The 56,635-nt window shown below is 47.4% G+C and carries 59 protein-coding genes (1 of these 59 cut by a window edge); 20 read left to right on the top strand and 39 right to left on the bottom strand.

The window, feature by feature from the left end:
• The 6 genes from ACYQ1O_RS15150 to nifE all read left to right on the top strand — a co-directional run.
• Positions 1 to 454, top strand: partial view of a NifB/NifX family molybdenum-iron cluster-binding protein gene (locus tag ACYQ1O_RS15150; RefSeq protein ID WP_459992942.1) — the 3' portion only. It extends 251 nt beyond the left edge of the window; only the last 454 of its 705 coding nucleotides appear in the window; its start codon lies off the left edge, out of view; its stop codon occupies positions 452 to 454.
• 131 nt (positions 455 to 585) lie between these two features.
• A complete protein-coding gene (locus ACYQ1O_RS15145) occupies positions 586 to 852 on the top strand; it encodes a DUF6129 family protein (RefSeq protein WP_459992941.1) in 267 nt (88 codons plus the stop codon).
• A gap of 12 nt (positions 853 to 864) precedes the next feature.
• On the top strand, positions 865 to 1,626 hold the full coding sequence (locus ACYQ1O_RS15140) for a 4Fe4S-binding leucine-rich repeat protein (protein WP_459992940.1): 762 nt from the start codon (positions 865 to 867) through the stop codon (positions 1,624 to 1,626).
• Complete coding sequence (locus tag ACYQ1O_RS15135; RefSeq protein WP_459992938.1) at positions 1,623 to 2,609, top strand: hypothetical protein; 987 nt, start codon at positions 1,623 to 1,625, stop codon at positions 2,607 to 2,609. The genes ACYQ1O_RS15140 and ACYQ1O_RS15135 overlap by 4 nt, the downstream gene beginning before the upstream one ends.
• A 136-nt stretch (positions 2,610 to 2,745) precedes the next feature.
• Complete coding sequence (locus ACYQ1O_RS15130; protein WP_459992936.1) at positions 2,746 to 2,964, top strand: Nif11-like leader peptide family natural product precursor; 219 nt, start codon at positions 2,746 to 2,748, stop codon at positions 2,962 to 2,964.
• A 198-nt stretch (positions 2,965 to 3,162) separates the two neighbouring features.
• Entirely contained in the window at positions 3,163 to 4,545 is a 1,383-nt protein-coding gene (gene nifE / locus ACYQ1O_RS15125) for a nitrogenase iron-molybdenum cofactor biosynthesis protein NifE (RefSeq protein WP_459992933.1), read from the top strand.
• 138 nt (positions 4,546 to 4,683) lie between these two features.
• Here nifE and ACYQ1O_RS15120 read toward each other — a convergent pair whose 3' ends face one another.
• The 4 genes from ACYQ1O_RS15120 to ACYQ1O_RS15105 all read right to left on the bottom strand — a co-directional run bounded on the left by ACYQ1O_RS15120 (position 4,684) and on the right by ACYQ1O_RS15105 (position 10,279).
• Positions 4,684 to 6,276, bottom strand: coding sequence for a phospholipase D-like domain-containing protein (locus ACYQ1O_RS15120; RefSeq protein WP_459992930.1), 1,593 nt, complete (start codon positions 6,274 to 6,276; stop codon positions 4,684 to 4,686).
• Positions 6,277 to 6,399: 123 nt separating this feature from the next.
• Complete coding sequence (locus ACYQ1O_RS15115) at positions 6,400 to 7,905, bottom strand: endonuclease/exonuclease/phosphatase family protein (RefSeq protein ID WP_459992929.1); 1,506 nt, start codon at positions 7,903 to 7,905, stop codon at positions 6,400 to 6,402.
• Between the two features lie 38 nt (positions 7,906 to 7,943).
• Positions 7,944 to 9,578: a glycoside hydrolase family 57 protein gene (locus ACYQ1O_RS15110; RefSeq protein WP_459992927.1), complete on the bottom strand. Its 1,635-nt coding sequence runs from the start codon at positions 9,576 to 9,578 to the stop codon at positions 7,944 to 7,946.
• Complete coding sequence (locus ACYQ1O_RS15105) at positions 9,575 to 10,279, bottom strand: DUF4912 domain-containing protein (RefSeq protein WP_459992925.1); 705 nt, start codon at positions 10,277 to 10,279, stop codon at positions 9,575 to 9,577. Before ACYQ1O_RS15105 ends, ACYQ1O_RS15110 begins: the two co-directional genes overlap by 4 nt.
• Before the next feature lie 471 nt (positions 10,280 to 10,750).
• Here ACYQ1O_RS15105 and ACYQ1O_RS15100 point away from each other — a divergent pair, with 471 nt between their 5' ends.
• The 8 genes from ACYQ1O_RS15100 to ACYQ1O_RS15065 all read left to right on the top strand — a co-directional run bounded on the left by ACYQ1O_RS15100 (position 10,751) and on the right by ACYQ1O_RS15065 (position 17,376).
• Positions 10,751 to 12,652 carry a transketolase C-terminal domain-containing protein gene (locus ACYQ1O_RS15100; protein WP_459992923.1) on the top strand — a complete coding sequence of 634 codons (1,902 nt, stop codon included), beginning with the start codon at positions 10,751 to 10,753 and terminating at the stop codon, positions 12,650 to 12,652.
• 82 nt (positions 12,653 to 12,734) lie between these two features.
• Positions 12,735 to 13,037: a hypothetical protein gene (locus tag ACYQ1O_RS15095; protein WP_459992921.1), complete on the top strand. Its 303-nt coding sequence runs from the start codon at positions 12,735 to 12,737 to the stop codon at positions 13,035 to 13,037.
• A gap of 47 nt (positions 13,038 to 13,084) precedes the next feature.
• Positions 13,085 to 13,369 (top strand): nucleotidyltransferase family protein, encoded by a 285-nt coding sequence (locus ACYQ1O_RS15090; RefSeq protein WP_459992920.1) that lies wholly within the window; start codon positions 13,085 to 13,087, stop codon positions 13,367 to 13,369.
• Complete coding sequence (locus tag ACYQ1O_RS15085) at positions 13,366 to 13,689, top strand: HepT-like ribonuclease domain-containing protein (protein ID WP_459992917.1); 324 nt, start codon at positions 13,366 to 13,368, stop codon at positions 13,687 to 13,689. Before ACYQ1O_RS15090 ends, ACYQ1O_RS15085 begins: the two co-directional genes overlap by 4 nt.
• Positions 13,690 to 14,007: 318 nt before the next feature.
• On the top strand, positions 14,008 to 15,498 hold the full coding sequence (locus ACYQ1O_RS15080) for a PIN domain-containing protein (RefSeq protein WP_459992916.1): 1,491 nt from the start codon (positions 14,008 to 14,010) through the stop codon (positions 15,496 to 15,498).
• On the top strand, positions 15,476 to 15,892 hold the full coding sequence (locus tag ACYQ1O_RS15075; protein ID WP_459992914.1) for an ASCH domain-containing protein: 417 nt from the start codon (positions 15,476 to 15,478) through the stop codon (positions 15,890 to 15,892). The genes ACYQ1O_RS15080 and ACYQ1O_RS15075 overlap by 23 nt, the downstream gene beginning before the upstream one ends.
• Entirely contained in the window at positions 15,885 to 16,412 is a 528-nt protein-coding gene (locus ACYQ1O_RS15070; RefSeq protein ID WP_459992912.1) for an ATP-binding protein, read from the top strand. The genes ACYQ1O_RS15075 and ACYQ1O_RS15070 overlap by 8 nt, the downstream gene beginning before the upstream one ends.
• Positions 16,413 to 16,644: 232 nt before the next feature.
• On the top strand, positions 16,645 to 17,376 hold the full coding sequence (locus tag ACYQ1O_RS15065) for a M48 family metallopeptidase (RefSeq protein ID WP_459992910.1): 732 nt from the start codon (positions 16,645 to 16,647) through the stop codon (positions 17,374 to 17,376).
• A gap of 134 nt (positions 17,377 to 17,510) precedes the next feature.
• On the opposite strand, the gene ACYQ1O_RS15060 is transcribed toward ACYQ1O_RS15065, so the two are convergent.
• Genes ACYQ1O_RS15060 through aceE form a run of 4 tightly spaced genes read right to left on the bottom strand, consistent with a single transcriptional unit; the run spans position 17,511 to position 25,603 of the window.
• Entirely contained in the window at positions 17,511 to 20,123 is a 2,613-nt protein-coding gene (locus ACYQ1O_RS15060; RefSeq protein ID WP_459992908.1) for a glycosyltransferase, read from the bottom strand.
• Between the two features lie 57 nt (positions 20,124 to 20,180).
• Entirely contained in the window at positions 20,181 to 21,596 is a 1,416-nt protein-coding gene (gene lpdA / locus ACYQ1O_RS15055) for a dihydrolipoyl dehydrogenase (RefSeq protein WP_459992907.1), read from the bottom strand.
• A gap of 15 nt (positions 21,597 to 21,611) precedes the next feature.
• Positions 21,612 to 22,910, bottom strand: a complete 1,299-nt coding sequence (aceF, locus tag ACYQ1O_RS15050; RefSeq protein WP_459992905.1) for a dihydrolipoyllysine-residue acetyltransferase — start codon at positions 22,908 to 22,910, stop codon at positions 21,612 to 21,614.
• A 14-nt stretch (positions 22,911 to 22,924) separates the two neighbouring features.
• A complete protein-coding gene (gene aceE, locus ACYQ1O_RS15045; RefSeq protein WP_459992904.1) occupies positions 22,925 to 25,603 on the bottom strand; it encodes a pyruvate dehydrogenase (acetyl-transferring), homodimeric type in 2,679 nt (892 codons plus the stop codon).
• A gap of 392 nt (positions 25,604 to 25,995) precedes the next feature.
• On the opposite strand from aceE, the gene ACYQ1O_RS15040 reads away from it, so the two are divergent.
• Positions 25,996 to 27,726, top strand: a complete 1,731-nt coding sequence (locus ACYQ1O_RS15040; protein ID WP_459992902.1) for a lytic transglycosylase — start codon at positions 25,996 to 25,998, stop codon at positions 27,724 to 27,726.
• Between the two features lie 109 nt (positions 27,727 to 27,835).
• Positions 27,836 to 29,239: an esterase-like activity of phytase family protein gene (locus tag ACYQ1O_RS15035; RefSeq protein ID WP_459992901.1), complete on the top strand. Its 1,404-nt coding sequence runs from the start codon at positions 27,836 to 27,838 to the stop codon at positions 29,237 to 29,239.
• 92 nt (positions 29,240 to 29,331) lie between these two features.
• Here ACYQ1O_RS15035 and crp read toward each other — a convergent pair whose 3' ends face one another.
• Positions 29,332 to 29,988, bottom strand: a complete 657-nt coding sequence (gene crp / locus ACYQ1O_RS15030) for a cAMP-activated global transcriptional regulator CRP (protein ID WP_459992899.1) — start codon at positions 29,986 to 29,988, stop codon at positions 29,332 to 29,334.
• Positions 29,989 to 30,123: 135 nt separating this feature from the next.
• Here crp and ACYQ1O_RS15025 point away from each other — a divergent pair, with 135 nt between their 5' ends.
• Entirely contained in the window at positions 30,124 to 30,540 is a 417-nt protein-coding gene (locus tag ACYQ1O_RS15025) for an OsmC family protein (protein WP_459992898.1), read from the top strand.
• 5 nt (positions 30,541 to 30,545) lie between these two features.
• Positions 30,546 to 31,355, top strand: a complete 810-nt coding sequence (speD, locus tag ACYQ1O_RS15020; protein ID WP_459992897.1) for an adenosylmethionine decarboxylase — start codon at positions 30,546 to 30,548, stop codon at positions 31,353 to 31,355.
• 78 nt (positions 31,356 to 31,433) lie between these two features.
• Here the strand turns inward: speD and lipA are convergent, their stop codons facing one another.
• From lipA to ACYQ1O_RS14870, 30 genes are all read right to left on the bottom strand, one after another.
• Positions 31,434 to 32,393: a lipoyl synthase gene (gene lipA, locus ACYQ1O_RS15015; RefSeq protein ID WP_459992895.1), complete on the bottom strand. Its 960-nt coding sequence runs from the start codon at positions 32,391 to 32,393 to the stop codon at positions 31,434 to 31,436.
• Positions 32,390 to 32,995, bottom strand: a complete 606-nt coding sequence (gene lipB / locus ACYQ1O_RS15010; protein ID WP_459992894.1) for a lipoyl(octanoyl) transferase LipB — start codon at positions 32,993 to 32,995, stop codon at positions 32,390 to 32,392. Before lipB ends, lipA begins: the two co-directional genes overlap by 4 nt.
• 7 nt (positions 32,996 to 33,002) lie before the next feature.
• Entirely contained in the window at positions 33,003 to 33,266 is a 264-nt protein-coding gene (locus ACYQ1O_RS15005; RefSeq protein WP_459992892.1) for a YbeD family protein, read from the bottom strand.
• Positions 33,267 to 33,274: 8 nt separating this feature from the next.
• Entirely contained in the window at positions 33,275 to 34,117 is an 843-nt protein-coding gene (locus ACYQ1O_RS15000; protein ID WP_459992891.1) for a D-amino acid aminotransferase, read from the bottom strand.
• Complete coding sequence (locus tag ACYQ1O_RS14995; protein ID WP_459992890.1) at positions 34,107 to 35,294, bottom strand: D-alanyl-D-alanine carboxypeptidase family protein; 1,188 nt, start codon at positions 35,292 to 35,294, stop codon at positions 34,107 to 34,109. The genes ACYQ1O_RS15000 and ACYQ1O_RS14995 overlap by 11 nt, the downstream gene beginning before the upstream one ends.
• Positions 35,295 to 35,327: 33 nt before the next feature.
• On the bottom strand, positions 35,328 to 36,155 hold the full coding sequence (locus ACYQ1O_RS14990) for a septal ring lytic transglycosylase RlpA family protein (protein ID WP_459992888.1): 828 nt from the start codon (positions 36,153 to 36,155) through the stop codon (positions 35,328 to 35,330).
• A complete protein-coding gene (mltB, locus tag ACYQ1O_RS14985) occupies positions 36,091 to 37,122 on the bottom strand; it encodes a lytic murein transglycosylase B (protein WP_459992886.1) in 1,032 nt (343 codons plus the stop codon). The genes ACYQ1O_RS14990 and mltB overlap by 65 nt, the downstream gene beginning before the upstream one ends.
• The gene (gene rodA / locus ACYQ1O_RS14980) at positions 37,122 to 38,252 is read right to left on the bottom strand and encodes a rod shape-determining protein RodA (RefSeq protein WP_459992884.1); all 1,131 of its coding nucleotides are present in this window, start codon (positions 38,250 to 38,252) and stop codon (positions 37,122 to 37,124) included. The genes mltB and rodA overlap by 1 nt, the downstream gene beginning before the upstream one ends.
• Before the next feature lie 52 nt (positions 38,253 to 38,304).
• On the bottom strand, positions 38,305 to 39,495 hold the full coding sequence (locus ACYQ1O_RS14975; protein ID WP_459992883.1) for a hypothetical protein: 1,191 nt from the start codon (positions 39,493 to 39,495) through the stop codon (positions 38,305 to 38,307).
• Between the two features lie 120 nt (positions 39,496 to 39,615).
• On the bottom strand, positions 39,616 to 39,774 hold the full coding sequence (locus tag ACYQ1O_RS14970; RefSeq protein WP_459993201.1) for a Txe/YoeB family addiction module toxin: 159 nt from the start codon (positions 39,772 to 39,774) through the stop codon (positions 39,616 to 39,618).
• Positions 39,775 to 39,836: 62 nt separating this feature from the next.
• Positions 39,837 to 40,049, bottom strand: a complete 213-nt coding sequence (locus tag ACYQ1O_RS14965) for a hypothetical protein (RefSeq protein ID WP_459992880.1) — start codon at positions 40,047 to 40,049, stop codon at positions 39,837 to 39,839.
• 96 nt (positions 40,050 to 40,145) lie between these two features.
• Positions 40,146 to 40,958, bottom strand: a complete 813-nt coding sequence (locus ACYQ1O_RS14960) for a formylmethanofuran dehydrogenase subunit C (RefSeq protein WP_459992878.1) — start codon at positions 40,956 to 40,958, stop codon at positions 40,146 to 40,148.
• Positions 40,955 to 41,851 (bottom strand): formylmethanofuran--tetrahydromethanopterin N-formyltransferase, encoded by an 897-nt coding sequence (gene fhcD, locus ACYQ1O_RS14955; RefSeq protein ID WP_459992876.1) that lies wholly within the window; start codon positions 41,849 to 41,851, stop codon positions 40,955 to 40,957. The genes ACYQ1O_RS14960 and fhcD overlap by 4 nt, the downstream gene beginning before the upstream one ends.
• A 50-nt stretch (positions 41,852 to 41,901) precedes the next feature.
• On the bottom strand, positions 41,902 to 42,291 hold the full coding sequence (locus tag ACYQ1O_RS14950; protein WP_459992875.1) for a type II toxin-antitoxin system VapC family toxin: 390 nt from the start codon (positions 42,289 to 42,291) through the stop codon (positions 41,902 to 41,904).
• Complete coding sequence (locus ACYQ1O_RS14945; RefSeq protein WP_459992874.1) at positions 42,282 to 42,530, bottom strand: DUF2281 domain-containing protein; 249 nt, start codon at positions 42,528 to 42,530, stop codon at positions 42,282 to 42,284. The genes ACYQ1O_RS14950 and ACYQ1O_RS14945 overlap by 10 nt, the downstream gene beginning before the upstream one ends.
• Positions 42,531 to 42,558: 28 nt before the next feature.
• A complete protein-coding gene (locus tag ACYQ1O_RS14940; RefSeq protein ID WP_459992873.1) occupies positions 42,559 to 42,834 on the bottom strand; it encodes a hypothetical protein in 276 nt (91 codons plus the stop codon).
• A complete protein-coding gene (locus tag ACYQ1O_RS14935; protein ID WP_459992872.1) occupies positions 42,834 to 43,274 on the bottom strand; it encodes a toll/interleukin-1 receptor domain-containing protein in 441 nt (146 codons plus the stop codon). The genes ACYQ1O_RS14940 and ACYQ1O_RS14935 overlap by 1 nt, the downstream gene beginning before the upstream one ends.
• Before the next feature lie 58 nt (positions 43,275 to 43,332).
• On the bottom strand, positions 43,333 to 43,581 hold the full coding sequence (locus tag ACYQ1O_RS14930) for a type II toxin-antitoxin system RelB/DinJ family antitoxin (protein ID WP_459992871.1): 249 nt from the start codon (positions 43,579 to 43,581) through the stop codon (positions 43,333 to 43,335).
• Between the two features lie 8 nt (positions 43,582 to 43,589).
• Positions 43,590 to 45,245, bottom strand: coding sequence for a formylmethanofuran dehydrogenase subunit A (locus ACYQ1O_RS14925; RefSeq protein ID WP_459992870.1), 1,656 nt, complete (start codon positions 45,243 to 45,245; stop codon positions 43,590 to 43,592).
• 22 nt (positions 45,246 to 45,267) lie between these two features.
• Positions 45,268 to 45,543 carry a type II toxin-antitoxin system RelE family toxin gene (locus tag ACYQ1O_RS14920; protein ID WP_459992869.1) on the bottom strand — a complete coding sequence of 92 codons (276 nt, stop codon included), beginning with the start codon at positions 45,541 to 45,543 and terminating at the stop codon, positions 45,268 to 45,270.
• Positions 45,527 to 45,745, bottom strand: a complete 219-nt coding sequence (locus ACYQ1O_RS14915; protein WP_459992867.1) for a hypothetical protein — start codon at positions 45,743 to 45,745, stop codon at positions 45,527 to 45,529. The genes ACYQ1O_RS14920 and ACYQ1O_RS14915 overlap by 17 nt, the downstream gene beginning before the upstream one ends.
• A gap of 93 nt (positions 45,746 to 45,838) precedes the next feature.
• Positions 45,839 to 46,456 carry a Uma2 family endonuclease gene (locus ACYQ1O_RS14910; protein ID WP_459992866.1) on the bottom strand — a complete coding sequence of 206 codons (618 nt, stop codon included), beginning with the start codon at positions 46,454 to 46,456 and terminating at the stop codon, positions 45,839 to 45,841.
• 44 nt (positions 46,457 to 46,500) lie between these two features.
• Entirely contained in the window at positions 46,501 to 46,698 is a 198-nt protein-coding gene (locus ACYQ1O_RS14905) for a DUF2283 domain-containing protein (protein ID WP_459992864.1), read from the bottom strand.
• The gene (locus ACYQ1O_RS14900; protein ID WP_459992863.1) at positions 46,695 to 46,931 is read right to left on the bottom strand and encodes a hypothetical protein; all 237 of its coding nucleotides are present in this window, start codon (positions 46,929 to 46,931) and stop codon (positions 46,695 to 46,697) included. Before ACYQ1O_RS14900 ends, ACYQ1O_RS14905 begins: the two co-directional genes overlap by 4 nt.
• 140 nt (positions 46,932 to 47,071) lie before the next feature.
• On the bottom strand, positions 47,072 to 47,374 hold the full coding sequence (locus tag ACYQ1O_RS14895) for a hypothetical protein (RefSeq protein ID WP_459992861.1): 303 nt from the start codon (positions 47,372 to 47,374) through the stop codon (positions 47,072 to 47,074).
• Between the two features lie 72 nt (positions 47,375 to 47,446).
• The gene (locus ACYQ1O_RS14890) at positions 47,447 to 48,712 is read right to left on the bottom strand and encodes a formylmethanofuran dehydrogenase subunit B (RefSeq protein ID WP_459992860.1); all 1,266 of its coding nucleotides are present in this window, start codon (positions 48,710 to 48,712) and stop codon (positions 47,447 to 47,449) included.
• 145 nt (positions 48,713 to 48,857) lie between these two features.
• Entirely contained in the window at positions 48,858 to 50,243 is a 1,386-nt protein-coding gene (locus ACYQ1O_RS14885) for a sigma-54-dependent transcriptional regulator (protein ID WP_459992858.1), read from the bottom strand.
• A 120-nt stretch (positions 50,244 to 50,363) separates the two neighbouring features.
• Positions 50,364 to 53,348: a PAS domain S-box protein gene (locus ACYQ1O_RS14880; RefSeq protein WP_459992857.1), complete on the bottom strand. Its 2,985-nt coding sequence runs from the start codon at positions 53,346 to 53,348 to the stop codon at positions 50,364 to 50,366.
• Positions 53,349 to 53,533: 185 nt separating this feature from the next.
• Complete coding sequence (locus tag ACYQ1O_RS14875) at positions 53,534 to 54,457, bottom strand: hypothetical protein (protein WP_459992855.1); 924 nt, start codon at positions 54,455 to 54,457, stop codon at positions 53,534 to 53,536.
• A gap of 165 nt (positions 54,458 to 54,622) precedes the next feature.
• Entirely contained in the window at positions 54,623 to 54,871 is a 249-nt protein-coding gene (locus ACYQ1O_RS14870) for a hypothetical protein (RefSeq protein WP_459992854.1), read from the bottom strand.
• Between the two features lie 471 nt (positions 54,872 to 55,342).
• Between ACYQ1O_RS14870 and ACYQ1O_RS14865 the strand changes: the two genes are divergently transcribed.
• Positions 55,343 to 55,855 carry a hypothetical protein gene (locus ACYQ1O_RS14865; protein ID WP_459992852.1) on the top strand — a complete coding sequence of 171 codons (513 nt, stop codon included), beginning with the start codon at positions 55,343 to 55,345 and terminating at the stop codon, positions 55,853 to 55,855.
• A gap of 150 nt (positions 55,856 to 56,005) precedes the next feature.
• Positions 56,006 to 56,398, top strand: coding sequence for a VOC family protein (locus tag ACYQ1O_RS14860; protein ID WP_459992851.1), 393 nt, complete (start codon positions 56,006 to 56,008; stop codon positions 56,396 to 56,398).
• Positions 56,399 to 56,635 lie beyond the last annotated feature (237 nt).

The raw sequence follows: 56,635 nt of genomic DNA, 5'->3' as shown, positions 1-56,635 counted from the left end.
AATCCTGCCCAGCGCGCAAGCGTACCAAGACGGCGATTTGCCCAATTCGGTACGTATTGCTTGTGCAAGCGATGATGCTATCCACGTCAACGGTCATTTCGGCAACTGCGCTTGGTTTATGGTTTACCAAGTCAATGCCGATGAAGCCCGATTGATCGACATTCGCACTGCTGAAATTCCTGGTGGTTTGGTGGTGGATGACAAAAACGTCTTCCGCGCCGAACAGTTACAAGATTGCAAAGTGGTGTATGTCGCCTCAGTGGGTGGCCCGGCGGCGGCGAAAATCGTCCGACTCGGCATCCATCCGATGCGCTTGGAAGCTATCGCTAGCTTGGCGGATGTTATCGCGCAATTGCAAACCGTGATGGCAGGTTCACCGCCGCCGTGGTTGGCAAAAGCGATGGGGATTGAAGCGAGCGAACGGTTTAAGTTTGAGCAGGAAGCGGTTGGATAATTGGTTTTGTAGGTGCGAATTTATTCGCATTTTTTCAAATCGAGTGCGACTCGTGCGAATAAATTCGCACCTACACTTTACCTTCGTCCACATCCTATATCGGCTATCTACCCTATAAAAAAGGAATTCAAATGATAACCAACGAACAACTCCAAACCATCGCCCAAACCCTACAAACCCTAGGCGTATGTGACGAGACTGTCTCCACGCTCAGGCAAACCCATCAACCCATCCATTTCACTTATTGCATGGATGATGATTTGCCCAACCACACGCCCGTGCTGGCACAGGAAGCATTTAACCTGTATCTGATCGACGGACGTGAGCATTGCCTGTGCCTGACTTCCGATTTAGAAACCGCAACGGGTGTTGTCGTTGCCGAAATTATCCCTGAGTAAACGGAACTGCCCATGTCAGGTCAAGAAAGCCCAGTTACCCTGCCTGTTGCCGATTGCAGCCTATGTCCATTTCGCGGCAAAACCTTGCTGATGGGACGTTGTATGCCTGGCGATACGTGTATAACGGCCGAAAGCGGGCGGCAAATTGACCGTTTCTTGCGGATCAACCCCGCTTATGCCGAACATTATCTGCATGACCCGTTCTGGGAGCGGCGGGCAATTGCCGTGCGTTACGCGCCGCAAAAAGCCTTGCTGGAAATGGTCAATGACGAAGACGAAGTGGTGCGCCGAGCAGTGGCATACCGTTTGCCGCCTACGCAACTCAACGCCCTTATCAACGACGCTGACCGCGAAGTGCGCATGACGGTTGCCGACCGCATCCCCACCGAACAATTAGAACAACTGGCGGACGACAGTGACTACATCGTGCGGCTCACTGTCGCCCGTCGCTTACCGCAAGGCCGTTTGTTCCGGTTGATCCGTGACCGCGACGTGGAAGTGCGGAAAGTAGTTGCCGAACGTTTGCCGGAAGTCAGCCTGGCGTTGATGGCGCACGATGAAGCGCCCGAAGTGCGGCGCATTATCGCCGAGCGTATCGATTCGGAAGATGCGGTGGCCTTGTTAAACGACCCCGATTGGGTGGTGCGCTACACCGCCGTGCAACGTGTCCCCGCCGATGCCTTGCGTGATTTGCCTGATGACCCTGAACCCGACGTGCAAGCGGCAGTGCAGGCACGTCTTGCCAGCCAATCCCCAACATCGGAACTGAAATGACGGCGGCACCTTTTATTCAACATTTCGCCCCTGCGTCACCGCTGGACGGCCCGCAACTGGCGAAACTGTGTAAAACCACCTTGCCAGCGGCGGGCGATGAAGCCTTGCTGGCAAAAATCCAAGCCCTAATTCCAGATTGCCCCGTGCGTTTGGCGCGCACAGGCAGTGAATGGTATCGCTTAGGTGGCATCGTCGATATGCACGGCAACCGTATCGCCAGCGATTTGGTGGAATGGTCTGAACGCACTTACATCGAATGCGGTAAAGATTTACAAACTTTAATCGACCACACCCGTGAGCAACAACTGATCGCCACGCGGCAAACGGGCAACACCTTATATTTTGTCATCCAAATCGGCTGTCATGCCGAAGACTTCATCCAAGTGGACATCGACAAAATTCGTGAAGTCTCCGACCGCTTGCTGGTCAGCCCCAGTCAGCCGCCCGACGATTTGGAAGAGTTTATCGACCCGCTGACCCCTGAATACGTTGACGCATTTGCCATTGGCTCGGCGCGTTATGCCTATCGACGCAAAACCGATGTGGCAGTGTTTATGGCGGAACTGAACAGCCACCATCCTGAACGCCATCCTGTACAACGTTTTATGGATGATTGGAACCGCAGCAGCGCAGGCCAACAAACCGCGTTAAGTGAAGATTGGATTGTCCGCCCGTTCCGCCACACCGGACGTTTTGGTGAACAGCAAATCAACGTCGAACTGATTAATACCCAAGCCAAAAACCTACCGCAATTGGATGATGTGCAAGGCAAAAAAGGCTTGCCGCTACATAACTTGTTGACGCGGTTTGACCGCCAAGCCGGTTATCCGATGGCGTGGTTTTTTTACCTGCTTAAAGGCAAAGGCGTCACACCGAATTGCGGCGTTGCCGTTTATAAGGATTTAAGCGGCGATTTTTCGTATTTGCCGGAGCGCGATGCCACCGTTTTGAAGGAGTGGATCGCCTCGCCATATAGCATTTAAGTAGGGTGGGCAGGCTTTTTTGCCCACCATCAAAATTCGAACAAGGTGGGCAAAAAAAGCCTGCCCACCCTACAGTAAATTTTTCACCAACCGCTTTTGGTTAACCCAAAGCAACACTATATAAAGGAGCAACATCATGGCTATCGCCCAAATCAAAGCCTTTTCCGAACAGGCAAAAACCGACCCAGAATTGAAAGAAAAACTGTTGGCGGTACAAAAGATCAGGGAATTAATCGCCCTAGGCAAAGATTACGGTTTCGAATTGGATGAAGTGGAATTGTATCCACCCAACGAACCGCAATTTGTTGAAGAGCAATTGTCCGAGCGTATGGCAAAGGCCTTGTTGCGGGTTTAAAAAGGTCTTGATAACCCATTTTAAGCACAACGCCGTTAGGGCGGGAGTCCAAAACTTGTTTTGGACTCCAAATGCCTGTTTTAGTCATTGTTAGTTTAACGACAAAGTGTCTGTAAAAATAGTTAATAAATTCAAATAAATAAGTAGTGGCATACGATTTGCCTTAAGTTTATAAACCCTCGCTAAAGGATCAACGCCATGAAAACCACCAAAGACATTGCCGCTTTGCTCGACGAACCTGCTTGCGAGCATAACAAAAAGGAAAAATCCGGTTGCGCTAAACCTAAACCCGGTTCGGCGGCGGGTGGTTGCGCGTTTGATGGCGCGCAGATTGCCTTATTACCGATAGCCGATGTCGCCCATATCGTTCACGGCCCTATCGCTTGTGCGGGCAGTTCGTGGGATAACCGAGGCACACGCTCATCCGGCGCGGATTTATACCGCATCGGCATGACCACAGATTTGACCGAGCAAGATATTGTCATGGGCCGTGCCGAAAAACGCCTGTTCCATGCCATCAAACAAGCCATCGACACCTACGCACCGCCCGCCGTGTTTGTTTATAACACCTGTGTTCCGGCGTTGATTGGCGATGACATCAACGCCGTCTGCAAATCCGCCGAAGCACATTGGGGTGTTCCGGTTGTGCCGATTGATTGTGCCGGATTTTATGGCACGAAAAACTTGGGCAATCGCATTGCTGGCGATGCGATGGTCAACCATGTCATCGGTAAACGCGATCCTGATCCTCTGCCCGAAAACAGCCCCATCAAAATCCATGACGTGAACTTAGTCGGTGAATACAACATCGCAGGCGAATTCTGGCATGTCTTGCCGTTGCTAGATGAGCTGGGTTTACGAGTGTTATGCACTTTATCCGGCGATGCCCGTTTCCGCGAAGTGCAGACCATGCACAAAGCTGAAGTGAATATGATGGTGTGTTCGAAAGCGATGGTGAATGTCGCCCGTAAATTACAGCAAAAATACAAAACCCCGTGGTTTGAAGGCAGTTTTTACGGCATCACCGACACCAGTTTGGCTTTGCGCGATTTCGCCAAAGCCTTGAATGATGACGATTTGACTGCCCGTACCGAAGCCTTAATTGCCCGCGAAGAAACCCGCATCCGCGCCGCTTTGGAACCGTGGAAAGCGCGACTGAAAGGCAAACGCGTGTTGTTGTTCACAGGCGGGGTAAAAAGCTGGTCGGTGATTTCTGCGTTGCAGGATTTAGGTATGGTGGTGGTCGCCACAGGAACGAACAAATCCACCGAGGAAGACAAAGCCCGTATCCGCGAGCTGATGGGCGAAGACACGCTGATGATTAACGACGGCAGCCCAAAAGCCTTATTAAAAGTCGTCCACGATTATAAGGCCGATATTTTGATCGCCGGAGGCCGCAATATGTACACGGCTTTGAAAGCGAAAATTCCCTTTTTAGACATCAACCAAGAGCGCGAATTTGGTTATGAAGGTTATCAGGGGATGCTGGAATTGGTCAGACAATTGGCTTTGACGATTGAAAGCCCGGTTTGGGAGGCGGTGCGTGCGCCTGCGCCTTGGACGCTTAAAAAAGCGGCGTGATTTTATATGCTGACCTCTTCCGTTCATCCTTCGACAAGCTCAGGATGAACGGAAAAATCCGTGGGCAAAGGCTTAAAAAAACGGACTGTCAATTTGATAGTCGCCAGCCCTGTGCAAACGCCCTGAAAAATCAGGCAATCAGTAAAACACCCTGAACGACCGTTGTATTTGTTCAAATTCGAACAAATACGGTTTGGCGATTTCATGGTTGGCTGCAATCACCAGCAAATCGTGCGAGAACACCGAGGTGTTGTACCAATTGAAGCTGCCTTCCAAGACGATGTAGTCGTCAATCACGCAATATTTGGAATGGATGGGCGAATACGGCACGGGGTGGTCATCTTGTCCGTACACCAAACCCACCACGACACCGGCGGATTTTAGCCGTTGCACGGCGGGCAACAGCGGGCGTTGCAATTCTTCGTGCATGGGTCTTGCCACGCCAATTTTGCCTTCCCTTGCCAAATGCCCATTAAACAGGATATGCACATACACACCTCGGTTTTTGGCTTGGATCAGCGCGTTGACGACGCTGTCGTGGTGGTCGCCGAGCAAATCGCCAATCAAAAACAGCGACAGTTTAATGGCATGGCGGGCGCGGTGGATTTCCGCCAAGATGGCGTGGTGCGGGCGGTAGATACTGCCGTTGCTGATGGTGTGGCGTCCAAAGGTGTACAGCAGGTTGAAGGGGCTGAACGGGTCGATGCCGTATTTTTGGATAACTCCGCCGCGTTGGCTTTGGAAAATGTTGTCGAGCAAGCGGCATACGCCTTTGGAATGGAAGGTCATACCCGATTCCCAATTCGCCCACCAACGGTCGAAGGTAATATTGAACGAACCTAAAATGCAATCTTCGTCATTGAAGATGACAAATTTGGTGTGCATATCCGGTTCCACTTCAATGAGATGGTGTTTGGGGGTGCAAAATACGCCAATCAGTTCGACGCGTGCGCGTTTGAGGCGCGCGTAGTTTTGGCTGTTGGTAAGCGTGGTTTTGCGCCAATCGACAACGCATTGTACCAAGACGTTGTGCTGGCTGGCGTGGATCAGGTGGCTGGTAAAGTCGGTGTCGTCGATGCAATCTACGCTGACTTTAATGGTGCAAAGCCGGTTGGGGTTTTCCCGTTTGCTGCGGATGACGTTGTCGATTTGGTCATGGAGGTAACGTTTGGGATGGTACGGATGATTGACCATACCTTTGGTGAATTTGGGCGTGAGCTGCAAGGTATCAAAATGGTGTTTGTACCAGTCGGCATCGCTTTGCAGTTCGGCGGCGTTCAGCTCGTGGGCGCGGTAATGGTTGGTTGTTGCCCATTCGTGGCTGATGGCGTGGTGTTGTGGTTGTCCATCATGCAGTTGCGCGTGTTCCATGAAAATGTATTCATGTTCGGACGGGATGGAATGTTCGCCAAGATGGATCAGAAAGGAAAACTTAACACAGTGTGCAGGGCCTAGGGTATTGGATTGGGGCAGCAGGTAAAAGTCGCGCGTGTAACGTTTGTGGTAATTCCATTGCGCGTTGCTGGCGTCGGTATCAACAATGTAGGTTTCGCAGATGGCGTTGGGGCGGTAGACGCGAAGAATGACTTTAAGGTTGGCTTGCATGCCATGAAAGACGTCGAACTCGATTTTGCCCCAGCGGATGTCAAAAACATCGCCAAAATCGTTGATCCTTTGGAAATAGCCGCCCAGATTGGCGTGGACAGGCTTGGCGAATTGTTCGGCGAACATTCAGAACCTCCTTTTAATTTTTTAACTTGGCACCGTCTTCGGTTGGCTTGACTGGGGTGACATCCTTGTCGGTTTCTGGGGTGTCCATGCCGGTGTCGGGTTTCTGCAGAATTTGTGTTGTGTTTACTTCGGTTCGAAAGTCATTAAATAACCACAATGGTCAGAGACGCGCCCGTAATCGCTGTCAGTAAACAGCGACTTGGCTGCGACAGCCTTTAAATCACTGGATTTGTTAATGAACATGTAATCAATGCGGTAATCATGGCTCTGGTAGTTTTGCCAGTAGGGGTCTTTTTGGCGGAAGTTTTGTTCTGCCAAAATGTCGGGATTGGCGGCGAGGTATTGGTCTTCGTAATCGCTAGATTCCAGAACCAATTGGTAGCCTTTTGATCCGACTGCCACGTTAAAATCGCCACATAGCAAGGTTGCTTGCGTGTCGGGTTCTTGTTTGGTTTTTGCCCATTCGCGTAAACGCTTGTATTGATTGGCAAAGCCGTCTTCCCACCAACTCAGGTGTGCGCAGAAGACGTTGATCGGTCCCAAATAGGGGATGATGATTTCAGCCATCAATGCTTTGCGCGAGTGGATGCTGTAAGGGTCTTGGCTATCGGATACGTACAGGGCTCTGGTTTGGCTAAGCGGGTAGCGGCTTAAAATTGCCAAGCCTTCGCGGTAGCGGTCAAAACCTAAGTGCGACCAGTCGGTGTAAAGGTGGAACGGTTCTGGCAAGCGGTCATTGATGATTCGGGCGGCGTTGGATTGCCAATCACCCATGCCGTTGTTCCAAAGTTCTGCCACTTCCTGGAAACAAACGATGTCAACTTGGTGGTCGCTGATGGCTTGGGCGATGAGCGAGAACTTATGGTCTTGGTCTTCTTCTTGGTAGCAGTGCAAGTTGAGGGTCAGCATTTGCAGTTGTTTTCTGGAAATGCTGTAGTTGTTACCGGCATTGTTGTCCCAGACAATTTGTTCTTCGCTTATGCAACAAATGCTGTATTCAACGCGGAAGGCATAGCCGACTTTCAGCCAAGTTTTCCAGATTTGTACGCCATTTTGGTTGGGGTTTCTGGCGTTGCTTGCATATTGTTTATCCCAATATTGGCGCTGGAAATGGCAATGCGTGGTTTTGGAGTGCCGCCAATTGTCGCTGCTCCAATGGATGCTGACCTGTTGTGCAGCCAAGTCGCCGGCAACTGCCACCGTTACGGGAATGTACTTTTGGTTTTCGGTAAAAGATTCGCTGAAATGGACGTTTTGCAAAACTACATGTTCGTTCAGGATGACGCCGCAATCAGCTTGGCTTTTATAGTTTTTTCCGTGGTTATTGTCCCAGTAGATAGCGCCTTTACTTTGGAAGCATAAGCTAAATTCAATGTTGCCCGGCAGGGATTGTTCGGCAGTCGCGCGGATGGTGGCGGTGGCTAGCCAATATTCGCGGTTACCGTCCAATTTGCTATGAAACTTTGCAGGCATGGCATGCCATTCCTGATCTTCGCCCGCCCAAATGACATCCACTTGTTTGTCGTAATGGAGGTTTTCAACAACCATAAAAAAGTTCAACACTTGTTCAGGCCGGTGTTTTTTACGGCTAATCATGTTTTCTGAATAGAGCAGTCGAATTTTATCCATTGAGTTCCCCGTCATCGAGTCGTTTAGATGCCCATAAATTACTTATATTGTAATGTTTCCTCACCCGATTGGGTGGTTAATTTGCCGGATTGGTAGTCTTTAAAGTCAATATTTGGAAAGATGTTGTCCATAATTTCCAAGGCACACAGATAGCGTTCGTTAATGCGGTTTTTGCGGATGCAATCGTGCAAATAATTGAAGCGGGCGATGTGGTCGTTCACGCGTTTTTTGGCGTATTCCACGGTGGTGCCGGATTTCATAATAAAGGGCCAATCGGAAGCTTGTGCCAAGAGTACGGAACGTGCTGCTTGGTTAAGGGCGCGGATTTGTAATGGGTTGAGCGATAAGCCTTGTAAATCTGCCGCCAATTTTTCCAGTTCCGCCTCGGCGTTGTGCAACAGTGGGTAAATCCAAGCATTACTGTCGTTTAGCCAATAGCTGAAATAGCCTTGGTCGCCCCAGGTGGACACTGATGGCGTGGCTTGCTGGTGCTTGGGTATGGCTTGCATGTAGTCGCTGCAACTGGCGGTCTGGATGCTGCTGTCCGGTTGGTCGGCAAGCCTTAACACCGCTTCCAGCCATTGTGGGCCTTCAAACCACCAATGCCCGAACAATTCGGCATCGTAAGGTGAGACGACAATGGGCTTTCTGTCCATGTTGACGGCTAGGCGGTCAATTTGCTGTTGGCGTTTACCGATAAAATCTTGCGCGTGTTGCTGTACTTTGGCCTGTGCCAATTTCGGTTGGTAAACTTCTTTGGCTTGCTCGCCGCCGGTGACGCGGTGGTATTTGATGCCAGTATTGCAGCGGATATGCCCGTCGAGGATGTAGGGGGCAATGTAGTCAAGGTCGAGATCGAAACCGATGTCTTTGTAGTATTCGCGGTAGTCAAAATCGCCTGGATAGCCTTCGTGCGAACTCCACACTTGCCGCGACGATTCCGGATCGCGCCCAAAAGCCGCCACGCCGTTGCCGCAATCCAGCGGCGCATAAACGCCATTGAAAGGTGTGGGGTTGGCATCGGTAATGCCGTGGCTATCCACAAAAAAATATCGGACGCCAAAATCCGCCAAGTGTTGTTCAAGGCCAGGATAGTACGCACATTCCGGCAACCAAAAACCGTTTGGGGCAAAACCTAGGTTTTCGGTAAAGGTGTCAATGCCGATTTTAATCTGGTTGCGGACGGCAGTGGCGCTGACGTTGAGCAAGGGTAAAAAACCATGGGTTGCCGCGCAGGTTATCAATTCCAAATGTCCGCTGGCGTGGAATTTTTTAAAGGCTTGCAGAATGTCGCCTTGATATTCGGTTTGATAAACCGCCAAGGTGTCCTGATAAAAACGCCGGTACAGCCTGGCCAGTTTGTTGATGTCGGGTTGCTGGCGGGCGCGTTCAATTTCTTTGCTGGCGAGATCCAAGTGCTGCGCCAAATAGCGCAGATACCGCTGTTGCAGCAAATCATCACGCAACATCGTGATGAGCGTGGGTGATAAGGACAAGGTCAGCCGGTAGTTGACTTGGTCTTTTTCCAAACGTGTCAGCGCACGGATCAGCGGAATGTAGCATTCGGTAATGGCTTCAAACAGCCAGTTTTCTTCAAAAAAACTATCGTATTCAGGATGCCGCACATAGGGTAGGTGGGCATGCAGGACAATGGCTAGAAATCCTTTTTTCATGAATGTTTGTGCAGGTTTTGACCAGAGGCAGATTTGCCGGAATAAACAGGTTGGGTTTTAAAGATGTTGTCGGGCTGCCGGAACAAACTTTGGTGCGGTTTGGCTTGGGCGGCTGTTGGCATCATGATGGTTTGCAGCGCTTGGCTTTCTAGCAGCGGCGCGAAGTGACCGGTGTTTTCATAACCCAAAGCTAATTGATATTGGGTTACGCCAGCTTGCGGATGAATGCTGATGGTTTGTTGGCCTTGGTGGCTGACAGGAATTTCCAACGGACTGGCTTTAATGTTGTTGCTAAGCCGGAGCTTTAAGTTTTCTTCTTCGGGTGGGGTAAAGCCAAAATGCTCGCTACCCACTTGCCAGTAGGCATATAAATTGTTGGGGTCAAGCGGCAGCAGCACCAAGTGATGGCTGTCGTCAGCCACTTGTGGGGTAAAGCTATGGGTGATGTCGGTGCTGATAGACAATATTTCTGCAGGGGCTAAATAGTGCAGGGTGCTGCTGTCTGCCATTTCGCTTTGCAGACTCGGTGCGTAATCGCGGCTAATCGTGTTGCTGATGGCGAGCAGGTCTTGCTGGCTGAGTGCGTTGGCATCAGCAGCGGGTAATGCTTGAAAGTCCCGGCTAATTTCCTGACTAATTTCGAAAATATCAGAGGGGGAAAGATCGAGATCTGAAAAACTGTTGGAATACAAAAACGCCATCTTCAGCCTTATTTCTAGTCAGTATAATTATCTGGAGTTTCCTCAAACATCCGTGATAGGGGCGCAGCCTAATCCTTCTGCATATAAAGCTGATTTATATCGTATTTTTATTAAAGAAAAGGGCGGAAAAGAGCTTATTTCTACAAATCTTACCAAAATATGAACTCTAAACCTTGTCTTGTATGATTGCAAGACATTTAACGCCCGTCCACGCCGCTCTTCCGAAGCCTGAAAATAGCTTGCAGATAAGAAAAGCCAAGGTGTAACCTTTGTCCTGATAGGGTAATAGAACTATAACAGACCCTATTGAAAATAATTCGCCTTCAAGTTGCCTATCCTTGATGATTTGCTTGGGTAAACAACAAAAATGGGATCGGGGCAGCTTTCTTTTTTGTTGTTTACCCTGTTTTCGAATTATACTCCGCGTTCAAATTTTAACTTTTCCCTTTAACCTTACTGACGAGAAAAACTATGTCTACTTTTCCGATTGATCTTGGCGCTTACCAACGTATTTCGCTAGACGCTAGCGTTCCTACGTTGACTGCAGAGCAAAAAGCCGCCCTGCAAGCCAATATCCAATTATGCCGCGATGCGATCGTATTCTTTACTTCTACAGGCGCTGCGCGTGGCGTGGGCGGCCATACTGGCGGCCCATTCGACACTGTGCCAGAAGTCATGATTATGGACGCGTTGTTCCGTGGCTCTGACAAATATGTACCGACTTTCTTCGACGAAGCTGGTCACCGTGTAGCTACCCAATACTTGATGTCAGTATTGAACGGCGACATGCCAGCAGAAAAATTGACCCAATACCGCGCCGCGCATTCGCATTTGCCAGGCCATCCAGAATTGGGCTTCACCCCAGGCGTTAAATTTAGCTCAGGCCGTTTAGGTCACATGTGGCCTTATGTTAACGGTGTGGCGATTGCCAACCCAGAAAAAGTCTTGTTCTGCTTAGGTTCAGACGGTTCACAACAAGAAGGCGACGATGCCGAAGCAGCGCGTTTAGCAGTTGCCCAAGGCTTGAACGTTAAATTGATTATCGACGACAACGACGTCACTATCGCAGGTCACCCATCTAGCTACTTGAAAGGCTGCTCAACTGCAAAAACGTTGGCTGGTCAAGGCGTTACCGTATTGGAAGGCGACGGCGAAGATTTGGACAGCTTGTATGCCAACATCTGCACAGCCATCAACACCCCAGGCCCAGTAGCGGTTATCAACCACCGTAAAATGTGCCCAGGCATCGTTGGTTTGGAAGGCTCAACCCACGGTCATGACGTTATCTCTGTCAAAGTCGCGTTGGAATACTTAGAAAATCGCGGTCACACCGCTGCTGTTGAATTCTTGAAAGGCGTTGTAGCACCAAAAATGACTGACACCTTCTTAGGTTCAGACAACGCTAAATGGGATGCCAACCGTAACGTCTTCGGCGATGCTGTTGTAGCAGCTATGAGCACCCTGACAGAAGCAGAACGCATCGAAAAAGTCCGCGTTATCGACTCCGACTTGGAAGGCTCATGTGGTTTGCACAAAATCCATGCTGCGTACCCAGAATCATTCATCTCTTCTGGTATCATGGAGCGCGGTAACTTCTCCGCTGCTGCTGGTTTTGGTATGGAAGCAGGCAAACAAGGTATCTTCGGTACTTTCGCAGCCTTCTTAGAAATGTTGATGTCAGAAATCACCATGGCGCGTTTGAACAACTCCAACGTATTAAGCCATTTCTCACATTCTGGTATCGACGACATGGCAGACAACACTTGCCATTTCGGTCTGAACAACTTCTTTGCCGACAATGGCTTGGACGATGCTTACGCAACTGGCTTGTACTTCCCAGCGGATCCAAACCAAATGCGCGCCGTGGTTAAAACGATTTTCTTCCAACCAGGCTTACGTTTCGTGTTCTCAACCCGTTCTAAAACCCCAATCATTTTAAATGACAAAGGCGAAGAATACTTCGGCGGCGATTACACCTTCGTACCAGGTAAAGACGAAGTCATCCGCGAAGGTACAGCGGGTTACGTTATCGCTTTCGGCGAAACCTTATACCGCGCCTTAGACGCAGTAGAACGTTTGAAAGCAGAAGGCATTGACGTTGGCTTAATCAACAAACCAACCTTAACCGCCATCGACGAAGACATGCTGCAAAAAGTTGGTTCATCACCCATGGTATTGGTAGTTGAATCCTTCAACCGCAAAACCGGTTTGGGTAGCCGTTACGGTTCATGGTTGCTAGAACGCGGCCTGACACCTAAGTTTGGCTTTATCGCCACACACAAAGAAGGCTGCGGCGGATTGTGGGAACAATTCCCACACCAAGGCATTGATCCAAATGGCATCATGGCAAAAGTTAAGGCAATGCTTGCATAAGCAACAACCTAGCTTGCAGTAACAAAAAAGGGTACAGTGATGTACCCTTTTTTTATGGCTAGGATTTTTGGAGATAACCAACATGCAAGATATTCATCTCACTCTGAATGACCCACAGCTAGAACAATCCCTATTGCGCTTGGCAACACAACAGCAGCAAAACTTACCGGAATTTGTCCTTGGCATCCTATCCCGTTATGTCACTGAAACCGAACAAGCAGAAACCTTAAGCATCCAAAAACTCGACCCATTCCAGCATTCACAAGCCCCAACCGAGAAATTCCGGCCACCAGAAAATAGTGCCGACTTAGTGTTTGCAGATATAGACGATAGCCTTAACTTTGCCAAACAGCTAAGGCAACAAGCTTGGCAACGCCATCAATAAATAAAGCCAACCGTTTCCATCGCTAAAGAAATAATCGAGGTATCAACATGAACCCACTCATCAGCCACAACAAAACCGCAATTTTAGACTTAGCCAAACAGCATGGCGTTAAATCCATTAGCTTATTTGGCTCAATGGTGCGCGGAGATATTAACGACAATAGCGACGTGGACTTTTTGGTAGAACTTGAACAAGGCCGCGACTTGTTTGATTTAGGCGAATTGCTGATGGATTTACAAGCCTTACTGCAACGGAAAGTAGATGTAGTCACCCAAAATGCGTTGCATCCGAGTATTTCTTCCCAAATATTGAAAGAAGCTCAGCCATTATGAAAGATGACCGTGTTTATATTGAGTATATCATTGACTGCATTGACCGAATCGACGAATACACGCAGAACGATCAATTTGTATTCATGAACTCGACTATGGTGCAAGATGCGGTGATTAGAAATTTACAAACCCTCTCAGAATCTACGCAAAAATTGTCCGATAAACTAAAAGCTGAACATCCTGAAATTAATTGGAAAGCTATTTCGGGATTTAGAAACATCTTGGTTCACAATTATTTAGGTTTGGACTTGCTACAGATTTGGGTTGTTATTGAAAATCGACTGCCGCAATTAAGGGGGAATCTTGAAAAACTACTTTAAACCTAAAAATCAAAGACCACGTAGAACGAGCTATGGCGTAATGCGCTTGGATGCCTAAGTATCCAACATGCGGCGCAATGCCCGTTGGTTATTGCGCCTTACGCGAGCTTAGTTTCTGAATTAGTTTGAACGTCAGATTTTCAAGATTGCAGCCATGCCCACACAATGGCGAATTGTTGAAAGTGATATACGCAGGGCGTTAATGAAACGCTTTCCTTATGTTATCTATTTTCGGGTTTTGGAAAGTGACGTACTTCGGGTAACCGTGGTTAAACACCAGCGTAGACATCCAAGTTTTGGCTTACATAGAAAATAAAAATGCGAATTCTCTTAGATACTAATGTTTTCATACCATTGGAAGATTCTTCAATTGACATTGATACAGCTCTTGCAGAATTAAACCGCATTGTATCGGCTAAACATCAGCTTTTAGTGCATCCTGCAACAGCAGATGACATTGCTAGAGATAAAAATGAAGAAAGACGAAGAAAAATTCTTGCTCGATTAGATAAATACCCTAGTCTTGAATCCCCTCCAATATTCAGTGAAGGAGAAGAGGAGGAGTTAATTGGAATTCCCAGCAAAGATAATGATCGCGTAGATAATCTGATTTTGCTAGCAGTACATAAAAATTGTGTACACTGGCTTATCACAAATGACGGGGGATTACACAAAAAAGCAAAAAGAATTGGGGAAGAAGACAGGGTTTTAACGGTTGAGCAAGCAATCAACACATTATTAACACTAGAACGACAAAAGCTTTCTCTTTATCCAAGCATTAAAAATGTAGCCTGTCATACACTGAATTTAAAAAATCCATTCTTTGATTCATTGCGTTTTTCTTATGATGGCTTCGACAACTGGTTTACCGATAAATGCGCAAAAGCGGGTAGATATGCTTGGATTTGTGCTGATGGAGAAAGAATAGACGCAATATGTATTTATAAGCAAGAAACTGATCCAATTATTACCGTCGAAAAAAAAGGCTTGCAAGGCAATATACTGAAGCTTTGTACATTCAAGGTGTTAAAACGTGGTTTCAAAATTGGTGAACTTTTATTAAAACAAGCGTTTAGCTATGCAACTTCCAATAAGATAGACCATGTGTACCTTACAGTAGAACCAGATAAACATGGATTACTAGAAGAGTTGCTTTTAGATTTTGGATTTTATATCTATGGAGTAGATTTAAATGGAAGGGATAGTGTCTTTGTAAAAGATTTTCCTAAAATTTTCCCTACTAATGATGACCGCCCTTTAACCTACGCAATTAAATATTTTCCATTACTTAAAGTAACTACTAATGCCGCTTACTTAGTTCCAATTCGACCTCAGTTCCATGAAATACTATTTCCAGAATTAAAGAACAAATTTCAGTCGGATCTATTTGATGATGGACCAAACTCAGCCGGAAATACCATAAAGAAAGCATATTTATGCAACACACAGACAAATTCGATAAAAGCTGGTGATATTCTATTTTTCTATCGCACCCAAGACCATATGGCACTCACTTCTTATGGGATCGTTGATCAATTTTATATTGAAAGTGATCCTGAAAAGATATTGCAATGGGTTTCAAAACGAACGGTATATTCAAATAAGGAAATTCAATGCATGAAAGGTAAAGCTGTGAAAATTATTCTCTTCAGATTGGTTGGTCATTTTGAAAATCAAATTTCATTTAGCACGCTGCAGCGGCTAAATATTATTAAGGGTGCTATTCAATCAATAACAAAAATATCGAATTGCAAAATAAAAACTATTATTAACGAAGCAAAACTAAATGATCGCATTTTATCCAATTAAACCCATCTATTCGAAAAAAATACTAACGGGTAAAAAAATTTACGAATTGAGAAAACGCCTACCGAATCCTGATGTAGAGTACATTTTAATTTACTCTACAACACCAATCGCAAAAGTAGTTGCCTACGCAAAAGTAAAGGCTATGTACAAACAACAAATCAATGATATTTGGGAAATGGTTTCATCATTTGCAGGTATAGAAGAAATTGATTTTCGAGAATATTTTGGAAACAATGACTTCGCCTGTGCCATTGAGTTTGAATATGTCTGTCGATTCATAAGACCGTTTGATGTAAAAGAAATAAACCCTGATTTCAAAGTACCTCAGTCATTTTGTTATATTCAGAAAAAAGATTTTAATCGGCTAAAAAGGAGAAAAACTGAAAATGTCTGATTTTAAAATTATTTTTGTATCAGGTGTGCATGGTGTCGGAAAAAGCACCTTTTGCTCACGTATCAATCAAATATTTGGCTTGCCATTTTATTCAGCTTCTTCTCTTATTAAAGAGCTAAAAAACTCAGCAGTTGATGTAAATAAGCAAGTTATCGATGCGGAAGAAAATCAAGATTATTTGATAATCGCCCTAAATAACTTAAAGCCGCAATCAGAAACAATACTGCTAGATGGACATTTTTGTTTACTTGGTGATAAGGAAGTTATTGATATTCCGATTAAAACATTTAAATCTATGCAGATTAAGTCAATCTTGGCTTTACACGATTTTCCGGAAACAATTCATCAGCGATTACTTGAAAGGGACGGAAAATCTTTAAGTATCGAAACTATTAACGAATTACAAACTAGAGAATTAGAGTTAGCCGAATTTACATCTTTTCAACTGGGAGTAAAACTTCAAACAATTTCTCATGAACAAACGTTAGAAAATCTAGATTGGATTGAAATGCATATGTAGTTAATTATATATATTAGTCATTTATACTCAAATGGCACGCCGTAATGCTAGCTATAAAAAGAAACTATACTGATTTGTGTGGAGTGGCAATGCTTTTCCGCCCATCTTTTTAGCATTGTGTATTTATATTGGTGGGCAGAAAAGTGTTGCTCAACCTACAGAGTTATCAGTCCAAGAACAGTTTTAATATGAAGTAATGTTGTGATTAGTGATTAGTGATGGGGTTTTGGGTATGACAGCAGGTATTAAGCTGCCTTTTTTATACACCATAAGGCGAAGTGCGCGTTCTTCGCGGCTGCGGATTTTGGTGTCTGACAATAAGGTGGAGGCGGTTGCGCCGCCTAAGCTTGCGGAGCAAAAGATCCATCAGTTTGTGGTTGCCAAGCAGGCGTGGATTGTTCAGGCTTTGGCAAAAGTGGCGCAGAAAAAAGCGGCTCAAGAAGACCGTTTTAAGCCGCTTTCTTGGGGGCATGGCGCGATGATTCCCTATTTGGGCGGGCAATTCCCGCTAGTGGTTAAACCTAGCCGTTTGAAGCGGGTGAAGATAGGATTTGATGATGGCTTTATCGCTCATTTGCCGACGTTTATAGATGGCGAGCAGCAAGAAGATGCTATCAAGGCGGCATTGCTTGTGTGGATGAAAAAACAGGCTTTATTGCATGTTAAGCAATTGGTGTTGCGCCATGCTGGTTTTCGGCAGCTGCATCCGCGTTCGATTAATATCAGAACGCAAAAAAGCCGGTGGGGTAGTTGCGGTATCCGCAACGATATTCAGATTAATGCCTTGTTGGTGTTGGCACCGCTTGAGGTGTTGGAGTATGTGGTGGTGCATGAGCTTTGCCACATCCGCGAGAAAAATCATTCGCAAAAGTTTTGGGATTTGGTGGCGGAGCATTTGCCTGATTATCAAGTTCAGCGTAATTGGCTGAATCAGCATGGCAGCCAGTTGATGGCGGTGTGGTAGCTTTTTCTTGCGGAGTTGGCGTGTAAACAGAGGTTTACACGCCAAAGAGATTTACCGGCTATGGTTTGTGTGTATCCTTTTTATGCCGGATTCCGGCAATCCTTGCCGGAATTATCCACAAAGCCTTAGTGTTTTTAGGCTTCGTCTAAGTCTTCCGACGATATATTGCCTTTTTTGCCAAAATGCGGGGCAATGCTGATGAGCAAAGTTGCAAAAGTAGCCATATAAGGCACGGATTGCACTAACAGCACCGAAATCCACAAGCGTCCGCTCAGGTTGTCGAAATGTTCAATGGAAGCCATGGCACCAATTGCTGATCCCAGTAAAATCAGCAATAACAGTTCGTGGCGGATAACCATTAAGCCTGCAAACAACGGCCCCTGTTTTTCGTATTTAGGCGTACGCATGAACGGTTTGCCGGAGGTGAACAAACCTTGCCAAGTGCCTCTGGCGACGGTGTGGGTCAGAGACAAGCCCGTTAAAGCCGCGCCCAGTGATTGTCCTACTGAACACGGAACCCGTGCTTGGTAGAGCCATAAGCCACGCAAAACTTTAAAGCTGAACAGGCCAATGGTCGGCAGCAAGAAGGCGTTGATCGGCAATTCGCTATGGATAGGGTCGTAGAGGATGATCGCGGTTAAGATCAAGCTGGTAAAGGTGAACACCAATGCCAAGGCATCGGAGAACCAAGGCAACCAACCCGCCAAGAAGTAGTAGCGTTGTGCGGTTGTTAACGGTGATTTTTTGCCTGGCAGGAAGCTGCGCCAATGGCCTTTAATGATTTGCATGGCGCCGTAAACCCAACGGAAACGTTGTGTCATGTAGCCAGAGAAGGTGTCCGGCATCAAGCCACGTCCGAACGAGTCTTTAACGTATACAGAATCGTAACCGGCTTCATAGAGGCGTAAGCCCAATTCGCTGTCTTCACAGATACACCATTCCGCCCAATTGCCGACTTCCAATAAAGCCGATTTGCGGATCATGGTCATCGTGCCATGTTGGATGATGGCGTTGTATTCGTTACGTTGCACCATGCCGATGTTGAAGAAACCGGCATATTCCCAGTAGCAGAACGATTTGAAGGTGCTTTGGTGACGGTCACGGTAGTCTTGTGGAGATTGCACAAAGCCGACGTTTTCGTTATCAAAATACGGCACCATGGCGTTCAGCCAGTTGGGGTCAAGAATGTAGTCGCTGTCGATGATGGCGATAATTTCAGCATCGGGTGCGGTTTGTTCCAAGGCATGGTTAATTGCACCAGCTTTAAAACCAGGCCAGTTTTCCAAATGGAAGAAGCGGAACATGGAGCCTAAGCGTTCGCAGTCGTCACGTACCGGTTCCCAAACCGCAGGGTCTTTGGTGTTGTTGTCCATGACCAACACTTCGAGGTTTGGGTAATCTACTTTTGCTAAAGCTTCCAAAGTTTTGCGGACCATTAACGGTGGTTCGTTATGGATAGGCAAATGCAAAGAGACTTTGGGGTATTTGAATTCAGGTGATGGCGAAAGCGGCTGGAACGTCCGTGCGGTTTTGCGATGCCAGATGACTTCGGCAATTTCCAAGCTTTCGATTAGCAAAATGACCGCAGCCAAGATTTGCATCAAAATCATCAAGCCCCAGAACACCACGGTGATATTGGTTTGGTACTGTTGCGCGCCCACCGATGCCGACCAGAAGATAGTCGACGCCGCCAAGTTGGCAATCACACCAAAAAACAGAACGCCAGGCAATTTAAGGCTGCTGCGGGTAAACAGGAACAACGCCATCAGGACAATACTGAATATGGCTGCGCCCATCGCCCAGTTTTCCCAGTTTGGCAAGGTGATGACATCGCCGTCCATCGGGTATTTGGGTTGGCGGTCAGCGTCGAAAACACCCCAGTAGGCACCTGCTGAACCTTCGATGGATTTTTTCCAAGGTTGGTCAAAGGCTTCTACGATGTAGTAAGTCATTTTTTCTTTATCTGCGCGGTTTAAAAATTCGCGCAAGAACTTCGCTTGGTTCGCCCGTGATGCGGTGGCGTGTTTGAACGGTTGTCCGTCGGAAGGCCAGCCCACCTCGGTGATGACAATCGGTTTGTTGGGGTAGGCTTTTTGCACTTCGTGGTAACGTTCGAAGGCGTAGTCAACGGCTTCATCGGCCGGAATGCCTTCCCAGAATGGCAGGATGTGCATGCCGATAAAGTCGACTTCGTTGACCAATTGCGGGTATTTCAGCCAGACATCCCAAGTTTCGGAAGTACTGACTGGACGCCATGAGTTGGTGCGTTTTTTGACTTCGCGGATATATTCGATCAGCGCGTCAATTGGAATGTCGTCACGCAGCAAGACTTCGTTACCAACCATAACACGGATAATTTTGGGGTTATCGGTGGCGGTGGTGCTGATTAAGGTTTCAATTTCTTGGCGGTTTTTTTCCAGATTGCCGTCAATCCACGCGCCTAACGTGACGTTGAGATTGTGCTTGGCTGCCAGTTCTGGAATTTTATGCTGCCCTTTGAGCATACTGTAAGTACGCACGGCATGGACTTTGTTTTCCAGCAAGGCCAAATCGCTGTCGATGTCGGCTTCGCTGGGGTAGGTGTTGCCGGTTTGGGTGTCTTCTTTACGCATAGGGTCGTAGGTGACACCCATGGTAGTTTTCGTCCAAGGCTGCAATTGCAGTGGGTTGTTGACATAACTCCAAATGCTGAAGTTAATGAAAACCAGCACGGTGAGGGCGAACAGAGTGGCTATCTTTTTAATCATTTAAGTTTCACTAAAAGCGAAGTTGGCAAAAGTGTCAGGTGAATCCTTTTACCTTGGTTATTTTTTTACGTATAAATCGGTAATCGTGCCGGTAATCATTTCGGCGGCGAAGGCAAAGGTTTCCGATAGGGTAGGGTGAGGGTGGATGGTCAGACTGATGTCTTCCACATCGGCACCCATTTCCAAAGCCAACACGGCTTCGGCAATCAATTCGCCCGCGTTCGGGCCGACCATGCCTGCGCCCAAAATGCGTCCGGTTTCTTTGTCGGATAGGATTTTGGTAATGCCTTCTTTGCGACCCATGCTCAATGAACGACCGCTGGCAGCCCAAGGGAAGACGCCTTTGTCGTAGCTGATGCCTTGTTGCTTGGCTTGGTTTTCGGTTAAACCCATCCATGAAATTTCAGGATCGGTATAGGCCACTGATGGAATGGTCAGGGCATCGAAGCTCGCTTTGTGACCGGCGATAACTTCTGCCGCCACTTTGCCTTCATGCACTGCTTTGTGAGCCAGCATCGGGTTGCCGACGATGTCGCCGATGGCGAAAATGTGTGGGACATTGGTGCGCAGTTGTTTGTCGACAGGAATAAAACCTTGTTCGTCAACGGTAACGCCTGCCATTTCGGCAGCCACTTTTTTGCCATTAGGCCTACGACCTACGGCAACTAAGACGGCATCGAATACTTCAGATGCCGGTGCGTCTTTGCCTTCAAAAGAGACTTTCATGCCTTCAGGCAAGGCTTCAATCGCCGTTACACGGGTTTCCAGCCAAATATTTTGGTATTGTTTTTTGATGCGGCGTGTTAATGGTGTAACCAAATCTTTATCGCAACCTGGAATAAGCTGATCCATCAATTCGACCACGCTGATTTCCGAACCAAAGGCATGGTAAACCGTTGCCATTTCCAGGCCGATGATACCGCCACCGACGATCAGCAATTTTTTGGGGATATGCGATAAGTTGAGTGCGTCGGTGGAATCCCACAAACGAGGGTCATCATTGGGGAAAACAGGAATTTGCGTAGGGTGCGAGCCAGCGGCAATGATCGCTTGGTCGAAAGTGATCTGGGTGGTGCCGGATTCGCTTGCAACTTTCAGGCTGTTGGCGGAGGCGAATTGCCCAACGCCATGGACAACGGTCACTTTGCGCTGTTTGGCCAAGCCTGACAAACCATCGTTTAAGGTTTTAGTGACGCTTTCTTTCCAGCTGCGGATTTTGTCCAAATCCAATTCCGGTTTGCTAAAGCTGACGCCGTGTTCTGCCATTTCGCTAGCTTCGTGGATGACCAACGCAGTGTGCAGTAAGGCTTTGGATGGGATGCAGCCGACGTTAAGGCAAACGCCCCCGAGTACGGGGTCACGCTCGACCAGCACGACTTGCTTACCTAAATCGGCAGCACGGAATGCCGCACTGTAGCCACCTGGGCCACCGCCTAAAACTAAAACTTCTGCGTGTAAAGCTGCTTCATTCATTTCAAAATCCTTAAACTAAAGTAACAAACGACGGATGTCTGCCAAATATTGTTTGAGTGCCGCCATAAAGCGCGCACCTTCGGCGCCGTCGATGACGCGGTGGTCGTAAGTTAAATCCAATGGCAACATCAGGCGCGGCACAAACTCTTTACCGTTCCAAACGGGCTGCATTTTTGCGCGGGTAATACCGAGGATAGCGACTTCTGGTGCATTGACAATCGGTGTAAACGCTGTGCCGCCAATGCCGCCAAGACTCGATATGGTCATACAACCGCCTTGCATATCGGCAGGCATCAGTTTGCCTTGGCGTGCTTTCGCGCTTTTCTCTGCCAGTTCCAGCGACAGTTCGCTGATGGATTTTTTGTCGGCATCGCGCAAAACGGGCACTACCAAGCCATTGGGCGTGTCGACGGCAATGCCGATGTGGAAGTATTTTTTCAGGATCAAGCTTTCACCGTCGCTGGATAGCGACGAATTGAAGCTGGGGAATTGTTTCATTGCGGCAATCATCGCTTTGATGATGAACAGCAAGGCGGTGATTTTAATTTCGTCTTTGCCTTTTTCTGTGTTTAAGGCACTACGGAAAGCTTCCAGCTCGGTAATATCAGCTTCTTCGTGATAAGTCACCAAGGGCAAGTTGAGCCAGACGCGGCTTAAGTTTTGCCCGGTCAGCTTTTTGATTTTGCTGAGCTTTAAAGTTTCAGTATCGCCAAATTGCGAGAAATCGACCGCTGGTATGGGAGGTATGCCAGCACCACCGCCACTTGCCGCAAGGCCTTCGGTCATGGCTTTTTTAACGAAGTTTTTGACATCTTCTTTCAGGATGCGGTTTTTGCGGCCTGAGCCTTTGCTCATGGTGTTGACATCCACACCCAGTTCACGGGCAAATAAACGTACCGACGGTGAGGCATGGGCTCTGCTGGTGGTTGCAGCGATAGCTGCCGAGGGTAGTGGTTCGGCTCTTGTTTTTGCAGGCTCTGGCGTGGGTTCAGGCGTTTTTTCGGCGACTGGCGCAGGCGTTGCAGCGATGGGCGCGGGTGCTACAGCGGGTTTTGGCGCGGCAGGCTCGATGCTGCTAGGTGTGACCGTGGCAATCAAAGTGCCTTCGGAGACTTTATCACCGGCTTTGATAAACACTTGGGCGATTGTACCCGCCGCGCTGGACGGCAATTCCATGCTGGCTTTGTCTGTTTCCAAGGTGGCAATGGTTTGCTCTAAGGCGACCGTATCACCGGCATGGATTAATACTTCCACCACATCAATTTCGGCAACATTGCCAACATCAGGCACTTTTATTTCGATTAATGCACTCATTGTCCGTCCTTCCGTTAGATTAACCAAGGGGCTTTGGCATCTGGGTTTATGCCATATTTGGCGATGGCGACTTCCACTTTGCTGGGTTCAAATTGCCCCAAATCAGCAAGGCTTTTCAAGGCCGCGACGGTGACATGATAACGATCCACTTCAAAGAATTTCCGCAAATTTTCGCGGGTGTCAGAGCGCCCAAAACCATCAGTACCCAAAACGATATAAGGGGCGCTGATATAGGGGCGGATTTGTTCTGCAAAGGCACGGGTGTAATCCGTGGCGGCAATGATGGGTCCCACGGCGTTTGCCATGCAGTGGCTGACATGCGGTACTTTGGCAGTTTCGGTTGGGTGCAAGCGGTTCCAACGTTCGCAATGTTGACCGTCGCGCGCCAATTCGGTGAAGCTGGTGCAGCTCCATAAATCGGCTTCTACGCCCCAATCGTTTTTCAACAATTCGGCGGCAAATTCCACTTCGCGGAAAATCGTGCCAGAACCCAGCAATTGTACGCGTGGCGCTTTGCTGTCAGCACCTTGGCGATAGCTGTACATGCCTTTGAGAATATCCAATTCTGCGCCTTTAGGCATCGCTGGATGGGTGTAGTTTTCGTTCATGACCGTGATGTAGTAGAAGATGTCTTCTTGATCTACATACATGCGGCGTAGGCCGTCTTGGATAATGACCGCCAATTCGTAAGCGTAGGTGGGGTCGTAAGAGACGCAGTTCGGCACGGTGGCTGCCATCAAGTGGCTGTGACCGTCTTCGTGTTGCAAGCCTTCACCATTCAGTGTCGTCCTTCCGGCTGTACCACCCATCAGGAAGCCACGGGTACGTTGGTCGGCGGCAGCCCAAATCAAGTCGCCAACGCGTTGGAAACCGAACATGGAGTAGTAAATGAAGAACGGGATCATAGGCACGTTGTGCGTGGAATACGATGTGCCAGCGGCAATCCAATCACACAAACCGCCCGCTTCGTTGATGCCTTCTTGCAACACCTGACCGTGCTTGTCTTCTTTGTAGAACATCAGTTGGTCGGCGTCTTGCGGCGTGTACAGCTGACCGACTTGCGACCATATGCCCAGTTGGCGGAACATGCCTTCCATACCGAAGGTGCGTGATTCGTCAGGCACAATCGGCACAATGCGTTTGCCGATGTTTTTGTCTTTGGTCAGGATGTTGATTAAACGCACAAACGCCATGGTTGTGGAGATTTCACGGCCTTCACCGCTGGCTTCCAACAAAGGTTTGAAGTCGCTTAAGGTAGGGACATCCAGCGCGTAAGACTTGGCGCGGCGTGATGGTAAATGTCCGCCCAATGCGGCGCGGCGGCCTTTCATGTAGTCCAGCTCTTTTGAGCCTTCAGGGAAAGTCAGGTAAGGCAGGTCGTGCAGTTGTTCGTCTGTGACCGGCAAGTCGTAACGGTCACGGAAGCGGATGAGGGAGATGTCGCTCATCTTTTTCTGTTGGTGGGTGATGTTTTGTGCCTGACCCGATTCGCCCATGCCATAACCTTTGATGGTTTTGGCCAGGATGACGGTGGGTTGGCCTTTGTGGTTAACCGCTGCGTGGAAGGCTGCGTAAACTTTGGCAGGGTCATGACCGCCACGGTTCAGTTCCCAAATGTCACGGTCAGACCAATCGGCAACCATGGCCTTCAATTCTGGCGTGTTAAAGAAGTGTTCACGGACGTAAGCGCCGTCTTTGGCTTTAAAGGTTTGGAAGTCACCATCGACACAAGCCATCATGCGGGCTGCCAATGCGCCGTTTTTATCACGTGCAAACAGGCGATCCCAGCCTTGTCCCCAAATCAGCTTGATAACATTCCAGCCCGCGCCTCGGAATTCACCTTCCAATTCTTGGATGATTTTGCCATTGCCACGTACGGGGCCGTCCAAGCGTTGCAGGTTGCAGTTGACGACGAAAATCAGGTTGTCCAGTTTTTCGCGGCCTGCCAAACCGATAGCGCCCAGTGATTCGGGTTCGTCGGTTTCACCGTCGCCTAAGAAACTCCACACTTTTCGGTTGGAGGTGTCGGCAAAGCCACGGTCTTGCAGGTAGCGCATGAAGCGGGCTTGGTAAATCGCCATGATGGGGCCAAGACCCATGGATACGGTGGGGAATTGCCAGAAATCTTGCATCAACCAAGGGTGCGGATATGACGATAAGCCATTGCCGTTGACTTCTTGGCGGAAGTTGTCCATTTGTTCAAGCGTCAGGCGGCCCAATAGAAACGCCCTTGCATAGTCACCGGGGGTCAAGTGGCCTTGGGTGAAGATCAGGTCGCCGTCGTTTTGTTCAGAAGCGGCACGCCAGAAATGGTTGTAGCCGACATCGTATAAAGTGGCGGCAGAAGCGAAGCTGGCGATATGTCCGCCGACATTGGTGTGTTTGTTGGCGCGCAATACCATCATCATGGCGTTCCAGCGTACATAGGAACGGATTTTTTGTTCGATGGTGGCATCGCCTGGAAATTGTGCCTGCTTTTCGACGGCAATGGTGTTGACGTAAGCGGTGTTGGCACTAAAAGGAACGTCAAATCCCGCTTGGCGGGTGACGGCGACCAGTTGTTCAATCAGAAAATGGGCACGTTCACTGCCTTCTTGCTCTAAAACGGCTTGTAACGCTTCAATCCATTCCTTGGTTTCTGCCGGATCAATATCATTTTGTCCGGTAATTTCTGATATTAAACTATTAGTCATGAGTGATCCTGTTGGAGCGGGTGGTAAGCGGTTTCAAAAATCTTGGTTTTTTTGAAGCAAAGGGCAATCAGGTTGGCTGGCTTTGGTGTGGCGTACAAGAAGACCTTTGAAACGGCATTGGACGGGAAGGTTAAAATACATTGGAGATGGCGCATAGTATATACAAATGGAGGCGGGCAATGCATCAGTTTTAGTTACGGCTAAAAACATTTAAAAGCAGGTTATTGTTTTTAACTTGCTGCTTTCAGTATCAAGCTGACAGGTTTTTACAGGGCGGCAAGGTGTTTTTCAGTGGATATTTTGATAAGGTTTTTTAGATTTAAGCTTAAATAAAGGTTCATATGTTAACTATGGCGGATTAGTCCAAAGGATGTTCCATTTCGGGTTTGCAGATGCGTCAATTTTTACCTTTAAAAGTCGGTCAGCTCATAGTTTGTGTTTTGTTGGTGATGCAGGTACCAGCGCTTCACGCCGGTGCTTTGCGGGCGAAACAAGCATCTGCTTTAAAACCTAAGCCTGTAGGTAATGTCTGGGAGCGCCTCCGTTCTGGAACCGAGGTGTTCATGCCCAATAGCCTCAGTGCCTTGCCTAAACAACCGGCAGAAACTGTGGTTTCGCCGGAACCGGAAATTAAGCCAATCCATCAGTATGCTTACAAACGTTTAGGGTTTAATTCAAGTCTATCCAAACAGGCCGAACCAATGGCGCAGGTTGCGGGAAAAAGCCGCTTGCCAATTCATACTGTGGTCAACGTTCCTCACCAGGCCGTCAACATAAAAAGCGAAGTGCATTTGAATGGTGATTTTGCACAGCCACGTATCAGGACCCAGATTAACGTGCATGACAAACGCGAAGCGAATGTAAGGGATTTGATAAAGCCTGTTGCATCCCAATTGCCGGCAGTTTTGCAAAAACAAGCTGAACCTTCAATTAATAACGCCATATCTTCGCCAAAACCATCCGATAAGCAGATCGCAATTGAGGCGAGAATTGCCCAGCATGTGGCTTGGTATAACGAACGTACAGGCTTTTTACGGCAAGTGGCGGAGCGTGCCAACCCTTATCTTTTTCATGTGGTTGATACATTGGTGAAGAATCATTTGCCTGCCGAATTGGCTTTGTTGCCAATTGTTGAGAGTGCTTATCAAAGTAACGCACAATCACCTAAAAGTGCGGCAGGATTGTGGCAGTTTATTCCCGATACAGGCCTTGAATATGATTTGCAGCAAAACGAAGCTTACGATGAGCGTTATGATGTGATTTCTTCCACTCACGCCGCAGCACGTTATTTGCACTTTTTGCATCAGCGTTATAAAGGTGATTGGCTATTGGCTTTGGCTGCCTATAACTGTGGCCCTGGAACGGTGGACAATGCTTTGTCTGCCAATGAAAGCAAAGGCTTGGCAACAGATTTTTGGTCTTTGTCGCTGCCTGAAGAAAGCTTGCAGTATGTGCCACGATTTTTGGCCTTGGTTAAAATATTTGCCAACCCAAATGCATATGGCTTAAAACCCAATCCGGTCACGGACGAGCCTTATTTGGTTAAAACAGCCATTGATGAACAAGTTGATATTCGTTACCTGGCAAACAAAAACTTGCAACATGTGGCTGAGCTGGCGGGTCTCGATCCAAAACGTTTTGAGTTGTTTAACCCGGCCTATCTTCAAGCGCAATTGCCGGAAACGGGACCTTACGAGTTTGTCATGCCTATTGCCAATGCCAACCAATTGCACAGGCATTTGGCGCATATTGCGTATACTTTGACGTTACCCAAAAATAAAAATATGACCGTGGTGGATAAGTCCGCTGCGCCCCGTCCGTGGTATTTGCAAAATATTCCACTACCCTCGGCACCGTTTTTGTCCTTAGCCCAAACAGATGGCAAAGCTTCAGCGCAGTCTCTACAAGCCAACAAGCGTGTTCCTCAAGCCAATACGATTAGTCATAAAGACGGTTACATCGCTGTGCATTATGTCGATAAGGGGGAAACACTCAAATCGATAGCCAAATATTACGGCGTTAAATTAGAGGCGCTTTGCGCGACCAATCGATTTAAGGCCAAACAATCTTTGGCGTGGGGGCAGCGCTTGTTGATACCCAACGGCGGGTTCATCAATGGTTAGCGGCTAAAAGTGTATTTCATTTAATGGAATGTTAATCGAATTGAAACTCTATGTTCATAATGTAATTGCATAATCCGGAGGTTTTACCTCATAACCACTGGAGATTACTGTGAACAATAAAAAACTCATCCCTTTCCTGTTGCTGCCATTTTTTGCGGCAACCACTGCCCATGCGGCAACCAACCTTATTGCCATTGGCGAAATTAATGCCAATTATCAAGATTATTCAACTAGAACAGCACCTGCCCTTGAAAGCGGTGTGGCTGGCAATTTGTTGGGTGGTTTAGGATCGGGTCTGGCCTATGCGGGTGGCAATACTTTTATTGGCTTGCAAGATCGCGGCCCTAATGCGAACGTCTATAACGCAGGCGTTGATAACACCACTTCTTTTATCAGCCGTCTCCAAACCTTAAGCCTATCATTAGCACCTAACCCTAGCTATCCGGCTGTTGCGGGTTCGTTGCCATATATCATGACGCCTTTCTTGACAGACACAACTTTGTTGTCTTCAAGCCTACCACTGATCTATGGCGGTGCAGCGGGTTCGTTGCCTAGTGGCGTGCCTTCGATCAACACAGTCGGCGATTATTATTTCAGTGGCCGTTCCGATAACTTTGATGCTGGTAGCACATCAACAAATTCATTAAATGGGCGTTTGGATCCAGAAGGTGTCCGCGTGGCCAATGGTGGTAAAAGCGTGTTTATTTCCGATGAATACGGCCCTTATGTTTACCAATTTTCCCGTATTACCGGCAAACGTATCCGTACCTTCAATTTGCCAAGCTATTACGCTGCCAGCAACCTGAATGGTGTGGGTGACACAGAAATTTCAGGTAACACCAGCGGCCGTACCGCCAATAAAGGTATGGAAGGTTTGGCGATTACGCCCGATGGCAAAACTTTGGTTGGCTTGATGCAAACTGCCTTGATCCAAGACCAAGCGGCGACAGGTTCCAGCAAATACAACCGTATCGTTAAAATCGACATCGCCACTGGCGCTGTAAAAGAGTATGTTTATTTGTTGACCGACGGCAGTGGCGCCAGCGAAATTGTGGCTATCAGCAACGACGAGTTCTTTGTGTTGGAGCGCGATGGCAAAGGATTGGCCGACAACTCCACCGCTAAAGTGAAAAAACTTTATAAAATCAGCTTGGCGGGCGCTACCGAAGTGACAGGTCTTACAGCTATTGCTGCGGGTTCTGAAGTGCCTAAAACGCAGTTCCTTGATGTGGTTGCCGAGCTTAAAGCGTATGGCATGAGCGACAAAGACATTCCTGCAAAAATTGAGTCTGTCACTTTTGGTCCGGATATGGTGATTAACGGTCAACCAAAGCGCACTTTGTATTTGGCTAACGATAATGACTTTTTGGCGACGATTACCGATAGCAACCACCCAACTGGCATTGCCAACAACAACAAATTCTTTGTGTTTGCGGTTGATGTTGCCGATTTGCCAACCTACCAAGCGCAACCTATTGCGCCATTGGCTAGGGATACTCGCGAACGCGGCTAGTTGTGGCAAGGTTCGGGCGTTTGGCGTCCGAACCTTTTTACACGCATAAAAAAGCCGCTATGGAAGCGGCTTTTTTTTAGGAAAGCTAAAAGTTATCTTGTTCCGAATACGACAACCGTTTTGCCGTGTGCGGTAATTAATTTTTTGATTTCCAACTCTTTTAATACACGGCCTGCCATTTCCCTTGAGCAGCCAACAATACGACCAATCTCTTGACGGGAAATACTGATCTGCATGCCGTCAGGGTGAGTGATGGCATCGGGTTGCTTGCATAAATCTATTAGGGTTTGCAGGATACGGCCTTCAACATCCATGAATGCCAAGTCAATAAATTTGCGGTTCGACGACAGCAAGCGGTTTGACAGTTGTTCGGCAATCATAAAAAGGATATCGGCGGCATGATTATGAAGTTCTTTTTTTAATAGCTGCTCAAAGCGTTCGTAGCTGATTTCGGCGACATGGCATTCAGTGCGCGCCTTAATCGTTACTTTACGGACTTCGGGGCCTTTAAAAATGCCAATCTCACCGATGAATTCGTGTTTGTTTAAATAAGCGAGAACCAATTCCCTAGAAGAGCCGTCATCTTCAGCAAGAATACTGACGGAGCCGTCAATAATAAAAAACAAACTGTTGCCTTTATCGCCTGGCCTAATAATGGTCGCTTTGGCAGGGTAAGCTTTCTTATGGCAATAATAAAGCAGTTGTTCAATGGCTTGGCTGTTTGCGGCTTTTCTATCTGAGTTAGGCATAGAATTTGAATTTCATGTTAAAACACTTGGATAACTGCCTAGGATGCAGGATAAGTTTAAAAAAATCAACACCAAAACTCTGTCAAAGATAATTTATATGCTACTCTATGCGTCTTTTTTGACTAGGGGGAAGACATGCAAGCAACGGTCAAATGGATAGACGGCGTTATGTTTGTCGGTGAATCCGGCAGTGGTCATGCCGTTGTCATGGATGGCCCGCCCGATCATGGCGGACGCAACATGGGTGTACGCCCAATGGAAATGATTTTGTTAGGTGTGGGTGGCTGTTCGTCGTTTGATGTCGTACAAATCTTACAGAAAGGGCGGAGCGATATTGTCAGCTGCACAACCGAGCTGACCGCAGAACGGGTTGATGCCATACCTAGCGTGTTTAGCAAGATACATCTGCATTTTAAAGTTAGCGGCCGCGACTTAAAAGCAGCAGCGGTAGAGCGGGCGGTCAAGTTGTCTGCAGAAAAATATTGTTCTGCGACTATTATGCTGGGTAAATCAGTTGAAATTACCCATGATTTTGAAGTTATCGAGGTTTGACGATTTTGAACAAGTTGCAATTACACGGTTTTAATAATTTAACCAAATCGCTGAGTTTTAACATTTACGATATTTGCTACGCACCAGCCGAGCAACAACAAGCCTATATCGAATATATTGACGAAGCCTACAATGCTGACCGCCTGACGCAAATCTTAAAAGATGTGGCGGAAATTATCGGCGCACAGATTTTAAACATTGCCCATCAGGATTATGACCCGCAAGGTGCCAGCGTCACCATGCTGATCTCCGAAGGCGATGTTGCGCCACCTTCCAGCATGAACAGCCAATCGCCAGGCCCGTTGCCTGACACCGTCTTGGCGCATTTGGACAAAAGCCATATCACCGTGCATACCTATCCTGAAAGCCACCCAGATAACGGCATCAGCACCTTCCGTGCCGACATTGACGTATCAACTTGCGGGCGCATTTCACCGTTGAAGGCGTTGAACTACCTGATCCACAGTTTCGAGTCTGATGTGGTCACCATGGATTACAAAGTGCGTGGCTTTACCCGCGACATTTCCGGCAAAAAACATTACATCGACCACAACATTACGTCGATTCAAGACTATATTGCCAAAGACACCAAAGAAAGCTATCAAATGATTGATGTGAATGTTTACCAAGAAAACATTTTCCACACCAAGATGATGCTGAAAGAAACCGAACTGGAAAATTACCTGTTCGAAAAAGAAAGCAATTTGACGGCACCACAAAAAGCCGAAATTGAGAAAAAACTCCGCAAAGAAGTCACTGAAATTTTCTACGGACACAATTACCGCCGTAAAAAATTGAAAGTTGAAGACGCCTAAGCGCTAATTATGGAAAAGCGCTTGTTTGCTTAATGCAAACAAGCGCTTTTTTTTGCCTGTCGTTTGGCTATTGGTCAATTAGGCGATGATAGCTTGGGCTTGCAAATCAGCATGGTAAGAAGACCTCACCATCGGTGCGCTGGCGACTTGTTTAAAGCCCAGCTGTTTGGCGACCACGGCAAATTCATCAAACTCGGTGGGCGTCACATAGCGTTGCACGGCTAAATGGGCTTTGCTGGGTTGCAGGTATTGGCCCAGCGTCAACATAGAGCAGCCGTGGTCGATCAAGTCTTTCATCACTTGATGGATTTCTTCGGCGGTTTCGCCAATCCCCAGCATCAGGCCGGATTTGGTCGGCACCTCCGGTTGGGCTTGGTGGAAACGGTACAGCAAATCCAACGAGCCTTGGTAATCGGAGCCTGGGCGGGCTTGTTTGTAAAGCCGTGGCACGGTTTCTAAGTTGTGGTTGAAGACATCGCAAGGCTGTTCGGCGAGGATGGCGACGGCTTTGTCGAGACGACCGCGAAAATCGGGTACTAAAATTTCAATTTTAGTACTGGGTGACAACGCGCGGGTTTGTTTGATGCACTCGGCAAAATGTGCCGCGCCGCCGTCGCGCAAATCGTCACGGTCTACCGAGGTGATGACCACATACTTCAAAGCCAAGGTTTTGATGGCTTGGGCGAGGTGCTGCGGTTCTTTGGCATCCAACGGCAGCGGTTTGCCATGCGCAACATCGCAGAACGGGCAGCGGCGTGTGCATAAATCGCCCATAATCATAAACGTAGCCGTACCGTGGCTGAAGCATTCGCCCAAGTTAGGGCAGGCCGCTTCTTCGCAAACCGTGTGCAGGCTGTGTTCACGCAGCAATTGTTTGATGCGGTTGACTTCTTCATTAGCACCGAGTTTGACGCGGATCCAATCGGGCTTGCGCAATACGGTGTCGGGCTGTTCCACCTTAATGGGAATGCGCGCCAATTTTTCGGCACTGCGTTGGTGGGATTCGGGGGTGGCGCGTGAAGGGGCTTGATAGCTCATGGGTGCAATGTTTGGCTGATGGCGTGGATGACGTGGCTGGCGAGTTCGTTGTTGCTGATGGTGATGCCCAAGTCTGACAATTGGGTCACTTGAAGGCCCGCATAGCCGCACGGGTTAATGTGGTTAAACGGGCTTAAGTCCATGTGGTTGTTCAGGCTTAAGCCGTGGTAACTGCAGTGGTTTTTGATGCGTAAACCAATCGAGCCGATTTTTTTGCCACCGACATAAACCCCCGGTGCGTCAGCACGGGCAACGGCTGTTATTTGGTAATGCGCCAAGCTGGCGATCATGGCTTCTTCCAACAGGCTGACCAGTTGCCGGATGTTGATCTGCAAACGCTTGATGTCCAGCAATGTGTAAACCACCACCTGTCCGGGGCCGTGGTAGGTGATCTGCCCGCCACGGTCGGTTTTTACCACAGGGATTTTTGTTGGATTGAGCAAATGTTCGCTTTTGCCGTTTAAGCCCAAGGTGTAGACCGGCGGATGTTCGACCTGCCAAATCTCATCGGGTGTTTCGGCATGGCGACCCAGCGTGAAGGCTTGCATGGCTTGCCAAGAGTCTAGGTAGTCTTGCTGGCCTAAGTTTTTGATGATGGCCATGCCTTGCTTATAACGTCATTAACACCAGCGGGTGGTCATGCAAATCCTGATAAATCGCGTCCAGTTGTTTTTTGCTGCTGGCTTCAATCATCACGGTTACCGATAAGAAATTACCGTCTTTGCTGGGGCGGGTTTTCACTTCATTTTCATTGATCGCCGAGGTATGGCGGCGGACGATTTCCAGAACTAGCAAATCGAATTCAATATCGGTTTTGCCCATCGCCTTGATGGGAAATTGGCAGGGGAATTCAAAAAAAGTTTCGTCAGTCATGGCGATGCTCACATCAAACTTTGTTTATAAGCTTGGTAGATGGCATTCATGGCGTGGAATACCGGGCCGGGTTTGCCGTCGCCAACGGCGTTGCCGTCCAATTCAACGACTGGGATGATTTCACGCGTGGAGCTGGTGACCCAAATTTCGCTAGCCGATTGCATGTCAGTTAAGCTGAAGCTTGTTTCGTGGCAGGCAATGCCGTTTTTAGCCGCCAACTCGACAATCACATCGCGGGTTATGCCGGGCAAAATCTGGTTGCTTTTGGGTGGGGTCAGCAATACGCCATCTATCACCACAAACACATTGCTGGCGGCACCTTCGGTGACGATACCGTCTTTGACCAACAAAGCTTCGGCAGCATCTTGGTCAACGGCGGCTTGGCGGTGCAAGATATTGCCTAGCAAGGTAATGGCTTTAATGTTGCACAATGCCCAGCGCTTGTCGTCCAAAGTGATGGCCTTAACGCCGGTATCGCGGCCTGCAAACGGCGCAATCGGCGAACCCATGGCAAATACGGTAGGCGGTACGTCTGCAGGGAAAGCATGGTCGCGTTTGGCGGCGGTGCCTCGAGTGATTTGCAGATAAATGTATTCATCGCCGACGCCGGATAGCAGTGGTTGTAAAATGGCTTGCCATTGTTCGCGGCTGTGCGGATTGGCAAGGCGGATGCCTGCCAAGCTGTTTTCTAGGCGTAGCAAGTGGTCTTGCAGATGGAACAATTTGCCGGAATAGGCGGGGATGACTTCATAAACGCCATCACCAAACAGGAAGCCACGATCCAGTACCGAGACTTTCGCTTCATTTAATGGCAAGTAGTCGCCATTAAGATAAACGGTTTTATTTTCCATCGTCTGATTTCTCCATCATCATTAAAGCGCTATCGTAGAGGCGGCGGAAGATATTGCCGCTTTCGATGCTTTCTAAAGCCACCAAATCTTTATCAAACAAAACTTTGCCGTTGAGTTCGATTTTAACCCTGCCAAATTTGTCGCCTGCTTTAATGGGGGCGGTAATTTTTTTGTCAACGGTCACAACCGCTTTCAAGCTTTTGTATTGGCGGCGGGGAATGATGACGTGCAGGTCTTCGGCTAAACCAAGATGCACTGTTTGGCTCGCCCCTTTCCAAACACGGGCTTCTTTAAGGGCTTTTTTGCCTTCATACAAGCGGTGCGATTCGTAGAAACGGTAGCCGTAATTGAGTAAAGTTTGGTTTTCGCTGGCGCGAGCATTGGCGCTTTTGGTACCTAAGACCACGGAAATCAAACGCATGTCTTCGCGCAAGGCTGATGCCACCAAGCAATAGCCCGCTTCGTCGGTAAAGCCGGTTTTGACGCCATCGACGGTTTCATCGCGACCCAATAACAAGTTACGGTTGTGCTGGGTAATTTTGTTGTAAGTGAACTCTTTTTGCGAAAACCAAGGGTAATGTTCCGGGAATTCGCTGATGAGGGCTGTGGTTAGCGTGGCCAGATCGCGGGCTGAAGTGTAGTGGTCGCTAATCGGCAAACCATCGGCATTCATAAAATGGGTGTTGGCCATACCCAAGCGCGCCGCCTGTTGGTTCATCATTTCGGCAAAGGTTTCTTCGCTACCGGCGACATGTTCTGCCAAGGCCACGCTGGCATCGTTGCCGGATTGGATAATCACGCCTTTCAGCAAGTCTTCAATTTTGACTTGACCGTTCACTTCCACAAACATGCGCGAGCCGGAAGTACCCCAGGCTTTTTGGCTGATGGTGGCGACGTCATCCAGTTTCAAATGGCCTGCCTTAATTTCGCGGAACACCACATATACGGTCATGATTTTGGTCAGACTGGCAGGTGCAAGGCGCGCGTCGGCATTGTTTTCGGCAAGGATTTTGCCGGTGTGGAAGTCTTTTAGGATGTAAGCGGAAGCTTGCAGGGCGGGTGCTGCGGGAACAAGCGCGTCAGCGTCTGCCAGCACTTCGGCAGGTTCTTGGGCGAATAGGCTAGGGGTTTGAAAACAAAGAAATAAAATCAGCGTAAAACGTATGAAAAGTGTCATTGCTCTTAATGATGGAGTCGCTAAAACAGGCCATCATTGTACCATGCTGTACTGTGTTTGTTTGGTTTCGGTGACAAATTGGGTGTCGGTGATGCCGATGGCTGCCAGTTGATCGTTAAGGTCGTCAACATCGCTGAGCGAATCTAATGGGCCGATTTGTACTTTGTAGCGTTTATGGGCGCGGCTATGGCTTAGGCGGATTTCTGGTTTGGGCAAATTATGCGCAGTGACTTCATCATGCAAGGCTTCGGCTTTGCGTTTGCTGCTAAAGTTGCCAATTTCCAGATAAAGGCCGCTATCGGGTTGGTTTGCCGCTTGTTGCAGCAGGGCTTGTTCGGTGCTGACCGCTTGAATTTCCACTTTGCCTACGCCGTCGCCGTGCATGTCCAGTTGTTTCGCGGCTGCATAAGACAAGTCGATCACGCGGTTGCCAACATAGGGGCCGCGGTCATTGATGCGGACGATGACGCTGCGTTGGTTTTCCAGATTGGTGACTTTGACGTACGAGTGCAGCGGTAAGGTTTTGTGGGCGGCGGTCATGGCGTACATGTCGAAGATTTCGCCATTGGCAGTGCGTCTGCCGTGGAATCTAGGCCCATACCAAGAGGCCAAGCCAGTCTTTAAATAGCGGATGACACTGGGGAAAAAGGTTTCATCCGCTGGATTGCTTGCGCCGGTTTGCCAGTCATCGTTTGCAGATAAGGGGTTGGCGTCGTTGAAGTGCAGTGCCTGTGTGGCGTCGGTGTGTTCTAAGGGCGGGATGTTGAGTGGGGCTAAGCTGGAAAGATCGGCGTTTTTAGTCGGCTCTACCGAGCAACTGCTCAGCAGGATGATAAATGTTACCGTAAATAATTTTCTCATGGGTACGCCCCTTTTTTTCCAAAATTGCTTGGCTCAACTGGTAAACCGCCAAGGCGTATAAAGGGCTGTGGTTGTAGCGGGTGATGACATAAAAGTTGTCAAAAGCCGCCCAAAGCGCTTCGCCATCAGCAAGTTCAAAGGCCAGCAGCGTCAGTTTGCTGTCAGCCGGAACCGGTTGCGAAATTTTCAAGTCAAGCGATTCTAAGTCAGCCAGTCTTAAATGCGGCTTAAGGTCTTTGGTAAGGGCATTTTTATATTGTGTTGATTTATTTGGATTGCTGACCGGCACAGCCACGGTTTGCTCGCGCTGCCAGTGGTGTTCGGCGAAATAATGGGCGACGCTGGCGATGCTATCGGCAGGATTTTTCCAGATGTCGCGGCGGCGGTCTTGGTCAAAATCCACTGAGAAATGTCGGTAGCTGCTCGGCATAAATTGCGGCATACCCATTGCGCCTGCATATGAACCGGTTGGCTGCAACGGATCAAGCTGTTCGTCACGGCATAACAGCAGAAAATTCTCCAGCTCGCCGGTAAAAAACGGGCTGCGCGGCGGATAGGCAAATGCCAGGGTAGACAGCGCATCAATCACGCGATATTTGCCGGTATGCTGCCCGTAGCTGGTTTCCACGCCCAAAATGGCAACGATGATTTCCGGCGGCACGCCGGTTTGCTGCTCAACGGCGGCGAGCGTTGCTGCGTTGGCTTGCCAAAATTGCACACCACCGTCGATGCGTTTGTCGGTCATAAAAATGGCGCGGTATTTGTGCCACGGCATGGCTTCTGACGGTTTGGCGATTTTTTTTAAGATGTCGTCTTTGATTTCCACTTGGGCAAAAACAGCTTGCAAATCATCTTCCTTAAATTGGTGTTGGCTGACCATTTTGTCGATAAAGCCAGTTTGCTGTTTTTGTAAATCAGACGCACAGCCCGCCAACAACAAAAGAGTTAAATAAAGGAAATTTTTCATCAGCGCGACAGCCGTTTTTTATGGGTGTGGATGGACATCAAAATGCCGAAACCCGCCAGCAAAGTGACAATTGACGTGCCGCCATAGCTTATCAGCGGCAAAGGTACGCCCACCACTGGCAAAACGCCGATCACCATGCCGATATTGACGAACACATAAACAAAAAAGGTAAATGCCAAGCTGCTGCCCAGCAAGCGGCAATAGGTGTCTTGGGCTTCGCTGGCGATGTGCAGGCAGCGGGCGATAATCAGCAGATACAAAATCAGCAAACCCACACAGCCGAACAAACCGAATTCCTCGGCAAACACGGCAAAAATAAAATCGGTGGAGCTTTCCGGCAAAAAATCCAACTCCGATTGCGTACTGCCCAACCAACCTTTACCGTAAATGCCGCCCGAACCAATGGCGATTTTCGATTGGATAATATGGTAGCCGCGCCCTAAAGGATCAGCTTCGGGGTTTAAAAAGGTCAACACCCTATCGCGTTGGTAGCCGTGCATAAAATGCCAAATGATGGGCGTTAGCGCGCCGATGCCCGCACAAATCGCGGCAATAAAAACCCACGACAAGCCCGCAAAAAACAACACACCCGCGCCGGAACTTGCCACCAAAATAGCCGTACCCAAGTCCGGTTGCTTAGCTATCAACAGAGTAGGGGCAAGGATAATCACGCTGGCAATCAGCAACTGTTTCGGCCTAGGCGGCAAATGGTGTTCGGACAAATACCACGCCACCATCATCGGCGTGGTCAGCTTCAGCATTTCCGACGGCTGGAAGCGGAACACCACCAAATCCAACCACCGCTGCGCGCCTTTGCCAATCTCGCCCATCACCAACACCGCCACCAGCAACACCAAACCAAAGCCGAACAAAATGGTGGAATAACGCTTAAATTGGTTCGGGCTGACGTGCGCCAACGCCGTCATCAACGTAAACGCCAAACCTACCCGCGCCGCCTGCCGGTACAACACCCCCATATCCTGCCCGCCAGAACTGTACAAAATCACAAAGCTCAGCAAAGCCGTCAGCACCAAGCCGAGGAATAAGGGGATGTCGATATGCAATCGGCGTAAAAGGTTGCCGATTAAAGAAGGCGGTTCAAAATGCTCGCGGCGGGTTTCGGTTTTCATGGGTGGGTTTGCATACTTTGATGTGATTCTTTCGAAGTTGTAGCTATTGCGATTAGAAAAAGATTTGTGATGGATCACGTTCTAAAATATCTACGAAATGCTTGGTCGTTCCTGCATAGCCTTGGCTTATGTCTACAGGCTGAGGGTTGAAATTAATTCTAGGCCGTAATTGTTCCGCAAAGCACTTCTCGTATCTGGTTTGCATTTCAAATGAGGCTTCATTATTGCGCCATAGTATGGGATCAAAAACAAATAGCTTATGGAGGTTTTGGTTTGGCCCTAACGCAGCTTTAAGAAAAAATTGCATATAGATGTCAGTTTTAGGGAGGCTATAACCCACAAAAACGACATTTTTAGCATTACGAAGGCTGTTTAACGCCGCTCGCCAAGATTCATCGCCTGCTCCGTTTGAATGTTTGTTTGAGACAGGTGGGAGTAGGTAAGGGTTTTCTATAATCTGAGTAAGTGAAGGTTGTACGGTTTCTAATTGCATTTGATTTTGAGGAAAATTTAACGATCCGTGTAGTTTTAACAATTCAATGGTTGCAAATTTGGTTTCATCTTGTTTTTGTATTCTTTCCAAAGCAGTTCCATTAAACGTATTCCCTGAGCTGTGAAAATCCACATAGTTAATTTGAAAGTATTCTGGCTCAAAATATTGATATTTATAATCTATTGCTAAGTTTTTAAAAGGTAATTTATTGTTTCTGGTATTGCCGACACCATGTCCGTATTGATTGTTGACTAATACTTCGAAAATAGAACGCTCTAAGACGAGGTCATAATTAAACGTAATGATAGTTGGCAAGGAATTATCATTGTTGAACCATGCAAATAAGGCCTTCCAAAAACGATTATATAATTCATTTCCGGTAGAAATCGGAATTGATCCATTGTGTGGACAATAACCAGGATGTTTAACATTACACGCCAATTCAATAGTTTCAGAAATGGCCTTAGTAAATATCCCGAATTTATCTTCGTCAGTTTTATCACCGCCAAGAACATTAAAAGCCAACATGGAAAGAATATCTTCAATATTTCTGTCATCAAAAGATACCCGACCATGATACCCATCAAGCTCACTGCGGACTTTTAATGCTTTTGACAAAATGTCCAATATTTTAGGGTCGGCTTGGCCTCGAATCGAATATTCCCACATCCGCTCTATAAATCCGCTCAGTAGTGGTATTCCCGCATCATAAGAAAACCCAGCACCCAAAACGATTACATTATTATTCATAAGCTTAAGTTGTAAAGTGATTGCCAAATAGGGCTAAGACGGTTTTTAACAGAAATTATCTTCATCGGCGGATAGCTTGGCTTACTCATATTGCGTCCACATCATCATGATTTTTATCGCTTATTCCTGTTGCAAAACCTCATAAACCAACCGATGTTGTTTATTGATACGTCTGGAAATTGCGCCTTTCAATTCACCTTTTAAAAACTCAAATTCAGGTGGGTAAGTGTAAGGGTCTTGTGATATTAAATCCAAAAGCAGTTCTGCTTTGGCTTTCAGGTTGGAGGCTTTTAATAATTATGCGTCTTTTTGGGCACGCTTGGTGTAATACAGTTTGTAGATTACCATTCCAATTGGTCAGAACGTTCACTCAGCGGGGTATTTAAGCCATCTATAATGGCTTGTTTGTTATCAGCATTTTTTGACAAATACTCGGTATCGGTTTCTGCGTTGATTTTACCTTTAAGGAATAACACAAAATCGAACACTTCTTTTTGTGAATTTAAGGGAAGGCCATTGATTTCTTCATTAATTTTTTCTTGCAAGCTGTTCATAAATGTTTCCCTGCTGCAATTCTAAATTGATTAGTTTTTCAAAGTAATGCTGGGGTATTTTGAATACCCCAGCATCACCTTGTAATTTTCTGGCAGTTATTTCCTAACCAAAATTTCCCCACGCCCCATCTCAGACATATCCCCCGCATAACGTTGCACGCGGTTAAACGCCGCCGCGCTGTCGGCAAACTTGGAGTTTAAGGATGCAAATGCCTTAAACAGCATCGGCAAAAACGCCAAGGTATGTGTGCCGCAGTCGTTAAAGCTAGCGGATAAGGTCGGTGCGTTCCACAGTAACAAAGTGCCACGGCGCATGGCGTAACCTAAGAAACGTCCTGTTTGGCCCATGACGGCTATTGTTCCGGCGGTCATGCGTGAGCCGCAGTAATCGCCTGCATTGCCTTCGATTAAAATCGTGCCACGGCGTAAATGATCGCCGACGCGTTCGCCCGCGTTGCCTTTGATTAAAATTAGGCCGCCTTTCATCCCCATTTTGTTACCAGGCAGTGCGCCACCTAAAAAGTTGCCACAGTCGCCTGCGATTTCCAGATAGCCTTTTTTCATTTCACAACCCGCGTACAAACCTGCGTTGCCGGAGACTTTAATCCCACCCGATTTCATGCCGATTGCCAGATACGCGCCCACGTCGCCTTCAACAGTTATCGTACCGTTTTCCAATTCTTTGCCGATAAAATCCAATTTCTCGAAGCTGTTTTTGATGACGATGTTTTGTGCGTCTGAGCCGGAAACGTCAAACAGCGAATCGACGCGCAACTTGGCTTTGCCGCTTTGCAATTCAATGGCGGCGATGTCGGCAGGGGATTTGTCTTGCAGAAGTTGGCAGACCAGCGGCGACATGTCCACGCGCTGGGCGGGGCGGGTTTTTAAAGTGAATGTCAATGCGCTCATGCCATGATCTCCTGTAAGTGAAAGTGGAACGGCCCCAGTTTGCCGCCGTAGTTGCCCGCGCTGATGCGTTTGATGCCATTCGCCGCGCCCAAATCGCACACCGCTTGGATACCAACGCGCATGGCTTTGTCGATGTCTTCTTTGGTCAAACCGTCGATCACGATTTCCATCACCGATTCAATTTCCGGTGACAAATCGGTTTTGGTCGCACCTTTTAAAGTTGGGCAGAAAGCGTCGTTAGTGGATGCGCCCAAGGTTTTGTATTTGGAGCCGACTTTAGAACCCGAACGTACTACGCCGCCAGGGAAGGGCATGATGACATTGGGGATTTTTTTCATTTCTTCGATAGCTGCTTCGCAAGCGGCAAGGGCTTGCGGTTGCGATTCTGCCAATACCAAGAAATTACCGCCGCCGACCGCGCTGACTTGTCCGGTGGTGGCTTCGGTCAAAAATTCGCCGTCCATGACAGGAACGCGCCAGTAGCGTTTCCCGCCAATGACTTTGGCAATTTGGAAACCGTCACCGAAATAACGTAGATTTTTGCCCAGCGGGATTTTGGTGTCGCTTTCGATACCAGCGAATAAAGCCGAAGTCGGCGAGGTGAGTACGCATTGCCCTGCACGGGTTTCCAGTTGCTTCGCCAAACCTTTTCCACCCATTGCGAAAATCATCACCGCCACGCCGGGACGACCATCTGGGGTTTCTTCGGGAGTTAAGATACGTTCAATACCCGCTTCACAGCCACAGGCGATCACCGACGTGGCAAAGCCCGTCATGGCTTGGGCGGCGATCATCGCCCATTTTTCATTCTGCGCCGTGATAATGGCGCGTGTCGCCTTCATCGGAAAAGCTTCCGCAAAGGTTGCGTCGATGGTTACACCGTTAATAATCATAGGGGGTTGCTCGTTGTTAATGTGTTTTTATTTTTGAGAAGAGATTTGTTTCATCGGTATAACTGCAAGCCGTTAATCCTTTCAAAGTGCTTAAGATTACCCGTTGCGATTGTTAACCGATGATGCAGGGCAGTCGCTCCGATAAAAAGGTCTTCAGCTTCAATTAATGTGCCTTTTTGTTTCAAATCTTTATAAATTTCTGCGGCTTGCTCTGCACAAGCCGCGTCAAAGGAAAGCATTTCCATGTTGGCAAACATCGTTTTCCAGTAACGGTCTTCATCCAGATTATCGCCCCGCAATAACTCATAGACCGTAATGCTTGAAACAGCGAAGCCATAACCTTGTGCTGCCAGTTGGTAAAGCAATGTCCGGTCTTTTTCTGCTTTTTTCGCACGTTTATGGGCTATCAGCACATTGGTGTCTAGGCAAATTAAATCCATTGCTTAAGATGTTCCCTTTTTTCTGCAATGGCTTGATATTCTTCGTCAGTCATTTCTGGGCTATCAAGCAAAAACTTTTGGAAGTCGCTTACATCAGCTTGAGTACCGCTAGTATCCGATGGCTCAGTCCGATTGGCTGCTTGTTTTTGTTCTAAAAACAAAACAAAGTCAAAAACTTCCGCTTGGTGGGCTGGAGATAAAGTTTTCGCGTGTTGTTGGATTATTTCATCTAAACGCATGGTTTTAATAATAATTGTTAAATAAAGTTTATTCCTTGCTGGGCAAGGTTTCTGTTAACGTTGCCACTAGCAAAGGTGTTGAAACACCAATGTGAACAGCTAAAAGCAAGCTGGCAGGGTTATATAAAATGGCAAAAACGCCACCAGCACAAGCGAGTAACAAACGGAAAAACCAGAAGCCAATTTTTTTATAACGCATTGGCAAACGAGTTGATGATTCGTAGTAACGTACAATTTTAAGAACTTCAACTAACATACTTCCGAGAAAACCACATAAGAACAATTGAGCTTCTATGGGCAACATTACTTTAACTCATTGATAAGGTATTCCCTTATCTTTGACCAATTGCTACGTTTACTATCTATAAGTTCGTAAAGATTTTTTAGATCCTTATCACCACTGTTAATGTCGACTTTAATGGCTTGGAGATCTCTTATGGAATCCGGCAAATTATTAGGGTTAGTATTGTTAAGAATGACAGGGAATATACGCTTCCCTTTTTCTAGTGCCATTTTCAATTCATATTGACAATAATTACTTTCATTAAAAGAGGGTGTTATCAATGCAATAATAGAATTTGATTGTTCCAGTGCTTTGTCGATTAAGCTCTTAAGTGGCTGTCCTACAGTCATTTCCTTTTGATCTATCCATACGCTAAGCCCCATTTTTTCTAGGGTGTTAGCAATTTTCAAAGCAGATTCGTTATCAGAACGGCTATGGGATATAAAAATATCTGCACTCATAATTTCATTTCATCACAAAAATGCGTTTGTAATCACGTTATAGAATGCCGAAGCGTATTCAATAGACTGCATTCAGGTCTGCCATCAAGAATTTTATGCTATCAAAACCTAACCCGCCGCCTTGTTCCAATTCGTGCATAGCCTGCATCGTTTCTGCATTGGGAATCGCAAACGGTAATCGGTGTTCCGTTGCTATATTTTCCAGTAACATGCATACGACATCGGCTACCGAAAGCCCCATTGTCGCTAAGGTTTCGGTGGCTTCTATTTGTACGGATTCGTCAATTTGAAACGTTATGGTTGCCATAAGAACCTCTAGTTATTTAATGGCTGCACCGTAATACTCCCCCGCCCATCCTCAGTAATCTCATCATCACTAATCTTAAAGTTACCCAGTTTCATAGTCAGGTAACGGTCAAAATACTCTTTCAAACCTTTTTCCACAGACGGATCAAAATCCGGTTGCACTACATGGGTTGTACCCCATTTGACGTGGACGACTTTGCCATCAACAACCACTAACTCGCCATCTTTGAACACATAATCCGGTTTTTCGAACATTTGTTCGCGGTTGGGGTTGTCGGTGTAGACGGTGATGTCTGCCCAGTTGCCTGCGCTAAGGCCGCCACGGTCTTTCAGGCCGATTAACTTGGCTGCACCTGCGCGGGTCATGATGGCGATTTCGTTGAGCGTGTATTCGCGGTCAATCGACGCCAAGGTAGTCATTTTTTGCGCTTCAGGATGCAGCCTTGATAGCACTTCGTTGCGGAAACTTCTATCCATCAGCAAGCGGATCAAATGCGGATAGCTGGTGAACGGTGCGCCGTTGGGGTGGTCGGTGGTCAGGAAAATCCGCCACGGATCATCGACCAGCAGGAAGGTTTCCAAACCTATCGCCCATTGCAAGGCGTTGACGAAGTTTTGATCTTTGTACTTGAACGGCACCACACCGCAACCGGAGTCGCATTCGATGTCCATCGTCACCCATTTATTGGGGCTGGCGTGTTTGTGGTTGGCGTGTTGGCGCATACTGTCGCCGGACGCTGTCACGGTTTGCCCGAACAGGATTTGCCCGACATCGATGGTAATGTTTTTGTTTTTGTTGACCGCTTCGGCAATCTGCGCCGCGCCGGAGGAGAATTTGAAATCACCTTCGGTGCCGTAGCTATGGAATTGGATGTGCGTCAAGTGCATGGGCAAGCCGCCGATGCCTTGGATGGTGTCCAGCGTGGTTTGCACGTTGCCGGGTACGCCTAAATTACAGCCGTGAACGTGCAGCGGGTGTTTTACGCCTAATTCTTTAACGGCAGTTGCCAGCACTTGCAAAATATCGCGCGGCGTTACGCCGTAATGGGCGTTTTGTTCGTCCAAATCCAATTTGCGTTGGTTGAATTTAAAAGCATTGATGCCGCCGGGATTAACGACTTTTACGCCGATGGCTTTGGCGGCATTCATCGTCCAAGCGACATAATCGTTAATGGCTTTTTGGTCTTTTTTGGCGGTGAGCATCCGCAGCAAATAGTCATCGCTGCCGAGCATGACGTAACCGCCTTTGTCCAAAATTGGAATGTCGCCCATTTCCATGTGCGCTTGGCGGGCATTGATCGGCAAAACCGCAGGTTCAAAACCTGCGGTGTAGCCCATTTCTGCATAACGGTAGCCTGTCACAAATGAACTGGGCATGGCATGACCACAACCGGAGCGGCAGATATGGGTGCTGGCGACGGGGTCTTGGCGATGATCTTCCGGCAACATGGTGCGGGCGATGTTGCCTTTGCCGCCACCGATGTGGGTGTGCATGTCGATAGCGCCAGACATCACCACTTTGCCTCTTAAATCGTATTCTTTATCCGGTTTGGCTTCCGTTGGCGGATTGATGATGCGCCCGTCTTGGATGTAAATGTCTTGTTGTTGTCCGGCAATGCCAGCGGCGGGGTCGTAAATGGTGCCGCCTGTGAGTTTGATTAACATGGGGTTTCCTTAGAAAATAAAATCAATGCTTAAGGTAAATCGAACTGCGATGACCAATATCGACGACCAAAACCGTCAATACATCATCTTGAATTCTCGTTAAAATTCGATAGTCACCAACGCGGTACTTCCATAAGCCTTTATAGATGGGATCTTGCAAAACCTCGCCGAGTTCTCTTGGATTTTCAAGTACCAGCAAGCGTTCGTGCAAAAACTTAAGTATTCGCTTGGCCTGCTGCTTGTCCAATTGTCTCAATTGTTTTAATGCAGGTATTGAGAACTCAATAGTCCAGGTCATATTCTTTCATAACTTCCGCCAACGGAACGGTTTTAATGGTTCCCGCGTCGATTCCTGCCAACACTTGTTTTGCCCTTTGCAGGGCTTCCGTTTCGCTTTGGTATTCTTTCAGCACATCGGTTAAAAAATCATTGATCGATTGACCGCTTTGTTCCGCTAAATGATGAATGGATAACTCTAACTCAGGTGATAGGCTTAGCATGTTTACTCCAAATTACATGATTGTCATTTGCATGGCGCAACGGTTGTAGGCTTTGTTGCCAATGCGCTGGTTTAAGATTCCTTCTAAGATCATTTAATCATCCGCCCAAGTATCAAATATCTCATTCACACTCATTGCCAATTCTGGAAATAGATACGGCACGGCAATATCGTCGTTGGTGTACATTTTCTGCAATTCATATTTTTGTTGTCCGTTTAATACGAATTGATGAATGGTTTGATGTTCGGGGAACACCAGCCAATATTCAATTACACCGCTTTCTTGGTACAGCTCATATTTGGTGTGGATTTCCCGTTTGGAATTCCCTTTAGAGAGAATTTCAATGATCCAATCGGGCGCACCGTTGCAGCCTTGTATATCGAGTTTTTCTTCCGGTTGGCACACAACGCAAATGTCCGGCTGGACAACGGTGTGTATCTCTTCGTTTTTTAAGATCGACTTTTTGCGGTCATAAAGACGGACATCAAATGGTGCAGCATAAACGCGGCATTTTTTGTGTTTAAAGTAGGGCAATAAACAACCAAGTAAATTGCTGGAAATATCCTGATGCCTGACATTTGGCGCAGGCGACATCACCATAATCTTACCTTTGATTAACTCCACCGCTTCCTTTAACTGCCATGTCAAATAATCGGCATAGCTGTAGCTTTGGGTTAAATCCAGCTGGTCGAGGTGGATGATCTTAGGCATGGCTTTCTCTGTTTTAAAACACGGCTAATCAATTCCGCCCAAAATTAAGCGGCGATTTGTTCATAAGAAAATGCCGGAATATCCGCGTGTTCTTTCGCATGTTCGATAGTGATGCCGCATATATTGCCGAGGGTATCCACATCAATGGTGGTGTTGTCGTCATAATCTCTGGTTTCGGCTACTTCGCTGCTTTTAAGCTCGATATATAAGGTGTCTGTATCTTCAAAGTATTTGATTTTCATAGTTTAAACGACCTGTCAAAAAAAGCGTTGTGGATGGTTTCGCCATCAGCTAGCAAAATAACGCGCAGATACTTGCCGCCTGCTTCTTCAATCATTGCCCAACGGCGAATGCGTCCGTCTTCTTGGATCACTTCTTTGATGGGGTTTTCAATCACTCGTTTAATCCATTCAATATCAATTGCCGAACGGTGTGGTCGCTGGCTCATGGCGTGGAAGTATTGGGTGAATTTCATCAATTTGAGTTAAGTTTGTTGGGTTACGCTATCGCTAACCTAAGTTACTAACCTAATAAACCTATCATTGGATATTTAAGTACTTAATAGGATTTGCATTACCCTTAACAAAATAGTGAGCAACAGACTCTCCAATATACTTAATTACGCATAGTCTCTGATGCTACCTGACCATTAAATTCCCACCGATCCTTCCATTCACTTTTTATTACAATTCGTGTTTCGTAGGAATTGGTTACTGCTGGATTCCATTTCTGAATTTTGTAAATTTCTTGTACTACGTTATTGGCAATACAAAAAGCATATTCAGCTTTTTCTCGATTTTCGCCAACTTTCCAGACCCCTCTTGTTATTTCGTAAATTTCTTGATCCGACATTCCTTTCCTAAATAGCTGTGCTACGCGAATAAGAATCGCTGGTTCAAAAATATTTATTTCTGCCATGATAATAAAACTCGAAGGGTCTAAGTGAATGCTAGGTGTTCACGAGTATAAGGTTGAATCGTAATTCATTCCTTAACCCAACCTACATTGAGTTTCTATAGCATTCAAAACATCCGCCGTACTAGGCAACCCAGAATCCCGCAATTTTTTCAAACGAATCGCCACTACGCTGTCCATGCGGTAAGTATGTCCGGCATGGTCGATACCGGGTGTGCCGACGGGGATGAAAACATCGGGTTCTTTCTCAAACACCATGCCGGAGCGTCCGACGACAATGGTTGGCAAGTCGGTCATAGGTGGAATGGAAGCGGTGTTATAGGCTTGTACCCAAACCAGCGCGTCCGCTTCGCCGTTTTTCACTAATTCGCGTGTATCGTTCAGGAACGGGTCGTATTCGGGATAGCCACGGCTAAAGCTGGTGCGTGCCGGATAGCCTGTTGTCCAACCACAAACTTGGCTGGCGGTTAGGTCGCCTTCTTTGCCTGTTAACGGTAAGCCGGAGCAGCGCGTATTCATGTCATTTAAGTCTTTAATCATTTCTGACAGGGTTTGTACGGTTAGATCGGCTTGGCGGTAGTCCAGTTGGCCTGCTGACCAAGTGACGACACCGTATTTTGCCGCTTTCAATTGGTCGGCAATGGTTTGTAATTCGCTGACGGCAATGCCCACCACGCTTTCGGCGCGGATCGGGTGTTTTTTCACTAAAGCGCGTAACACGGCGATCACTTCCGGCAAGTCGGCGGTGGCGCATTCTAAGACTTTAGCTTTATTGCCGTTTGGCGAAGTCGATGCGTTACCGGATGGGGCTTGACCGAGATAGATCACTTGGCGTTGGCTGCTGTCATCTAAGAACATCGCATCTGTCCACAGGTACCGCTCGAAAAAACGCGGCGCGAAGGATTCTAAATCCTTACCGACAATCAACAACACATCGCAACGGTTTTTGACTTCCGCCAGCGTGGTATTCATCCAACCGGAATCTTGCAAGACTAAGTAGTTATTACGTGAACGGGAAAAATTCATTTGATCGACCACCGCACCAACGCGGTCTGCCAAGGCCAGCAAGCCGCGCATACCGTTTACGTCCGTGGAGCAACCGCCAATCACTGGCAGTTTGGTGTCTTTTAATAGTTCGGCGGCTTTGGCGACTGCGGTTTCTAGGTTGACTTCCTTGCCATTCACGCGTGGGCTGGTGTCGGTGATGGGCTGTTCAAACAATGGTGTGTTGACCGCGCAGCCATTGGCGATCACTTTCACGGTGTTGCCGTCTATCTGAATGCTCAAGTCATCGGTGCCGATGCCGCAAAAAGGACTGGGTACTTCGGTTATTTCAGTCATGAACTGTCCTGTTGAATTGAATGATGTCTGAAACGCTGGCATGCAAGCGTGTTGATGCGCGTATTCTAGCCTGAAATCTTGGGGCTGTCTTGATAAGCAGGCGGCTACTTTGATGGCGGGGGCTTAAGTTTTGCAGGCAAAATGCTTAGTCTTTTTGCCAACCTTGAATTTTCCGGTAAATGGTCGAAGGACTGACGCCTAGCAAGGCGGCAGCTTGCGGAATGTTGTTGTCGCAACTGCGGATGGCTTCTTCGATGGCGTTTTTTTCAACTTGCCACAGCGGGATGATGGGTTTTTCGCCTGCGGTGATCGGGTTGCTGGAAGCGGCTAACGGTATTGCTTTGTTTGGGGTTATGTTGGCTTTCATGCTGGCAGGCAACATGTCCGTTTGTAGGCACTTACCATTATTCAGGACGACGATATTGCGCATCACATTTTGCAATTCGCGGACATTGCCAGGCCAAGGGTATTCGGTGAACAAGGCTTCGCATTCGGGTGACAAATCAACAAAGTCTTTATGCTCTTCTGCGCTGTAGGCGGCGAGGAATTGTTTGGCAATCAGCAGCACGTCGTCGGCGCGTTCGCGCAAGGGCGGCAGGTGAATGGGGATGACGTGCAGGCGGTAGTACAAATCTTCGCGGAAGCGTCCGGCGTTCACCTCGTCCATCGGGTTGCGGTTAGTGGCGCAGATAAAGCGCAAATCTACGTTGTCAGTGACGGAACTGCCGACTTTTTGGATTTTCCCCGTTTGGATAAAGCGCAGCAATTTGGATTGCAGATCGATGTCCATTTCGCAAATTTCGTCCAAAAACAAAGTGCCGCCATCCGCTTGCGATGCAGCGCCTTTGCGTTCGTTTAGCGCGCCGGTGAATGCGCCTTTTACGTGTCCGAAAATTTCGCTTTCCATTAAATCGCGCGGGATTGCCGCGCAATTTAAGGCGATGAAGGGTTTATTGCTACGCGGGCTTTGTTGGTGGATGGCTTCGGCGCAAACTTCTTTGCCGCTGCCGCTTTCGCCGGTGATGAATACGGTGGCTTTGCTGGGCGCGGCGCTGTCGATGATGCGGTAAACCGACTGCATGGCTAAGGATGATCCGATAAAACCGTGATAACCGGTACGGAAATCTTGCCTTAGCTGGTCAATTTCGTCGTGCATGATACGGCTGTCCAGGGCATTGCGTACCGTGACCAGCAGACGTTTGCCGGTAAAGGGTTTTTCGATAAAGTCGAAAGCGCCGTAACGCATGGCATCGACGGCAATGTCGACACTGCCGTAGGCGGTAATAATGACCACCGTACAGGGTAGTTTTTGTTCGTGGATATATTGCAGGATGTCCATGCCGGACATATCGGGCAGGTTAAGGTCAAGCAAAACGACTTCCGGTAATTCTGCTTTGATGAAAGCCAAGGCTTTGCCGCCTTCTGAAATGTGGTGCAGCTGTATCTTTTCGTGGCGTAAATAATCCTGATAGAGCAGGCTTAAGGTAGAGCTGTCTTCAATTAACAGGACAGTGGGCAAAGATATGTTCATAAATTATCAACTGTTATGGATGATTGATTGCGCTGGCAGAGTGTTCATTTATGGGTTAATCCGTTTGGCACTGCTTATAACTTTACGCTGTATTAGGTGATGGTCAACTAAATGGCGGACTTAAGGTTTCCGAGCAATGTAATTTTGCAGTTCGTCCTTCACGACCAACCAATTTTCTTTAACGGCTTTTGCTTGGGCAAAGGCGTGTTCAATTTCAGAGTGTTTACATAACAAATTGATATGCTCGGTCAGCTCGCCGAGTTTAATGGCGCCAAACGTGGCAGATTCGCTTTTGAAGGCATGGATTTCCGAGGACAATTTGGCAAAGTCGTGTTGGTCAATGGCTTGTTCGATGACTTCGCTGCGCGCCGCACCTTGTTCTAAAAAGATGTTCAGCAATTGCGGAAAAATGGCTTCCGACGTTTCGGCTTTTAATTGCTGCAGTACGGAATAATCGATGACATCTTCATCTAATCCCAATTGCATAACGGCCTCCGGGGTGTTTCGATCTGGGTTTTCCGGATTGATTTGCAAGTATTTGGTGATTTCTTCTTGCAGGACAATCATATTTAAAGGTTTGGTCAAAAAGCTGTTCATGCCAATTTGAAGGCATAGTTTCTTTTTGTCTTCAAATGCGCTGGCGGTTAAGGCAATGATGGGCGTATGTTGGTTGGGGCCAGGATTTTGGCGGATTTGTTCGGCGGCTTCCAAGCCACCCATGACGGGCATGGACAAGTCCATCAGAATCATGTCGTAAGCTTGCTTTTGGCTGGTTTCAACCGCGATGGCGCCGTTGCTGGCAATATCTATCGTGTGGTTGGCTTTTTCAAGCATGGCCCTAATGACGAATTGGTTCGCTAAGCTGTCTTCAACTAACAGTATACGATGACCTGTTTTCGGGCTGTCGTCTGTGGGGGGGCTTACGCTAACGTCTGTAGGCGGATTTTTTTGCCCGTTTTGCAAAGCGTCGACGCAGTTTTTGATTAAAGCGTTAAGTTGGTTAAATTGGATGGGCTTGACCAATTGTTTGTCGAAATATTCTAGCCAGGCTTCGTGGTTTGGTCGGTGACCGACATCGGTGATGAGGACTTTTACAATATTAAGCTTTTGGCTGGCTTTTATGGATTGGATTTCCTTCATGGAAAAATAAGGTAGCTGGTGTTCGTCTACAAAGACTAAACATAATGAGTCGAAGTGTTCAACTTCATCAAACGATTGGATCAGTTGCACATTGCTGCACACGGCCTGCAACTGTTTATATAAGGCGACGATGCTTTTTTTCTGGCTGTGGATGACAAAACAGTTTGCGCTGTTGAAGCTTTTAGGTGTGCTGACGCGTTTGTCCAAGGGGTCAAACGAAAACCAAAAGGTGCTGCCTTGGCCTTCTTGGCTATCAACGCCGATTTCGCCGCCGAACATGGAAATCAAGCGGCTGGCGATGGCAAGACCCAGGCCGGTGCCGCCGTATTTGCGGGTAGTGCTTAAATCGGCTTGGCTAAATTCTTCAAAAATCAGCTTTTTTACGGAAGGGGAAATACCGATTCCTGTGTCGGTGACTGAAAACAGTAGGTGATAATCGCCTTTGGCATTAATGGTGCCGCCGAGCTTGATTTCCACGTAGCCTGCTTCGGTAAACTTAATGGCGTTCGATACCAAGTTAAGTAAAATTTGCCGCAACCTTGCCAAATCAATCAGGGCGCGTTCGGGGATGGGGTAGTCAATGCTGGCAAATAAGTCGATTTGTTTTTCGGTGGCTTTAGGCCCCATGATGGTTAACACCGAGTCGATAATGCTCAACAAGTCGGTTTCTTGCAGCTCCAACTCGATTTTGCCCGCCTCAATTTTAGAAAAATCTAAAATGTTGTTGACCACCTCTTGTAAGGATTGCCCTGCCTGATGTGCTATTTTTAAGTATTCGGCCTGTTCGTTGCTGACTTGTGTGGTGGATAACAAGTCGTTGACCCCCATCATGGCATTGAGTGGTGTGCGTATCTCATGGCTCATAGCCGCCAGAAACTGGGATTTGGCCCTATTGGCGCGTTCAGCTTCGATGCGGGCGTTTTCGATGGCAATTTTGGCTTTGTTGCGCTCGGTAATGTCGCTGATAAAAGCGGTAAACCAAACGCTGTTGTTGATATTAATGGGCGCAACCACCAGTTCAACCGGAAATTCTGCGCCGCTGGCGTGCATGGCGTTAATTTCTATGCGTTTCCTGAGAATGTTGTCGATGCCCGCATGCAAGTAGTTATGCATGCCAATTAAGTGCATGGCGCGATATTGCGGCGGGATAATCAGATCAGCCATTGGCTTTAAGAAAATGTCGCTTTTTTTATAGCCAAACAAGGCTTCGGCGTTTTTGTTAAATTCGTAAATCAGCCCTTCTTGGTTGATGGTGACGATAGCGTCGAGGCTTGATTCAAGCATGGCCTGCTTTAAGGCCTCGCTGTCCTTCAGTGCCTGTTCGGATTGCAGGCGGTGGCTGATGTTTTCAAAAATGATAAAAACACCGGTCAGTTCATTGTTTTCTATGATGGGCGTGCTGACGTATCGGACCGGTACTGGTAAGCCATCTTTACGCCAAAAAGTGTCGTGTTTGATATGCTTTTTACCATCGACAAAGGTGTCGTAGAGATCGCAATAGTGGGTTTCGTGATTATCTTCGTCATTATTGGGGCAGTATACACAGCGCTGATTGGCATCGGCTATTTGGCAGTTTTGCCTTTGGATAAGGCAATGTAGGCTTTGACCCAAACTGTCTTGATTTTCCCATCCAGTTATTTCGCACGCGGCGGTGTTCATAAACAAGGACTTGGCGTTTTTGTCCAAGACACAAACGCCCGTTCCTGCGGAGTTTAAGATCAGGTCAGCCCTGCTTTTTTGACGTTGGTGTTCGCTTTCTAAGGCTGCCAACGTGCTGCTGAAGTGTTTGTTAGCACGCTGTGTTTGCCAAAACAATAGGCTTGCGCTGATAAGCAGTATTGCTAACCAAGCGCCAGCGGCAAACCGGAGTGGATGTTCTGGTTTCGATAAATCCGCAAGTATGCTTGGCGACAAACCGCCATAGCTGATGTATAGGTATCCCAAACCAATGGCCATAAAGGCCATTAGCAATACCAAAAGGAGTTGCCATTGGATTGGGTTTACTGAAACGGAGTTTTTATTCAAGTTTAACGGCTGCTTAAGTGGACTTATCTAAAATAATATCTCACTTAAGATTAGCAGTTAATCGTCATGCTTGATAGGTTAAATTCGCACACACTGGTTTTAGTTTAGCCTCCAACTTGTTTGTTTTACGCTGTCATTTTTTTGGTAAAGGTGGTGTTTTCTATAGGAATAATAGCGCCGCTATCAACTCTGATAATGCTGTGACCGGTGACAATGGCGTTGTTGATGTTCAACAACGGGCCGATGTAGACACAAGTCATGATGATGCTGTTTCTTATTTCGGCACAGCGGTCGACGTAACTACCCTGGCATAAAATTACCTGCCCATGCAAATGGGCGGACTTGTGTACCCTGACGCAGTCACCAACATAGGCTTGGCTTTGTTGCAGGCTGGCTTCATCAATCTGGCTGTGCCAACCTTTTATGACATTTTGGCTGCTTTGCTGCGGATCAATTTCCAGGTGGGTGTAACGTTTTGCCAGTAATGCCATTGAGCTGGCATGGTATGCCGTCGGCGAGCTGATGATGCCGGTTTGTCCGCAGGTCAGTTCCATGCGATGCCATGTAAAGGCTTGCAACATGGCTTGGCAATAATCGATGCTGCTCATGGTTACTGTCATTTGTGGCAAATTGTCGGCTGTACCAATGTTGTTTTGTTGATAAAACAGCACGGGTTGGCCATCGGCAAATAAGGCGATGTTGTTGTGTTGGCTATGCCGCAATTGGATGGCGATTTCTGCAAAATCCACGTCATAAAGCACATCATCCCTAAGCCATAATGTTTCTTCAATGTCATCCATTTCAATACGGGTGATACTTTCAATGCGGGTGTGCCAGTCCAAATAAGCAATTAATGCTTGATTGAGCGCTTTTACGTTGCAACTGCTGCCAAGGGCAAACAAGCTTGGTCTGACGCTGGATTGCAAACTATGGATGGTATACGCCAGCAATGGCCTGTTAACCATGCATAGCGTGCCAACACAACCGTCGCCTGTTAATAAAGACAGTTTGGGGTTATTGACTGTGCCGGTTATAAAAATTGTTTTCATGGTATTTTCCCCAGATCCTACTTTTAAATTAATAAGTTTCTTTATTGAAAACCATTGCCGCTACCGTTACGTACAGGGGCAGTATTTTTCAGTAATACTTTGTAATTGTTGAAATTTCATATTCCTCTTTACTTGTTTTTTTTAAAAGGAATGAATTGAGGCGTTTCAGGTATTCCCAGTGCCCGTCATCGCGCTTAAGCGTTGCTTGTAGGTCAAGAAATGAGCCGCCACTTTTTGTGGAAAATTGAATTTTGACGCCTTGATGGGAGCGAGTGCTTGAGGGTTTTTTACAGCCAAAATATCCATGCTCTGTTCTGAACAAAACATGGAAGCTGTTTTCTGCCGTATGTTGGAAGGGCGGGCCGCATGGTCTTGCTTATTGGTGATGGAATGGCTATCGGACAGATTCTTCATGGGCATCTCCTGGCAGTTTGGTAAAAATGGATTTACCTTGCTTTTAGCAATGCCTATGCCAATCAGTAAAATGTTATATTTATTAGTAGGTTACTTTGTTTTTTCTGGTGAATTTATATAACAGGGAAGGTTTTTTTCGAGAGTGATTTGCAAACGGCATGGGGAGTTATTGCAAATTGCATTTTTTGCTTGGCTTGATGCTGTTTTAATACAGGGTTAGCTCGCAGGTTAAAAGATTGTCCGTCCCAGCGGTAGAAAGTCGTTTATGAGAAAAATATTTTTAAGCTAAATAAATATTTTAAAACGGTTATTGCATTTTTTTGGATACACTGAATTTCTTTTCGATGTTAATTCGTTTGGTAAAACCAAGACTTATGCTAAAGTCCGCATCGTCATGTAACTAATTAAATACCCTTATGATCTAAGCAGTTGCAGACAAAAATACAATAATAACTACAAAAGGTATAAACCATGAATGTACTAAAATGCGCTGCCATAGCAACCACAATGGCATTTTCTTTAGGTTCAGTGCCTGCAAGTGCCGACATCTGTTTAGGTATGGCGTGCATGTATAACCGCATGACACCCATACAAGGTATTGACGCGACGCTAGGGGAAATCAACCAAGCCTTGGAAGCCATCAAGCTTAGAAACAGCGGCGGTGCCGCCGATGAGGGTAAAGCCGGTGACGAAGTCATCATTGGCAATATCAAAGAAGCTTTAAAGCTCACCAAAGAAATCAACGCCAATGACAAGCTAGACCGCAACCGCAACCGCGCCAACGGCTATCTGAAAAAAGCCCGTGAAGCGGTACAAGCGGGCGATTTGCCCAAAGCCACGGAAGATTTAAAAGAAGCGGAAAGACGTTTTGCTGAATTGAAAGGCATGATCGAACTGACCCAAGAAGATCGGGTATCGCAACAAACCAATTTGCTCAACCGCATGATGGGTACGCCCGATGCGGCGGCTGGCGCACGTAAATAACCGTTAGCAGCGCGAACCCAATCTGGATTGGCTGGCTTTAAGGTCAGATATTTCAGGTTGGGTTTGGGCGGAATGGTCGGTTGCCTATTTTATTGAGCACACTACAAATCCTCCTAAACACTCGCCTTTCAACCGTAAGGAAAATAGACCATGAGTCATAACCCCGTCGTTTGGTTTGAAATTTACGTGCAAGATATGCAACGCGCCAAAGCGTTTTACGAAGCGGTACTGGCAATAAAACTTGAACAAATGCCCGCCCCAACTGAAGAAATGACGATGGAAATGTGGAGTTTCCCTAGCGATAAGGACACCGCAAAGACATCGTATGGCGCATGCGGCATGTTAGTGAAAATGGACGGCTTCCCTTCCGGTGGCGGCGGTACACTGGTTTATTTTGCTTGCGAAGACTGCGCCGTGGAAGCAGGCCGTGTTGCCGAACAAGGTGGCAGTGTCATCAGGGAAAAAATGTCCATAGGCGAACACGGTTTTATAGCCCTTGCCCTCGATACCGAAGGCAATATGATTGGCTTTCATTCGATGTGATGTTTAGAAAATATTTCGTAGGTTGGGATGAGGTACGAACCCCAACACATCGGGTACATCAATCGTTGGGGTTCCCCAACCTACGGGCTGAAAGGCTTGGTGTCCTGCTGGAACGGGTTTGCACCAACAGTTAAGCGCATAAGGCGACCCATTCCGTATCGTTTTTAAGTATCTATAGCGATAGTGAAACGGTAGGAACGGGGTTTCAAATTCCGTCCCACTCACTCAGTACGACTT

Source organism: Methylosoma difficile, assembly GCF_054657615.1.
This window is presented reverse-complemented; position numbering and strand designations above follow the sequence as displayed.

Coding starts and splice junctions, on each gene's coding strand:
- ACYQ1O_RS15145 (WP_459992941.1), top strand. CDS start 586: ATGATAACCAACGAACAACTCCAAACCATCGCCCAAACCCTACAAACC.
- ACYQ1O_RS15140 (WP_459992940.1), top strand. CDS start 865: ATGTCAGGTCAAGAAAGCCCAGTTACCCTGCCTGTTGCCGATTGCAGC.
- ACYQ1O_RS15135 (WP_459992938.1), top strand. CDS start 1,623: ATGACGGCGGCACCTTTTATTCAACATTTCGCCCCTGCGTCACCGCTG.
- ACYQ1O_RS15130 (WP_459992936.1), top strand. CDS start 2,746: ATGGCTATCGCCCAAATCAAAGCCTTTTCCGAACAGGCAAAAACCGAC.
- nifE (WP_459992933.1), top strand. CDS start 3,163: ATGAAAACCACCAAAGACATTGCCGCTTTGCTCGACGAACCTGCTTGC.
- ACYQ1O_RS15120 (WP_459992930.1), bottom strand. CDS start 6,276: ATGTTCGCCGAACAATTCGCCAAGCCTGTCCACGCCAATCTGGGCGGC.
- ACYQ1O_RS15115 (WP_459992929.1), bottom strand. CDS start 7,905: ATGGATAAAATTCGACTGCTCTATTCAGAAAACATGATTAGCCGTAAA.
- ACYQ1O_RS15110 (WP_459992927.1), bottom strand. CDS start 9,578: ATGAAAAAAGGATTTCTAGCCATTGTCCTGCATGCCCACCTACCCTAT.
- ACYQ1O_RS15105 (WP_459992925.1), bottom strand. CDS start 10,279: ATGGCGTTTTTGTATTCCAACAGTTTTTCAGATCTCGATCTTTCCCCC.
- ACYQ1O_RS15100 (WP_459992923.1), top strand. CDS start 10,751: ATGTCTACTTTTCCGATTGATCTTGGCGCTTACCAACGTATTTCGCTA.
- ACYQ1O_RS15095 (WP_459992921.1), top strand. CDS start 12,735: ATGCAAGATATTCATCTCACTCTGAATGACCCACAGCTAGAACAATCC.
- ACYQ1O_RS15090 (WP_459992920.1), top strand. CDS start 13,085: ATGAACCCACTCATCAGCCACAACAAAACCGCAATTTTAGACTTAGCC.
- ACYQ1O_RS15085 (WP_459992917.1), top strand. CDS start 13,366: ATGAAAGATGACCGTGTTTATATTGAGTATATCATTGACTGCATTGAC.
- ACYQ1O_RS15080 (WP_459992916.1), top strand. CDS start 14,008: ATGCGAATTCTCTTAGATACTAATGTTTTCATACCATTGGAAGATTCT.
- ACYQ1O_RS15075 (WP_459992914.1), top strand. CDS start 15,476: ATGATCGCATTTTATCCAATTAAACCCATCTATTCGAAAAAAATACTA.
- ACYQ1O_RS15070 (WP_459992912.1), top strand. CDS start 15,885: ATGTCTGATTTTAAAATTATTTTTGTATCAGGTGTGCATGGTGTCGGA.
- ACYQ1O_RS15065 (WP_459992910.1), top strand. CDS start 16,645: ATGACAGCAGGTATTAAGCTGCCTTTTTTATACACCATAAGGCGAAGT.
- ACYQ1O_RS15060 (WP_459992908.1), bottom strand. CDS start 20,123: ATGATTAAAAAGATAGCCACTCTGTTCGCCCTCACCGTGCTGGTTTTC.
- lpdA (WP_459992907.1), bottom strand. CDS start 21,596: ATGAATGAAGCAGCTTTACACGCAGAAGTTTTAGTTTTAGGCGGTGGC.
- aceF (WP_459992905.1), bottom strand. CDS start 22,910: ATGAGTGCATTAATCGAAATAAAAGTGCCTGATGTTGGCAATGTTGCC.
- aceE (WP_459992904.1), bottom strand. CDS start 25,603: ATGACTAATAGTTTAATATCAGAAATTACCGGACAAAATGATATTGAT.
- ACYQ1O_RS15040 (WP_459992902.1), top strand. CDS start 25,996: ATGCGTCAATTTTTACCTTTAAAAGTCGGTCAGCTCATAGTTTGTGTT.
- crp (WP_459992899.1), bottom strand. CDS start 29,988: ATGCCTAACTCAGATAGAAAAGCCGCAAACAGCCAAGCCATTGAACAA.
- ACYQ1O_RS15025 (WP_459992898.1), top strand. CDS start 30,124: ATGCAAGCAACGGTCAAATGGATAGACGGCGTTATGTTTGTCGGTGAA.
- lipA (WP_459992895.1), bottom strand. CDS start 32,393: ATGAGCTATCAAGCCCCTTCACGCGCCACCCCCGAATCCCACCAACGC.
- lipB (WP_459992894.1), bottom strand. CDS start 32,995: ATGGCCATCATCAAAAACTTAGGCCAGCAAGACTACCTAGACTCTTGG.
- ACYQ1O_RS15005 (WP_459992892.1), bottom strand. CDS start 33,266: ATGACTGACGAAACTTTTTTTGAATTCCCCTGCCAATTTCCCATCAAG.
- ACYQ1O_RS15000 (WP_459992891.1), bottom strand. CDS start 34,117: ATGGAAAATAAAACCGTTTATCTTAATGGCGACTACTTGCCATTAAAT.
- ACYQ1O_RS14995 (WP_459992890.1), bottom strand. CDS start 35,294: ATGACACTTTTCATACGTTTTACGCTGATTTTATTTCTTTGTTTTCAA.
- ACYQ1O_RS14990 (WP_459992888.1), bottom strand. CDS start 36,155: ATGAGAAAATTATTTACGGTAACATTTATCATCCTGCTGAGCAGTTGC.
- mltB (WP_459992886.1), bottom strand. CDS start 37,122: ATGAAAAATTTCCTTTATTTAACTCTTTTGTTGTTGGCGGGCTGTGCG.
- rodA (WP_459992884.1), bottom strand. CDS start 38,252: ATGAAAACCGAAACCCGCCGCGAGCATTTTGAACCGCCTTCTTTAATC.
- ACYQ1O_RS14975 (WP_459992883.1), bottom strand. CDS start 39,495: ATGAATAATAATGTAATCGTTTTGGGTGCTGGGTTTTCTTATGATGCG.
- ACYQ1O_RS14965 (WP_459992880.1), bottom strand. CDS start 40,049: ATGAACAGCTTGCAAGAAAAAATTAATGAAGAAATCAATGGCCTTCCC.
- ACYQ1O_RS14960 (WP_459992878.1), bottom strand. CDS start 40,958: ATGAGCGCATTGACATTCACTTTAAAAACCCGCCCCGCCCAGCGCGTG.
- fhcD (WP_459992876.1), bottom strand. CDS start 41,851: ATGATTATTAACGGTGTAACCATCGACGCAACCTTTGCGGAAGCTTTT.
- ACYQ1O_RS14950 (WP_459992875.1), bottom strand. CDS start 42,291: ATGGATTTAATTTGCCTAGACACCAATGTGCTGATAGCCCATAAACGT.
- ACYQ1O_RS14945 (WP_459992874.1), bottom strand. CDS start 42,530: ATGCGTTTAGATGAAATAATCCAACAACACGCGAAAACTTTATCTCCA.
- ACYQ1O_RS14940 (WP_459992873.1), bottom strand. CDS start 42,834: ATGTTGCCCATAGAAGCTCAATTGTTCTTATGTGGTTTTCTCGGAAGT.
- ACYQ1O_RS14935 (WP_459992872.1), bottom strand. CDS start 43,274: ATGAGTGCAGATATTTTTATATCCCATAGCCGTTCTGATAACGAATCT.
- ACYQ1O_RS14930 (WP_459992871.1), bottom strand. CDS start 43,581: ATGGCAACCATAACGTTTCAAATTGACGAATCCGTACAAATAGAAGCC.
- ACYQ1O_RS14925 (WP_459992870.1), bottom strand. CDS start 45,245: ATGTTAATCAAACTCACAGGCGGCACCATTTACGACCCCGCCGCTGGC.
- ACYQ1O_RS14920 (WP_459992869.1), bottom strand. CDS start 45,543: ATGACCTGGACTATTGAGTTCTCAATACCTGCATTAAAACAATTGAGA.
- ACYQ1O_RS14915 (WP_459992867.1), bottom strand. CDS start 45,745: ATGCTAAGCCTATCACCTGAGTTAGAGTTATCCATTCATCATTTAGCG.
- ACYQ1O_RS14910 (WP_459992866.1), bottom strand. CDS start 46,456: ATGCCTAAGATCATCCACCTCGACCAGCTGGATTTAACCCAAAGCTAC.
- ACYQ1O_RS14905 (WP_459992864.1), bottom strand. CDS start 46,698: ATGAAAATCAAATACTTTGAAGATACAGACACCTTATATATCGAGCTT.
- ACYQ1O_RS14900 (WP_459992863.1), bottom strand. CDS start 46,931: ATGAAATTCACCCAATACTTCCACGCCATGAGCCAGCGACCACACCGT.
- ACYQ1O_RS14895 (WP_459992861.1), bottom strand. CDS start 47,374: ATGGCAGAAATAAATATTTTTGAACCAGCGATTCTTATTCGCGTAGCA.
- ACYQ1O_RS14890 (WP_459992860.1), bottom strand. CDS start 48,712: ATGACTGAAATAACCGAAGTACCCAGTCCTTTTTGCGGCATCGGCACC.
- ACYQ1O_RS14885 (WP_459992858.1), bottom strand. CDS start 50,243: ATGAACATATCTTTGCCCACTGTCCTGTTAATTGAAGACAGCTCTACC.
- ACYQ1O_RS14880 (WP_459992857.1), bottom strand. CDS start 53,348: ATGGCCTTTATGGCCATTGGTTTGGGATACCTATACATCAGCTATGGC.
- ACYQ1O_RS14875 (WP_459992855.1), bottom strand. CDS start 54,457: ATGAAAACAATTTTTATAACCGGCACAGTCAATAACCCCAAACTGTCT.
- ACYQ1O_RS14870 (WP_459992854.1), bottom strand. CDS start 54,871: ATGAAGAATCTGTCCGATAGCCATTCCATCACCAATAAGCAAGACCAT.
- ACYQ1O_RS14865 (WP_459992852.1), top strand. CDS start 55,343: ATGAATGTACTAAAATGCGCTGCCATAGCAACCACAATGGCATTTTCT.
- ACYQ1O_RS14860 (WP_459992851.1), top strand. CDS start 56,006: ATGAGTCATAACCCCGTCGTTTGGTTTGAAATTTACGTGCAAGATATG.